51 protein-coding genes and 1 pseudogene (1 of these 52 running past the window's edge) are annotated in these 56912 nt (G+C 72.0%); 22 read left to right on the top strand and 30 right to left on the bottom strand.

Annotation, left to right across the window (positions count from 1 at the left end):
• Window positions 1-992, top strand: partial view of a tetratricopeptide repeat protein gene (locus tag ABT137_RS43910; protein WP_351718037.1) — the 3' end only. 2233 nt of this gene lie to the left of the window's left edge; the window shows 992 of its 3225 coding nt (coding positions 2234-3225); its start codon lies beyond the left edge, outside the window; it ends in the stop codon at window positions 990-992.
• Window positions 993-1006: 14 nt separating this feature from the next.
• Here ABT137_RS43910 and ABT137_RS43905 read toward each other — a convergent pair whose 3' ends face one another.
• Window positions 1007-1432, bottom strand: coding sequence for a hypothetical protein (locus tag ABT137_RS43905; protein WP_351718035.1), 426 nt, complete (start codon window positions 1430-1432; stop codon window positions 1007-1009).
• 86 nt (window positions 1433-1518) lie between these two features.
• Between ABT137_RS43905 and ABT137_RS43900 the strand changes: the two genes are divergently transcribed.
• Both ABT137_RS43900 and ABT137_RS43895 read left to right on the top strand, forming a co-directional pair.
• On the top strand, window positions 1519-2193 hold the full coding sequence (locus ABT137_RS43900; protein ID WP_351718033.1) for an HAD family hydrolase: 675 nt from the start codon (window positions 1519-1521) through the stop codon (window positions 2191-2193).
• 13 nt (window positions 2194-2206) lie between these two features.
• Complete coding sequence (locus ABT137_RS43895) at window positions 2207-2914, top strand: hypothetical protein (RefSeq protein WP_351718032.1); 708 nt, start codon at window positions 2207-2209, stop codon at window positions 2912-2914.
• Between the two features lie 4 nt (window positions 2915-2918).
• On the opposite strand, the gene ABT137_RS43890 is transcribed toward ABT137_RS43895, so the two are convergent.
• On the bottom strand, window positions 2919-3128 hold the full coding sequence (locus ABT137_RS43890; protein ID WP_351718030.1) for a DUF397 domain-containing protein: 210 nt from the start codon (window positions 3126-3128) through the stop codon (window positions 2919-2921).
• Window positions 3129-3525: 397 nt separating this feature from the next.
• Here ABT137_RS43890 and ABT137_RS43885 point away from each other — a divergent pair, with 397 nt between their 5' ends.
• Window positions 3526-4530: a substrate-binding domain-containing protein gene (locus ABT137_RS43885; protein WP_351718028.1), complete on the top strand. Its 1005-nt coding sequence runs from the start codon at window positions 3526-3528 to the stop codon at window positions 4528-4530.
• 3 nt (window positions 4531-4533) lie between these two features.
• On the opposite strand, the gene ABT137_RS43880 is transcribed toward ABT137_RS43885, so the two are convergent.
• Window positions 4534-5553 (bottom strand): LacI family DNA-binding transcriptional regulator, encoded by a 1020-nt coding sequence (locus tag ABT137_RS43880; RefSeq protein WP_351718026.1) that lies wholly within the window; start codon window positions 5551-5553, stop codon window positions 4534-4536.
• Between the two features lie 217 nt (window positions 5554-5770).
• Here ABT137_RS43880 and ABT137_RS43875 point away from each other — a divergent pair, with 217 nt between their 5' ends.
• The 3 genes from ABT137_RS43875 to ABT137_RS43865 all read left to right on the top strand — a co-directional run bounded on the left by ABT137_RS43875 (window position 5771) and on the right by ABT137_RS43865 (window position 8713).
• Window positions 5771-6721 carry a TIM barrel protein gene (locus ABT137_RS43875; RefSeq protein WP_351718024.1) on the top strand — a complete coding sequence of 317 codons (951 nt, stop codon included), beginning with the start codon at window positions 5771-5773 and terminating at the stop codon, window positions 6719-6721.
• Between the two features lie 112 nt (window positions 6722-6833).
• Window positions 6834-7850 (top strand): Gfo/Idh/MocA family oxidoreductase, encoded by a 1017-nt coding sequence (locus tag ABT137_RS43870; protein ID WP_351718022.1) that lies wholly within the window; start codon window positions 6834-6836, stop codon window positions 7848-7850.
• On the top strand, window positions 7847-8713 hold the full coding sequence (locus ABT137_RS43865; protein WP_351718021.1) for a sugar phosphate isomerase/epimerase family protein: 867 nt from the start codon (window positions 7847-7849) through the stop codon (window positions 8711-8713). The genes ABT137_RS43870 and ABT137_RS43865 overlap by 4 nt, the downstream gene beginning before the upstream one ends.
• Window positions 8714-8823: 110 nt before the next feature.
• Here the strand turns inward: ABT137_RS43865 and ABT137_RS43860 are convergent, their stop codons facing one another.
• A complete protein-coding gene (locus tag ABT137_RS43860) occupies window positions 8824-10812 on the bottom strand; it encodes an AfsR/SARP family transcriptional regulator (protein WP_351718057.1) in 1989 nt (662 codons plus the stop codon).
• Window positions 10813-10875: 63 nt separating this feature from the next.
• Here ABT137_RS43860 and ABT137_RS43855 point away from each other — a divergent pair, with 63 nt between their 5' ends.
• Entirely contained in the window at window positions 10876-11748 is an 873-nt protein-coding gene (locus ABT137_RS43855; protein WP_351718019.1) for an alpha/beta fold hydrolase, read from the top strand.
• 73 nt (window positions 11749-11821) lie between these two features.
• Here the strand turns inward: ABT137_RS43855 and ABT137_RS43850 are convergent, their stop codons facing one another.
• A complete protein-coding gene (locus ABT137_RS43850; protein WP_351718017.1) occupies window positions 11822-12259 on the bottom strand; it encodes a DUF6299 family protein in 438 nt (145 codons plus the stop codon).
• Window positions 12260-12528: 269 nt separating this feature from the next.
• Here ABT137_RS43850 and ABT137_RS43845 point away from each other — a divergent pair, with 269 nt between their 5' ends.
• The 6 genes from ABT137_RS43845 to ABT137_RS43820 all read left to right on the top strand — a co-directional run bounded on the left by ABT137_RS43845 (window position 12529) and on the right by ABT137_RS43820 (window position 17210).
• Window positions 12529-12723, top strand: a complete 195-nt coding sequence (locus ABT137_RS43845) for a DUF5999 family protein (protein ID WP_351718015.1) — start codon at window positions 12529-12531, stop codon at window positions 12721-12723.
• 106 nt (window positions 12724-12829) lie between these two features.
• On the top strand, window positions 12830-13642 hold the full coding sequence (locus ABT137_RS43840) for a PaaX family transcriptional regulator (protein ID WP_351718013.1): 813 nt from the start codon (window positions 12830-12832) through the stop codon (window positions 13640-13642).
• A gap of 203 nt (window positions 13643-13845) precedes the next feature.
• On the top strand, window positions 13846-14397 hold the full coding sequence (gene cysC / locus ABT137_RS43835) for an adenylyl-sulfate kinase (RefSeq protein ID WP_351718011.1): 552 nt from the start codon (window positions 13846-13848) through the stop codon (window positions 14395-14397).
• Window positions 14394-15296: a sulfate adenylyltransferase subunit CysD gene (cysD, locus tag ABT137_RS43830; protein ID WP_351718010.1), complete on the top strand. Its 903-nt coding sequence runs from the start codon at window positions 14394-14396 to the stop codon at window positions 15294-15296. The genes cysC and cysD overlap by 4 nt, the downstream gene beginning before the upstream one ends.
• Window positions 15297-15298: 2 nt before the next feature.
• The gene (locus ABT137_RS43825) at window positions 15299-16507 is read left to right on the top strand and encodes a sulfate adenylyltransferase subunit 1 (RefSeq protein ID WP_351718008.1); all 1209 of its coding nucleotides are present in this window, start codon (window positions 15299-15301) and stop codon (window positions 16505-16507) included.
• 253 nt (window positions 16508-16760) lie between these two features.
• Window positions 16761-17210: an ATP-binding protein gene (locus tag ABT137_RS43820; protein WP_351718006.1), complete on the top strand. Its 450-nt coding sequence runs from the start codon at window positions 16761-16763 to the stop codon at window positions 17208-17210.
• On the opposite strand, the gene ABT137_RS43815 is transcribed toward ABT137_RS43820, so the two are convergent.
• From ABT137_RS43815 to ABT137_RS43805, 3 genes are all read right to left on the bottom strand, one after another.
• A complete protein-coding gene (locus ABT137_RS43815; protein WP_351718004.1) occupies window positions 17170-18606 on the bottom strand; it encodes an amino acid permease in 1437 nt (478 codons plus the stop codon). The two genes, ABT137_RS43820 and ABT137_RS43815, sit on opposite strands and share 41 nt — an antisense overlap.
• Window positions 18607-18723: 117 nt before the next feature.
• A complete protein-coding gene (argF, locus tag ABT137_RS43810; RefSeq protein WP_351718002.1) occupies window positions 18724-19731 on the bottom strand; it encodes an ornithine carbamoyltransferase in 1008 nt (335 codons plus the stop codon).
• A 142-nt stretch (window positions 19732-19873) separates the two neighbouring features.
• Window positions 19874-21097: an arginine deiminase gene (locus ABT137_RS43805; RefSeq protein WP_351718000.1), complete on the bottom strand. Its 1224-nt coding sequence runs from the start codon at window positions 21095-21097 to the stop codon at window positions 19874-19876.
• Between the two features lie 128 nt (window positions 21098-21225).
• Here ABT137_RS43805 and ABT137_RS43800 point away from each other — a divergent pair, with 128 nt between their 5' ends.
• Together ABT137_RS43800 and ABT137_RS43795 are read left to right on the top strand one after the other, a co-directional pair.
• Entirely contained in the window at window positions 21226-22326 is a 1101-nt protein-coding gene (locus tag ABT137_RS43800) for an SPFH domain-containing protein (protein ID WP_351717999.1), read from the top strand.
• Entirely contained in the window at window positions 22323-23222 is a 900-nt protein-coding gene (locus ABT137_RS43795; protein WP_351717997.1) for a hypothetical protein, read from the top strand. Before ABT137_RS43800 ends, ABT137_RS43795 begins: the two co-directional genes overlap by 4 nt.
• A gap of 3 nt (window positions 23223-23225) precedes the next feature.
• Here ABT137_RS43795 and ABT137_RS43790 read toward each other — a convergent pair whose 3' ends face one another.
• From ABT137_RS43790 to ABT137_RS43745, 10 genes are all read right to left on the bottom strand, one after another.
• Entirely contained in the window at window positions 23226-24947 is a 1722-nt protein-coding gene (locus ABT137_RS43790) for an HEXXH motif domain-containing protein (RefSeq protein ID WP_351717995.1), read from the bottom strand.
• A gap of 394 nt (window positions 24948-25341) precedes the next feature.
• Window positions 25342-26496: an effector-associated domain 2-containing protein gene (locus ABT137_RS43785; protein WP_351717993.1), complete on the bottom strand. Its 1155-nt coding sequence runs from the start codon at window positions 26494-26496 to the stop codon at window positions 25342-25344.
• Window positions 26493-27665 (bottom strand): alpha/beta fold hydrolase, encoded by a 1173-nt coding sequence (locus ABT137_RS43780; RefSeq protein WP_351717991.1) that lies wholly within the window; start codon window positions 27663-27665, stop codon window positions 26493-26495. The genes ABT137_RS43785 and ABT137_RS43780 overlap by 4 nt, the downstream gene beginning before the upstream one ends.
• A 60-nt stretch (window positions 27666-27725) precedes the next feature.
• A complete protein-coding gene (gene fxsT, locus ABT137_RS43775) occupies window positions 27726-32021 on the bottom strand; it encodes an FxSxx-COOH system tetratricopeptide repeat protein (protein ID WP_351717989.1) in 4296 nt (1431 codons plus the stop codon).
• The gene (locus ABT137_RS43770; RefSeq protein ID WP_351717987.1) at window positions 32022-33083 is read right to left on the bottom strand and encodes an AAA family ATPase; all 1062 of its coding nucleotides are present in this window, start codon (window positions 33081-33083) and stop codon (window positions 32022-32024) included.
• Window positions 33084-33154: 71 nt separating this feature from the next.
• The gene (locus tag ABT137_RS43765; RefSeq protein ID WP_351717985.1) at window positions 33155-34657 is read right to left on the bottom strand and encodes a VMAP-C domain-containing protein; all 1503 of its coding nucleotides are present in this window, start codon (window positions 34655-34657) and stop codon (window positions 33155-33157) included.
• 174 nt (window positions 34658-34831) lie between these two features.
• The gene (locus ABT137_RS43760; protein ID WP_351717983.1) at window positions 34832-37378 is read right to left on the bottom strand and encodes a polynucleotide kinase-phosphatase; all 2547 of its coding nucleotides are present in this window, start codon (window positions 37376-37378) and stop codon (window positions 34832-34834) included.
• Entirely contained in the window at window positions 37375-38853 is a 1479-nt protein-coding gene (locus tag ABT137_RS43755) for a 3' terminal RNA ribose 2'-O-methyltransferase Hen1 (RefSeq protein WP_351717981.1), read from the bottom strand. The genes ABT137_RS43760 and ABT137_RS43755 overlap by 4 nt, the downstream gene beginning before the upstream one ends.
• A 242-nt stretch (window positions 38854-39095) precedes the next feature.
• Window positions 39096-40022, bottom strand: a complete 927-nt coding sequence (locus ABT137_RS43750; protein WP_351717979.1) for a DUF4232 domain-containing protein — start codon at window positions 40020-40022, stop codon at window positions 39096-39098.
• Window positions 40023-40121: 99 nt separating this feature from the next.
• Window positions 40122-41045: an LLM class F420-dependent oxidoreductase gene (locus ABT137_RS43745; RefSeq protein WP_351717977.1), complete on the bottom strand. Its 924-nt coding sequence runs from the start codon at window positions 41043-41045 to the stop codon at window positions 40122-40124.
• Window positions 41046-41289: 244 nt separating this feature from the next.
• Between ABT137_RS43745 and ABT137_RS43740 the strand changes: the two genes are divergently transcribed.
• The gene (locus ABT137_RS43740) at window positions 41290-41451 is read left to right on the top strand and encodes a hypothetical protein (protein WP_351717975.1); all 162 of its coding nucleotides are present in this window, start codon (window positions 41290-41292) and stop codon (window positions 41449-41451) included.
• A gap of 10 nt (window positions 41452-41461) precedes the next feature.
• Here the strand turns inward: ABT137_RS43740 and ABT137_RS43735 are convergent, their stop codons facing one another.
• The 4 genes from ABT137_RS43735 to ABT137_RS43720 form a co-directional block, all read right to left on the bottom strand.
• On the bottom strand, window positions 41462-41920 hold the full coding sequence (locus ABT137_RS43735) for a DUF6099 family protein (protein WP_351717973.1): 459 nt from the start codon (window positions 41918-41920) through the stop codon (window positions 41462-41464).
• A gap of 218 nt (window positions 41921-42138) precedes the next feature.
• Window positions 42139-42513, bottom strand: coding sequence for a nucleotide pyrophosphohydrolase (locus ABT137_RS43730; RefSeq protein ID WP_351717971.1), 375 nt, complete (start codon window positions 42511-42513; stop codon window positions 42139-42141).
• Window positions 42465-43718 (bottom strand): AAA family ATPase, encoded by a 1254-nt coding sequence (locus ABT137_RS43725; protein ID WP_351717969.1) that lies wholly within the window; start codon window positions 43716-43718, stop codon window positions 42465-42467. The genes ABT137_RS43730 and ABT137_RS43725 overlap by 49 nt, the downstream gene beginning before the upstream one ends.
• Before the next feature lie 118 nt (window positions 43719-43836).
• Window positions 43837-44226 (bottom strand): cell division protein SepF, encoded by a 390-nt coding sequence (locus tag ABT137_RS43720; RefSeq protein ID WP_351717967.1) that lies wholly within the window; start codon window positions 44224-44226, stop codon window positions 43837-43839.
• A gap of 238 nt (window positions 44227-44464) precedes the next feature.
• On the opposite strand from ABT137_RS43720, the gene ABT137_RS43715 reads away from it, so the two are divergent.
• Entirely contained in the window at window positions 44465-46252 is a 1788-nt protein-coding gene (locus ABT137_RS43715; RefSeq protein WP_502984670.1) for a hypothetical protein, read from the top strand.
• Here ABT137_RS43715 and ABT137_RS43710 read toward each other — a convergent pair.
• The gene (locus ABT137_RS43710) at window positions 46233-46748 is read right to left on the bottom strand and encodes a YceI family protein (protein ID WP_351717965.1); all 516 of its coding nucleotides are present in this window, start codon (window positions 46746-46748) and stop codon (window positions 46233-46235) included. The genes ABT137_RS43715 and ABT137_RS43710 overlap by 20 nt on opposite strands.
• Window positions 46749-46849: 101 nt before the next feature.
• Here ABT137_RS43710 and ABT137_RS43705 point away from each other — a divergent pair, with 101 nt between their 5' ends.
• The 4 genes from ABT137_RS43705 (at window position 46850) to meaB (ending at window position 52420) form a co-directional block, all read left to right on the top strand.
• A complete protein-coding gene (locus ABT137_RS43705) occupies window positions 46850-47347 on the top strand; it encodes a MarR family winged helix-turn-helix transcriptional regulator (RefSeq protein ID WP_351717963.1) in 498 nt (165 codons plus the stop codon).
• A 113-nt stretch (window positions 47348-47460) separates the two neighbouring features.
• Window positions 47461-49266 (top strand): methylmalonyl-CoA mutase family protein, encoded by a 1806-nt coding sequence (locus ABT137_RS43700; protein WP_351717962.1) that lies wholly within the window; start codon window positions 47461-47463, stop codon window positions 49264-49266.
• Window positions 49266-51425 (top strand): methylmalonyl-CoA mutase, encoded by a 2160-nt coding sequence (scpA, locus tag ABT137_RS43695; protein ID WP_351717960.1) that lies wholly within the window; start codon window positions 49266-49268, stop codon window positions 51423-51425. The genes ABT137_RS43700 and scpA overlap by 1 nt, the downstream gene beginning before the upstream one ends.
• A complete protein-coding gene (meaB, locus tag ABT137_RS43690; protein WP_351717958.1) occupies window positions 51422-52420 on the top strand; it encodes a methylmalonyl Co-A mutase-associated GTPase MeaB in 999 nt (332 codons plus the stop codon). The genes scpA and meaB overlap by 4 nt, the downstream gene beginning before the upstream one ends.
• On the opposite strand, the gene ABT137_RS43685 is transcribed toward meaB, so the two are convergent.
• The 7 genes and pseudogenes from ABT137_RS43685 to ABT137_RS43655 all read right to left on the bottom strand — a co-directional run.
• Window positions 52408-52983 carry a sigma-70 family RNA polymerase sigma factor gene (locus ABT137_RS43685; RefSeq protein ID WP_351717956.1) on the bottom strand — a complete coding sequence of 192 codons (576 nt, stop codon included), beginning with the start codon at window positions 52981-52983 and terminating at the stop codon, window positions 52408-52410. The genes meaB and ABT137_RS43685 overlap by 13 nt on opposite strands.
• A gap of 136 nt (window positions 52984-53119) precedes the next feature.
• On the bottom strand, window positions 53120-53791 hold the full coding sequence (locus ABT137_RS43680; RefSeq protein WP_351717954.1) for a hypothetical protein: 672 nt from the start codon (window positions 53789-53791) through the stop codon (window positions 53120-53122).
• A 198-nt stretch (window positions 53792-53989) separates the two neighbouring features.
• On the bottom strand, window positions 53990-54712 hold the full coding sequence (locus ABT137_RS43675) for a hypothetical protein (protein WP_351717952.1): 723 nt from the start codon (window positions 54710-54712) through the stop codon (window positions 53990-53992).
• Window positions 54713-54841: 129 nt separating this feature from the next.
• Window positions 54842-55720, bottom strand: coding sequence for an alpha/beta fold hydrolase (locus tag ABT137_RS43670; RefSeq protein WP_351717950.1), 879 nt, complete (start codon window positions 55718-55720; stop codon window positions 54842-54844).
• Window positions 55721-55738: 18 nt separating this feature from the next.
• Window positions 55739-56461, bottom strand: coding sequence for an alpha/beta fold hydrolase (locus ABT137_RS43665; RefSeq protein ID WP_351717948.1), 723 nt, complete (start codon window positions 56459-56461; stop codon window positions 55739-55741).
• Window positions 56462-56500: 39 nt separating this feature from the next.
• Window positions 56501-56770, bottom strand: a complete 270-nt coding sequence (locus tag ABT137_RS43660) for a hypothetical protein (protein WP_351717946.1) — start codon at window positions 56768-56770, stop codon at window positions 56501-56503.
• A gap of 13 nt (window positions 56771-56783) precedes the next feature.
• Window positions 56784-56912 (bottom strand): annotated as a pseudogene (locus ABT137_RS43655) (esterase); the annotation flags it as partial.

The following is a 56912-nucleotide window of genomic DNA, read 5'->3' as shown; positions in this document are numbered from 1 at the left end:
TCCTCCAGGATCTGGTGCCGCGCCTACGCGACGCCCAGGGCCCGCACAGCGAACTCACCCTGGAGGCCCGGCACGCCCTGGGAAGCTGGACCGGGCTGGCCGGCGCCCCCCGAGCTGCCATGGACCAGATCCGCGAGGTCCTGCGGGAATGCCGCGAGCACCTGGGCGAAGAGCACGCCGAGACGCTCGCGTGCCGCAACAGCCTGGCCCGCTGGACCGGCGAATCCGGCTACCCGGCCCAGGCGGTCGAGGAGTTCGAGGCGCTGCTCCCCCTGCAGATCCGCCGTCTCGGCCCCCTGCACCGCGAAACCCTGCGCACCCGCTACAGCATCGCCTACTGGAGCGGGGAGGCCGGACGGCCCGAGCAGACCCTCGCACTCCTGCGCGACCTGGTGCAGCAGCAGACCGAAGGCCTCGGCGAGGACCACCCCGACACCCTGCGCACCCGGCACGGCATCGGTCTGTGGAGCGGTGTCAACGGCGATCCGGCCGAAGCCATCCGGATCCTCACCGACCTCATGCCCGCGCGCATCCGCGTCCTGGGCCCCGACCACCCCGACACCCTGCGCACGCTGAACAACCTCGGCCGGTGGACCGGCGTCCTGGGCCGCTACGACGACGCCATCCGTGTCCTCGAGGAAACACGCGAACGCCGTACGCGCACCCTCGGCGCCTCCCACCCCGACACGATGCGCACCGTCAACAACATCATCGACTTCACCGGCGCGGCCGGAGACCCCGCACGCGCCCGCCAACTCGCCGACGAGCTGCTGCCGTTGCAGCAAACCGTCCTGGGCCCGCACCACCAGGACACCCTGCGCACCCGCTTCAACCAGGCCAAATGGCAGGCCGCGCAAGGAGATACCGCAGGCGCCCTGGCCAACCTGCGCGACCTTCTGCACGACCAGCAGACCGCCATCGGGCACGAGCACCCGAACACCCTGCGCACCGCCGAGGAGATCGCCGCACTGGAGCAGCAGGCGGGCGAGTGAACCCGCCCGGCCCCTCACTCCCCCTGGGCCGCCTCCGCGTCGTCCTCGTCCGGCGCGCCCTGCAGTTCACGCAGGCCCCGCACCACCTCATCGCTCTCGCCCCGCAGCACCACCTCGCGCACCACACCGTCGGGGCCGGTGACCCGGACGGCGGCCTCCAGAGGTACCGACGCGTCACGGGAGCGGGCCTCCCGCCGCGCGCTGATGATCATGAGCACCGCCTCCAGCGTCGCGGGAGCCATCTCCAGGAGGAACCGGAGCAACTCGCCGCCCTGGCGGCCGGGCACGGAGGCGTCCGCCACCCGATCCACCCCGCCGGACACGGCCGGAAGGCCCACCAGATCGCCCCGGATGTCCTTCAGCACCCCACGGGCCGCTTGAACCGACCCGTCGGAGACGACCGGCGGGGAGACCGCTATCTCGACCGACCAGGTGCCCATCGTTCCTCCGCCCTCCGCACGGCGACCCCTCCGGAGTCGCCGACCGCAACCATATTGGCCAACTCACCCCCTTGGACCGGCATTTCATGAACTCCCCGACCGAACTCGTCATCTTCGACTGCGACGGGGTCCTGGTCGACAGCGAACGCCTCGCCGTACGCGTCGACTCCGCGCTGATCACCGAGCTCGGCTGGTCCCTGACCCCGCAGGACATCGCCCAACGCTTCGTCGGCCACTCCAGGCAGTACATGCGCGAGCAGATCGAACACCATCTCGGCCGCCCCCTGCCCGACAACTGGCAAGAGCCCTTCGAACAGGCCTACTGGGCCCTGATCGACAAGGAACTCACCGCCGTGGACGGGGTCAGGAACGTCATCGAACACCTCGCCGTCCCCTACTGCGTCGCCTCCAACGGCAGCCACTACAAGATGACCCGCTCCCTGCGCCGCGCCGGCCTGCTGGCCCTGTTCACCGGGCGGATGTTCAGCGCGGACGACGTGGCTCGCCCCAAGCCCGCGCCCGACCTCCACCTGCACGCCGCAGCCCGGATGGGCGTCCCTCCGCAGCACTGCGTGGTCATCGAGGACAGCCCCTTCGGCCTCGAAGGTGCCCGCACGGCCGGAATGCGCACCTTCGGCTACACCGGCGGGGTGAACACGGCCGAGCAACTCGAAGGACCCGGAACCCGCCTCTTCCACGACATGCGCGACCTCCCCGGCCTGCTGGGCGACGCGATCGTGCCCGGCATCACCCAGCGTTGAGCAAGGAGGCACCATGAGCTCCATATACGGCTCGGACGGTCGTGCCGCAGCCCTGCTGCGTCAGGTGCCGACGGCTTCCGAGATCGCGAACTGGCCACACCGGGCACGGGCCGCGTCCGGCGCATTCCAGGACGCCGCCCGGGTCCTCACCACCACGGTCCACGCCTGTGCCGTCGACGACCGCGTCGAATGCGACGACAGATACGACATGTTCGACCAGGTGCTCGTTGCCGCGCAGCGCTGCGGAAAGGACCAGTACCTCAGCGAGCCGCTCCAGCAGATCCACTCCGGAAAGGTCAGCCTGGCCGCTTGGACAGCAGCCCAGTGGGCCCGCCTGCTCTGCGACCGGAACGATCGATACCGCTTACGGGGTTTGATCGGCCAGGTCATCGACGAGGTCTGGCGCGCCGGGACGGCACTCGACCTGGAGGTTCAGGGCCCTCCCGAGGGCGTCCGATCGGCGTGCGGGCAGCTGGCACGGCACATCCAGCACGAGGGCAACGTCCCGGACCCCGCCGTGGCCGGGATCATCGCACAGTTGTCCCGCGCCTACGCGAGCACCAGCCACTCCACAACCGCGGCGCACGGTATCGTCGCCGGCGCGCTCGTGGACGCCGGCCGAAGCCACGATCTTGTCCACGAGGGAACAGCACGCTACGGCCCCGGCGTGACCTTCTTGGGCGACGCGCTGATGCTGATCCTCCACCCGCCGTCGAGCTGAGCCGTCAGCCGCTCAACTCCCCGCCTTTCACAGCGAAGACGAAGGCCGACCGCCCCTCGGCCGGAAACGCTGTCGCGGGACCGTGCGGGATCTTGCTGTCGCGAACCGGGACGACGGCGGCAAAGTCGTCGGACACCTCGATGCACGCGCCACCGTCCTGATTGCCGTCACTGCTCTTGCGCCACGAAGCAGCGTTCAGGCCGGGGATTCGCAAGGCACTTCCTGGAGCGGCAGGGCGTACCAGTCGCCGCCCGCACCGGCCGGCACATCGCCGTCTGCCGCTCCTGACGCCCGGCTTCCAGGCTGTCGGCGCTCCCACGCGGACGGCTTCGGGATTTGTTGGAACGTCATGACAAAGCGATTGACATCCCCTGGAGGCCGCCCCATAGTACGTGTCACTAGAGCGCGCTAATAAAGCGCTCTAGTGCAGCCACAAGCCGTCGGCGGCCGCACCCCTGGCCGTCGGCGAGGAGCTCCATCCCCGCCCCGTGCGAGGCACCCGGCCGGCCACCGGTGCCCTCAGCCCACGGCGACATTCCCCCCTCCCCGTCACTCACGGCTCGTTCCGCTCCGCAGAGCCGACCCAGACCGCACAGCGAGGTGCAAGGGACATGCACAGAAACCACCGAGCCGCCGCCATGGCCGCCACCGTTCTCGCGGGCGTCCTGCTCGCCGCGGGCTGCTCCAGCAGCTCCGGCGGCAAGAAGTCCGAGGACAGCGGCGCGGCCGCGGCCGCCGGCAAGGCGTCCACGCCCCGCATGACGGTGGCCATGATCACTCACGCCGAGCCCGGCGACACCTTCTGGGACCTGATCCGCAAGGGGGCCGCCGCGGCCGCCGCCAAGGACAACATCAAGCTGGTCTACTCCAGCGACCCCAGCGCCCCCAACCAGGCCAACCTGGTGCAGAACGCCATCGACCAGAAGGTCGACGGCATCGCCCTGACCGCCGCCACGCCCGACGCGCTGAAGTCCGTCGTGGCCAAGGCCAAGGCCGCGGACATCCCGGTCGTCGGCTTCAACTCCGGTGTGGACGACTGGAAGAAGCTCGGCATGCTGGAGTACTTCGGCCAGGACGAGAGCATCGCCGGCGAGGCCTTCGGGGAGCGCCTCAACCGGCTCGGCGCCACGCACGCCCTGTGTGTCGTGCAGTCCCAGGGCCAGGTCGCCCTCGAAGCCCGGTGCGCGGGTCTCGCCAAGGGCTTCAAGGGCAGGACGGAGAAGATCTACGTCAACGGCACCGACATGCCCTCCGTCAAGTCCACCATCACCGCCAAGCTCCAGCAGGACTCCTCGATCGACCAGGTCGTCACGCTCGGCGCCCCCTTCGCCCTGACCGCTGTCCAGTCCGTCAAGGACGCCGGCAGCAAGGCCGAGGTCGCCACCTTCGACCTCAACAAGGACCTGGTGTCCGCCGTCCAGGACGGCTCCGTCGAGTTCGCCGTCGACCAGCAGCCGTACCTGCAGGGCTACCTCGCCGTCGACGCCCTGTGGCTGTACAAGAACAACGGCAACTACAGCGGCGGTGGCGCCGAACCCGTCCTGACCGGACCCGCGTTCGTCACCAAGGACAACGCCGACAGCATCGCCGAGTTCGCCGCCGACGGCACCCGCTGACGCTCAGTCAGTGATCACCGGGCGGGCCGTCTCCTGCGGGGGCGGCCCGCTCGTGCCGCGCACCACCAGTTTCGGGTCCAGCACCGCCTCCCGCGGCTCCAGTTCGGGCTCCTCCAGCCGCTCCACGGCGAACCGCACCGCGTACTCGGCCATCAGCCGCGCGTCCTGGCGGACGGTGGTCAGGCCGATCGGCATGAGGTGGGAGAGATGGCTGTCGTCGAAGCCGACCACGGAGACGTCGCCCGGGACCTCGACACCGCCCCGCGTCATCGCCATCAGCACGCCCATCGCGCACCGGTCGTTGCCCGCCAGCACCGCCGTCGGCAGCGGCAGCCCGCGGTCGCGTTCGGCGAGCAGCAGCCGTCCGGTCTCGATGCCGGACTGCTCCGTGTGCTCACCGGGTACGACCCGGATCTCCGGTTCCAGTCCGTGCCGGCGCATCGCGGCCCGGTAGGAGCGCCGCCGCTCGGCCGAGCCGGGACCCCGGCCGCCGTCGATGTGCACGATCCTGCGGTGCCCGAGCTCGACCAGGTAGTCCATGGCCTGCCGGACGCCCTTGCTCTCCGCACTGTGCACGAAGTCCACCCGGGCCCGCGGCACCCGGCTGCTGACCGACACGGTCACGACACGCCGGCCGAGTTCGTCCAGGTAGCCGGGGTCCGCGTCCGGGCCGAGCAGGATCAGCGCCTCGCAGCGGTGCCCGAGCAGCGCCTCGACGGCCTTCTCCTCGCTGCGGCCCTCGGCGGCGGCGGAGAGCAGCACGTCGTAGCCGAGCCGCTCGGCCTCCGGGTAGATGCCCTCGATGAGATCGGTGTGGAAGGTCTGGTGGACGGTGAACATCACGCCGAGGGTGCGGCTGCGGCCCCGGGCCAGCAGCCGGGCCGCGCTGTCGGGGCGGTAGCCGATCTCGTCGGCGACCCGCAGCACCCGCTCGCGCGTCTCCTGACTCGCCCCCGGCTGGTTGCGGAACACGATCGACACCAGCGCCCGGGAGACACCCGCCTTCTCGGCGACGTCGGCCATCGTCGGCCGCCGCCTGCCCGCCGCATCCACCTGTGCACACCCACCCTTCGACGGAGCCCACCCTAGGCCCTGCCCCGGGAAACTCCCGGAAATCCCCCGGCAACAAGGTATTGACATGACATTCGGACAGGGGCCATCGTACTGCACTAGAGCGCGCTAGTAGAGCGCGACAGAGAACCGCCTCACGCGGCAGAGCCCCCTCTCCGAAGGACACGCCATGGCAACGGCGCCATCCGCCCTCCGCACCACCGCCGGCAACCTGTGCCTCGGCTCGGCCCCCGACTCCTGGGGCATCTGGTTCCCCGAGGACGAGCACCAGGTGCCGTACACCCGCTTCCTCGACGAGCTGAAGCAGGCCGGTTACGAGTGGTTCGAACTCGGCCCCTACGGCTACCTCCCCACCGACCCGCGGCGGCTGCAGGAAGAGCTCGACGCCCGCGGGCTCAAGGTCTCCGGCGGCACCGCGTTCGGCGCGCTGCACCGCCCCGAGGCCTGGGACGAGATGCTCGCCCATGTCCGGCAGGTCGCCGCGCTGACCCAGGCCGCCGGCGCCCACCACCTGGTCCTTATCCCGCCCATGTACCGGGACGAGAAGACCGGCGCGTTCACCGAGTCGCCCGAGCTGACCGCCGAGCAGTGGGCGGGCTTCGGCAGGGCCGCCGACCGGCTGGGCCGGCTGCTCCTCGACGAGTACGGCGTACGGCTGGTGATCCACCCGCACGCCGACAGCCACATCCAGACCCAACCGGAGATCGAACGGCTGCTCGACGAGTCGGACGGCCGGTACACGAACCTGTGCCTGGACACCGGGCACGTGGCCTACGGCGGTGGTGACAACGTCGACCTGATCCGCCGCTTCGGCGAGCGCGTCGGCTACGTCCACATCAAGCAGATGGACCCGGAGATCCTCGCCCAGGTCGCCGCCGAGGACCTCGGCTTCGGCGAGGCCGTGAAGCGGGGCGTGTGCGTCTCGCCGCCGGCCGGGGTACCCGACCCCGCCGAGGTGATCGCCGAGCTGGCCGGGCTCGACGCCGAACTGTTCGTGATCGTCGAGCAGGACCTGTACCCGTGCGCCCCCGAGGTACCGCTGCCCATCGCCACCAGCACCCGTGAGTACCTGAACGGCCGCGGGCTGTCCGGTACCCGGCGCCCCGCCCTCGACCGGTGAGGAGGCGGGCCCATGAACGTCAGGAGACCAAGGGCCGCACCCTCGAATCCCTCGAAACCCTCGAAGCCGAACTCCGGGCGCGCTTCTCCTGAAACCCCATGAAGGGACGACCATGACCGTACGTGTAGGAGTCGTCGGCGCCGGCTGGATCGGCAACGAGCACATCCAGCGCCTCACCCACACCGTCACCGGAGCCCGCGTCACCGCGGTCGCCGACATCGACCCGGCCCGTGCCGCCGGGGCCGCGGAGCCGGTCGGCGCCCGGGTGCTGCCCGACGGGGCGGCCCTGGTCGCGGCGGACGACGTGGACGCCGTACTCGTCACCTCCTGGGGCCCCACCCACGCCGAACACGTGCTGAACGCGATCGCCGCCGGAAAGCCGGTGTTCTGCGAGAAGCCCCTCGCGACGACCACCGAGGACTGCCTGCGCATCGTCGAGGCCGAGCAGGCCCACGGCCGCCGCCTGGTCCAGGTCGGTTTCATGCGCCGCTACGACGCCGGCTACCGGCAGCTCAAGCAGGTCATCGACGCAGGCCGCATCGGCGAACCGCTGATCGTGCACTGCGCCCACCGCAATCCGACCGTCCCGGAGTCGTACACCTCCGCGATGGCCGCGCTGGACACGGCCGTGCACGAGGTCGACGTGCTGCGCTGGCTCCTGGACGACGAGATCGTCTCCACCCAGGTGATCACCCCGCGTGCCACGAGCAGGCGGTTCGCGCACCTGAAGGACCCGCAGATCATGCTCTTCGAGACCGCCAAGGGCGTCCGGATCGACCTGGAGGTCTTCGTCAACTGCCGGTACGGCTACGACATCCAGTGCGAGGCGGTGGGTGAGGAGGGCCTGGTCCGGCTGCCCGACCCGGCCGCGGTCGCCGTCCGTACCGCAGGACAGCACAGCACGGCGGTCCTCACCGACTGGGTGGGCCGCTTCAGGGACGCCTTCGACACCGAGTTCCGCGAGTGGATCGCCAACCTGGCGGCGGGCGAGGAACCCACCGGTCCGTCCGCCTGGGACGGCTACGCCGCCACCGTCATCACCGCCGCGACCGTCGAGGCCCTGGAGTCGGGCACCGTCGTCGCCACCGACCTCAAGCCCCGCCCGGCCTGCTACGGAGGTACCGCGTGAAGATCGCCCTCGACCCGTACATGTTCCGTGCCCTGCCGATCGACGACATGGTGCGCACGGTCGCCGAACTCGGCTACGAGTACATCGAGTTGTCGCCGCGCGACGACTTCATGCCGTTCTTCCTGCACCCGCGCGCGGACGACGGCCGGATCGCCGGGCTGAAGAACTCCCTGCGCACGCACGGCGTCCAGCTGTCGTCCGTGCTGCCGCTGTACAAGTGGTCGTCCCCGGACGAGACGGAGCGGCAGGCGGCCGTCCGCTACTGGAAGCGGATGATCGAGATCACCGCCGATCTCGGATGCACCCTGATGAACAGCGAGTTCAACGGCCGTCCGGAGCGGGCCGCGGAGAGCGAGGCGGCCTTCTGGCGCTCCCTGGAGGAGCTCCTCCCCCTCTTCGAACGCGAGGGCATCGCCCTCAACCTGGAGGCCCATCCGGACGACTTCTGCGAGGAGAACACCCCCGCGGTCGCCCTGGTCCGCGCGATCAACAGGCCGTGGGTGAACTACCTCTACTGCGCCCCGCACTCCTTCCACCTCTCCGGCGCCGACCCCACGGCCGACATCGCGGCGATGCTGCGCCACGCCGGCGACAAGCTCGGGCACGTGCACATCGCGGACTCCTTCAACCACAAGGGCTCCAGCGGGCTGCGCTACATCCTCAACCCGCCCGGCACCCCGGCCCGCATCCACCAGCACCTCGACATCGGCCAGGGCGAGGTCGACTGGGACGCCTTCTTCGGCACCCTGCGCGAGCTGGACTTCGACGGGGTCGCCACCGCCTGCGTCTTCGCCTGGGAGGAACGGGCCCGCGAGTCCTCGGCGTTCATGCTGGACCGCATCAAGAAGGAGCTGGCGGCCTAAGCGCTTCGCTGGAAGTGCCGCGATGCGTCGTCGTTCGACCGCGGCGCCGTCGCGGCTGGTTGCGCAGTTCCCCGCGCCCCTTCGGGGCACTGCCGAACCGCGGGACCCGTTTAGCCGAGGGCCTCTTCCATCGCCGCCAGCCAGCCGTCGACCGGCCCGGCCGTCAGCAACCCGCTGCCCGCACCGGCGAGTTGACCGGTGGCCGGGCGCAGGGCCGCCAGGCAGCGGCGCAGGGCCGGCCGGTCGCCGAGGTCCAGGGCGACGGCCGCCACGGCACACCACAGCGCCTCCTGCACGAGGTCGGCAGGCGGCTCGGGCAGCCCGCGCAGCGCGTCGCGGGCTGCCGTCTCGTCGGCGGCGGCGAGGGCGAGCGCGGGCCGGACCCAGGGGAGGTACGGCCCCCAGTCGGCGGCCGGGTCGACGGCCTCCCGGATGCCGTACGGCCGCCCCGCCAGACGGAGGCAGAGCAGCGCGAGGGGAAGCAGCCCGTCGCGCACCCCGGGCATACCGGGCCCGTCGAGGAGCCGGCCGACCTCACGGTAGGCGGCGTCGGCGGCACCGGTTCCTCCCCGGCCGTACTCTGTCTCACCCGTCGCCGCCAGGCGCAGCGCCCGGTATCCCTGCGTGAACACCCGTACCAGCGGCAGTTCATGACGGTCCGCCAGCCGGTCGGCAGCCCCCGCGTGCGCGTCGGCCGTCGTGAAGTCGGAGAGCGCGGCACGCGCCTGTGTCCGGATCAGGTGGCCGAGTACTTCGTAGGTGACCAGGCCGTGCCGGGCGGCGAGGGCGACCAGTTCGGTGCCGACGGCGTCGCGGCGCGGGGCGAGGCCGGTCCGGGTGCAGGACTGCATGAAGACGCCGTTGAGGGCGAAGGCGAGCAGCGCCGGGTCGTCCAGGCGGCGGGCGAGGTGCTCGGCCTCGGCGGCGGCCGCCACGGCGCGGCCGGATCCGGTGCCGCGGGACTCCAGGGCGATGGTGGCGAGCAGCCGGCAGCGGGCCGCGTCCTGGGCCGGGGTGGCGGGGAGGCGGACGAGCGCCCGTTCGGCGGCCCCGACGATGCGGGCGGCGGCCGTCTCGTCGTCGGACCTGGGCCAGATCGCGGGGACGTCGTAGGCGCCGATGACCCGGGCGGTGAGTTCCGGGTCGCCGGACTCCTCGGCCGCGGTGATCGCGGCGAGCCGGTGTTCGAGGGCGGCGGCCAGCCCTCCGGAGCCGGTCACCGCGAGCGTGCGCAGCAGTCCGACGGTCGATTCGAGCCGGACCCGGGCACCGGCGGCGACGTTACGGTCGTACGCCTCGGCCGCCCGGGACCAGACCCGGGCCGCGCCGGCTTCCCGGGCGGCGGGGGCGTCCAGGCCGGGGTCCTGGGCGAGCACGTCGGCCTCCAGCCGGCGCAGCGCCCGGCCGGGGTCGACGCCCAGCCGGCCGGTGAGGGTCGCGCGGGCCCGGCGCAGCACCGCGAGGGCGTCGCCCTGGCGGCCGGTCCGGTAGAGGGCGAGCGCCAGCAGCCGCCAGGCCTCCTCGCGCCACGGGTGCCCGGTGAGGTGGGCGTCCAGGTCGGGCACCGCCTCGGCCGCCCGGTCCGCCGCCAGCAGCGCCTCGGCCCGCTGCTCCACGGCCCGCAGCCGCAGCTCGGCGAGCCGGCCGCGCTCGCCCCCGCACCACTGCTCGTCCGCGAACTCGGCGTAGGCGGGCCCCCGCCACAGTTCCAGTGCCTCGCCCAGCAGCCGCGCGGCCCGCTCGGGCTCCGCGTGTGCGGCGGTGCCGACGGCCGTCTCGAACCGCCAGGCGTCGACCTCTTCCGCGCGCAGGGCGTAGCCGGGGCCGTCGGTGGCCAGCAGCCGGGCCGGGGTGCGGGGCGGCCGGCCGGGTTCGAGGGCCCGCCGCAGATCGCCCACGAAGGTGCGGATCGCGCCGACGGCGGTGGGCGGCGGCTCCTCCCAGAGGTCGGCGACCAGCCGGGCGACGGGCACCACGCGCCTGCGGGCGACGAGCAGCCGGGCCAGTACGGCGCGGTGCCGGGGGCCCTTCAGGGCGAGCGGGAGGCCGGCGCGCTCGGCCGTCACGGGTCCGAGCACCCCGAAGGCGACCTGGTCGATCCTCACCCGCCCACCGTACGTGCTGCTGATCGGCTGCTGATCCGGGCACGGGAGCCTCGGCGCATGAACATCCCCGGTTTTCAGCAGCACCGTGTCCCGGTCGCGGACGGCGTCGCCCTGCACGCGGCCGTCGGCGGCACCGGCAGCCCTCTCGTCCTGCTGCACGGTTTCCCCCAGACCCACCTGATGTGGCGGCACGTGGCCGCCGGCCTGGCGGCCGAACACACCGTGATCTGTCCGGACCTGCGCGGCTACGGCGCCAGCGACAAGCCGGCCGACGCGGACGGGACGTCGTACGCGAAGCGGACCATGGCCGCCGACATCGTGGCGCTCGCCCAGGCTCTCGGCCACGAGCGCTTCGCGCTGGCCGGGCACGACCGGGGCGCGCTGGTCGCGTTCCGGGCCGGGCTCGATCATCCGGACGCGGTCACGCACCTGGCGCTGCTGGACGTGCTGCCCACCCTGGACATGTGGGAGGTGCTGCACGGCGCCACGGCCGCCGTCGCCTTCCATCTGTACCTGATGGCGCAACCGCCCGGTCTGCCGGAGGAGTTGATCGGCGCGGCCCCGGACCTGTTCTTCGGCCACTTCCTCGACCTGTGGACGCGCGACCCCGGGGCGATCCCGGCCGACGTCCGCGCCGCCTATCTCGCGGCCTGCCGGGCGGCGGTGCCCTCGATCGTGGCCGACTACCGGGCCTCGGCCGGCGTCGACACCGGGCACGACCGGGCCGACCGGGCCGCCGGGAACGTGCTGCGCATGCCGGTGACCGTCCTCCAGCAGGACTGGGGCGCCGCCCTCGGCTACGACGCGGCCGCGCTGTGGCGGGCCTGGGCGCCGGACCTGGAGCACCGCACGGTGGACTGCGGGCACTTCATGGCGGAGGAGGCTCCCGACGAGGTGAGTGCGGCGCTGCGGAAGCTGCTGAGCCGCTGAGCCGCTGACGGACGTCGGCGGCGTCCGGCGGTCCGGCAAACCACTGAGGTGCCGGACCGCCCGGAGACGCGGCTCAGGCCTTGGCGAGGGTGATGTCCTGCTCGCCGGTGGCGTGGAAGGACGGCAGCGGCAGGCCGCCCGTGTTGCGCAGTTCCAGGATCGTGGCCTCGACGTGGGCCGCGCCGGGCTTCAGCTTCTCCGAGGTGACCGTGCCGGTGTTCTTCCAGTGGTGCTCGGCGCCGTCGCACACGGCCTGGGTGCCGCCGATGCCGTGCCGGTAGTTCGGGGTGTCCTGGCTGAGCGAGGAGCTGATGAACACCGGCCCGGTGGCACCGGTGCACGTGTAGGTGCCGGACAGGGTGACGGTGCCGTCGTCGGCGAGACGGCCGGTGGCGTCGACGGTGACGGACTCGGCGGGGGCGTCGGTCGGGGCGGCGGTCGCGGGGGCGACGGCGGCGCACAGCAGGGCGGCGGAACCGAGCGCCGCGGCGAGGGCGGGGCGTAGGGGCATGGCTTCCTTCCCGGATCAGGTGGGGGCATGCCCTGGATACCGGGCGGCCGCACCCGGGAGCGTGACCGTCACCCCTTCGGTGGCGCGTCCCGGCGCGCCGGAGAGCCCGGGTGTGTCCCGGAGCCGCGGCGGCCGTCGTGGCAGCGTCCGGGAGTTGTCCGCGTGTTGTCACAGGTCGCGGCAGGTGGTTCCCCGGCGTTCATGGCGAGAGCATGGTCTGGTCATGCCGGTCGGCGACCGTGCCGGAGGCAGACCCGTGGAGGTGCGCCATGTGTTCCCACCAGTCCCCGAGCGCGACGGCCGACCGCGGCCTGGCGCACATCGTCGCCGCCCACCCCGAGCAGGGCTGGACCCTGCTGTGCGACGGGGCGATCGTCTTCGACGACACGGGCGAGCTGCAGGCCGACGGCCGCGTGGTCCCGCCGCACCGCGGCCCGGCCGACCGCCTCGCCGTCGCCGCCTGACCCGGCCCCCGCCGGCCGGCGCGCGGCATCCGGGACGGGCCCCGGAACCCTGACTCTCATTCAGCCGTGCACCGAAGGTGACCAGCAGCGATGCCGGGGACCTAAAATGATCAACGTGCCCGAGCAACACGCCCCGAGGTCCCTCATCGTCACGCTCTACGGCGCGTACGGCCGCTTCCTGCCCGGCCCGGTGCCCGTCGCCGAGCTGATCCGGCTGCTGGCCGCCGTGGGCGTGGACGCCCCCTCCGTACGTTCGTCGGTGTCCCGGCTGAAACGGCGCGGGCTGCTGGCGCCGGCCCGCACCGTGCAGGGCGCCGCCGGGTACGAGCTGTCCGCGGAGGCACGGCAGTTGCTCGACGACGGCGACCGCCGGGTGTACGCCTCCGCACCGCCGCAGGACGAGGGCTGGGTGCTCGCGGTGTTCTCGGTGCCCGAGTCGGAGCGGCAGAAGCGGCACGTGCTGCGCTCCCGGCTGGCCGGACTCGGCTTCGGCACGGCCGCGCCGGGCGTGTGGATCGCCCCGGCCCGGCTCTTCGAGGAGACCAGGCACACCCTGCGCCGGCTCGGCCTCGACCCGTACGTGGACTTCTTCCGCGGCGACCACCTCGGCTTCCAGCCCACCACCGAGGCCGTCGCCCGCTGGTGGGACCTGACAGCGATCGCCAAGGCCCACGAGCAGTTCCTCGACGTCCACGAGCCGGTGCTGCGCGACTGGGAGCACCGCACCGACACCCCGCCCGAAGACGCCTACCGCGACTACCTCCGCGCCCTCGACGCCTGGCGCCACCTGCCGTACACGGACCCCGGGCTGCCGACGAACCTGCTGCCCGCCGACTGGCCCGGAACCCGCTCGGCGGCCGTCTTCCGCGCCCTGCACGCACGGCTGCGGGAGGCCGGGGGCGCCTTCGCGGGCCTGTGAACGACCCCGCGACACCGGTGACCGGCTCTGTGAACAGACGACCCTTTGTGAAATGTTCATTGCGGTGCGCTGTGACCTCTTGCGTACCAGGAGTCACTCAGTCAAACCTCAGGTTCCTTAACCGCTCCTCTCAGACTTCTTACCTACTCTTCGACGGGTCGTACGCGAGTTCGCCGAGAAGGTAAGGAAGAGGTCTGTTGCGCATGACCACCACGCCAAGGGCTCAGGGAGCCACGGTCTGGCTGACGGGGCTGCCGAGCGCGGGCAAGACGACGATCGCCCGCCTTCTCGGCGACCGGCTCAGGGCCGAGGGACATCGCGTGGAGGTCCTCGACGGCGACGAGATACGCCGCTTCCTCTCGGCCGGCCTCGGCTTCTCCCGGGCGGACCGCAACACCAACGTGCAGCGCATCGGCCTGGTCTCCGAGGTGCTCGCCCGCAACGGCGTGCTCTCCGTCGTCCCGGTCATCGCCCCGTACGCCGACAGCCGCGAGGCGGTCCGCAACCGGCACGAGAAGAGCGGGACGCCGTACCTGGAGGTGCATGTGGCGACCCCCGTCGAGGTGTGCAGCGAGCGGGACGTGAAGGGCCTGTACGCCAGGCAGGCCGCGGGTGAGCTGACCGGGCTGACCGGGGTCGACGACCCGTACGAGCTGCCCGTCGATCCGGCGCTCGTGCTGCACACCCAGGAGCAGACCCCGCAGGAGTCGGCGGACGCGGTGCACGCGCTGCTGGCGGAGCGGGGGCTGGCATGAGCACCTTCACGCTGTCGCACCTGGACGCGCTGGAGTCCGAGGCGGTCCACATCTTCCGCGAGGTGGCGGGCGAGTTCGAACGGCCGGTGATCCTGTTCTCCGGCGGCAAGGACTCCATCGTCATGCTCCACCTCGCCCTCAAGGCATTCGCCCCCGCCGCGATCCCCTTCTCCCTGCTGCACGTGGACACCGGACACAACTTCCCCGAAGTCCTCGAATACCGGGACCGTGTGGTGACCGCACATGGGCTCCGCCTCCATGTGGCCTCCGTACAGGACTACATCGACCGCGGTGTGCTCAAGGAGCGCCCGGACGGCACCCGCAACCCGCTGCAGACGCTTCCGCTCACCGAGAAGATCCAGAGCGAGAAGTTCGACGCGGTCTTCGGCGGTGGCCGCCGGGACGAGGAGAAGGCCCGCGCCAAGGAGCGGGTCTTCTCGCTGCGGGACGAGTTCTCTCAGTGGGACCCGCGCCGCCAGCGCCCCGAGCTGTGGAACCTCTACAACGGCCGGCACGCCCCCGGCGAGCACGTCCGCGTCTTCCCGCTGTCCAACTGGACCGAGCTGGACGTCTGGCAGTACATCGCCCGCGAGGAGATCGAACTCCCGCAGATCTACTACGCCCATCACCGCGAGGTGTTCATGCGGGGCGGGATGTGGCTGACCGCCGGCGAGTGGGGCGGCCCGAAGGACGGCGAGACCGTCGAGAAGCGGCAGGTGCGCTACCGGACCGTCGGTGACATGTCCTGCACGGGCGCGGTGGACTCCGACGCCGACGACATCGAGAAGGTGATCGCCGAGATCGCCGCCTCCCGGCTCACCGAGCGCGGCGCGACGCGTGCCGACGACAAGCTCTCCGAGGCCGCGATGGAAGACCGCAAGCGCGAGGGGTACTTCTAAGCATGAGCACGACCATCGACACCCTGCGGTTCGCGACCGCCGGCTCGGTCGACGACGGCAAGTCCACCCTCGTCGGACGGCTGCTGCACGACTCCAAGTCGGTCCTCACCGACCAGCTGGAGGCCGTCGAGCGCGCGTCCGCCTCGCGCGGCCAGGACGCCCCCGACCTCGCCCTCCTCACCGACGGCCTGCGCGCCGAACGCGAGCAGGGCATCACCATCGACGTTGCCTACCGCTACTTCGCCACCCCCAAGCGCCGGTTCATCCTCGCCGACACCCCGGGCCACGTGCAGTACACCCGCAACATGGTCACCGGCGCCTCCACCGCCGAACTCGCGATCATCCTCGTCGACGTCCGCAACGGGGTCGTCGAGCAGACCCGGCGGCACGCGGCCGTGGCCGCCCTGCTGCGCGTCCCGCACGTCGTCCTCGCCGTCAACAAGATGGACCTGGTCGGCTACGAGCGGGCCGAGTTCGAGCGGATCGTCGCCGACTTCACCGCCCAGACCGCCGAGCTGGGCCTCCCGGAGGCCACCGCGATCCCGGTCTCGGCACTGGTGGGCGACAACGTCGTCGACCGTTCCGCACACATGGACTGGTACGACGGCCCGGCGCTCCTGGAGTTCCTGGAGAACGTCCCGGTGGCCGCGGACGCCACCGACACCCCGGCCCGTTTCCCGGTCCAGTACGTCATCAGGCACGGTGACGTCCGTCACTACGCGGGCCAGCTGGTCTCCGGCTCGCTGCGGGTCGGCGACCGGGTCACCGTCCACCCCTCCGGGGAGACCTCCACGATCGCGGCGATCGACGTGCTCGGCGCCGAGGCCGAGGCGGCCCACGCCCCGCAGTCCATCGGGGTGCGCCTGGCCGACCAGCGGGACGTCTCGCGCGGTGACATGATCACCTCGGGCACGGAGGCGCCGGTGCTCGCCCAGGACGTGACAGCGGCCGTGTGCCATCTGGCCGACCGGCCGCTCCGGGTCGGCGACCGGGTGCTGCTCAAGCACGCCACCCGGACCGTCAAGGCGATCGTCCGGGACCTGGGCGGCGCCACCCGGCTGACCGCGAACGACCTGGGCCGGATCACCCTGCGCAGCGCCGAGCCGCTGCCGCTGGACGCCTACGCGGTCTCCCGCCGTACCGGCGCGTTCATCCTGATCGACCCGGCGGACGGCGCGACGCTGACCGCGGGAATGGTGGAGTTCGGCTGATCCCCCCTGCCGCGAAAGAGCCCCCGGATTCCGGGGGCTCTTTCGTATGTACCGCGTCTCTACGGCGTCACAAGGTCACGGCGCGTCAATAACGCGGTAACAGCGGAGCCGGATGTGCGAGACGGGCCCACCGGCGGGGTAAGCCACCCGTTACCGGGACGAAGGTCCCGTCAGGGGGGCGCCGACAGCGTCCGGGACGGGACCCGTACCATTCCTACAGTTGAAAGCAGGACAAGCAGTGATCGCCTGCGCCATGAACGGAATCGCCGTGTACGAACCACCTTCCGCCGCCTCCTGGCGTATCGCGCTGCCGCACACCGTCGCGGCCGTGCCGGTCGCCCGTGCCCTGGTGCGCACGGCGATGGAGGAGGCGGACCACGCGGCCGACCCCGACACGGCCGAACTGCTCACCGCGGAACTGGTCGCCAACGCCGTGGAGCACACCGCCGGCAAGGGGCCGATAGAGCTGGTCGTCGAGCTGGTGCCGGGGGGCTGCAAGGTCGAGGTGCACGACCCGGACCCGGCGCCGCCCGGGCATCTCACCCGCCCGGTGATCGAGGAGCCCGACCCCATGCAGGAGGGCGGGCGCGGCCTGCTGCTGATCCGCGCCCTCAGCTCGTCCTGCGGGCACCGCCCCACCGCGTCCGGCAAGGCGGTGTGGTTCAGGCTTCCTGCAGTACCGCGTCAGTGGCGTCCGGCGTAGCCGGCCGGGCGGTGGCCAGCGTGGAGTTCCGGCGGCCGTAGCCGACGTAGACCAGCAGGCCCACGGCCAGGAAGACGGCGAACTGGATCCAGGTCGTCCACCCGGTCTCGTACATCAGGTAGAGGCAGAAGCCGACGCCCAGCAGCGGGGCGACCGGGTAGAGCGGCACCCGGAAGGTGCGGGCGAGGGCCGGTGCGCGGCGGCGCAGGGCGATCACCGCGATGTTCACCACGGCCATGATCGCGAGGGTGCCGATGGTGCACAGGTTCATCACCGCGTCCAGCGAGGCGAAGGCCGCAGGCAGTGCGAAGACGGCCGCGACGATCAGGGTGCCGGCCACCGGAGTGGCGGTCTTCGGGGAGACCTTCTCGAAGACGCGCGGGATCAGGCCGTCCCGGGACATGGACATGAGGATGCGGGTCTGGCCGTACATCACCGCGAGGACGACGGAGGCGATGGCGACGACCGCGCCGAAGGCGATCACACCGCCGCCGATCGTGGACCCCGTGACCTGGTTGACGACGTAGGAGAGGGCGGCGGGCCGGCCCGCGACCTGGTCGCCGCCGATGGCGCCGATGGCGGCCAGCGCGACCGCGCAGTACAGCAGGGTGACCACGCCCATGCAGACCAGGATGGCGACCGGGATGTCCCGGCGCGGGTTCTTGGCCTCCTCGCCGGCCGTGGTGATCGCGTCGAAGCCGATGTACGAGAAGAACGCGGCGGTGGTGCCCGCGCCGATGCCGCCGAGGCCCGCCGGGGAGAACGGCACGAGGTTGCCGTCCTTGAAGGCGCTGAAACCGATCACGCAGAACGCGAGCAGGATGACCAGCTTCACGGCCGCCATCGCGGCGGTGGCCCGGGCGCTCTCCCGCACCCCGCGCACCAGCAGGACGGCGGCCATCGCGATGACGATCACGGCGGGCAGGTTCACGATCCCGCCGTCGCCGGGGCCCGCGGACAGGGCGTGCGGGAGCTGCAGGCCGGTGAGGCTGTGCAGGAGTTCGTTGACGTACTGGCTCCAGCCGACCGCGACGGCCGAGATCGAGATGCCGTACTCCAGGAGCAGGCACCAGCCGACCAGGAACGCGGTGGACTCGCCGAGTCCCGCGTAGGCGAAGGAGTACGACGATCCGGAGACCGGGATCGCGCCGCCCAGCTCGGCGAAGGAGAGGGCGGTGAAGACGCAGGTGATCGCGGCGAGCACGAAGGAGACGACGACGGCCGGGCCGGCCTGGGCGACCGAGTCGGAAAGGCCGACGAAGATGCCGGTGCCGACGATCGCGCCGATGCCGAAGCAGATCAGCTGGAAGAGGCCCATGGTGCGGCGGAGGCCGTGGCCCTCCCGGTCGGCGCCTGATTCGGCCACCAGGAGGTGTGGGGACTTGATGCGGGGCATGCGGGTGGTGCTCGTTTCTGGTGGTGCGGGTGCGATCCGGGGTCGGTCGCGGTGGCGGCCCCGGCGAGGGGTGGTGCCGGGCCGCCGCACAGCATAGGGGCCAATGAACAGGGCTGGTCAGGCGAGCGTGGCCACCAGGACCGCCTTGATGGTGTGCATCCGGTTCTCGGCCTCGTCGAAGACGACCGAGTGCTCGGACTCGAACACCTCGTCGGTGACCTCCAGTTCGGTCAGCCCGTGCCGCTCGTGGATCTCCCGGCCGACGACGGTGCCGAGGTCGTGGAAGGCCGGCAGGCAGTGCAGGAACTTGACGTCGGCGTTGCCGGTGGCGCGCAGCACGTCCATGGTGACGGCGTACGGCCCGAGCAGCGCGATGCGCTCGTCCCAGACCTCCTTGGGCTCGCCCATCGACACCCAGACGTCGGTGGCGACGAAGTCGGCGCCGCGCACCCCGTCCTTCACGTCGTCGGTGAGCGTGATCCGGGCGCCGGACGCGCCGGCGAGCTGCTGGGCCAGCTCGACGATGGTGTCGTCCGGCCACAGCAGCCGGGGCGCGACGATCCGGACGTCCATGCCGAGCAGGGCGCCGGCGACGAGGTAGGAGTTGCCCATGTTGTAGCGGGCGTCGCCGAGGTAGGCGAAGGCGATGTCGGTGAGCGGCTTGTCGCTGTGCTCGGTCATGGTGAGCACGTCCGCGAGCATCTGGGTGGGGTGCCACTCGTCGGTGAGACCGTTGTAGACGGGCACCCCGGCGAACGCGGCCAGCTCCTCGACGACGCCCTGGCCGTGCCCGCGGTACTCGATCGCGTCGTACATCCGGCCGAGGACCCGGGCGGTGTCCTTCACCGACTCCTTGTGCCCGAGCTGCGAGCCGGCCGGGTCGAGGTAGGTGGTGGCGGCGCCCTGGTCGGCGGCGGCGACCTCGAAGGCGCAGCGGGTGCGGGTGGAGGTCTTCTCGAAGACCAGCGCGATGTTCTTCCCGCGCAGGTACTGCGTCTCGGTCCCGGCCTTCTTGGCCGCCTTCAGCTCGGCGGCCAGCTCGACCAGCCCGCGGAACTCCTCCTGGGTGAAGTCCAGCTCCTTGAGGAAGTGGCGGCCGGCGAGGGCGGTCGGGACAGTCGCCATGGGGGCGCTCCAGCGGTTGGGGTCGGCTTCGGGAACCTTGGAAGTCTATACGATGTTCCACATTTCTATACAGGCCTCTTGGGGCGACCTCTGTGCTATGTCACATGTGACGCGTCACGCGTCATGCGTCATGCGTCACATGTCACACGGCATCCCGCTCCACCGGGCAGCTCATGCACCGCGGCCCGCCCCTCCCCCGCCCCAGTTCGCTCCCCGGGATCTCGATCACCTCGATGCCCTGCTTGCGCAGATGGGTGTTGGTGGTGGAGTTGCGTTCATAGGCGACCACGACACCGGGTTCGACGGCGAGGACGTTGCAGCCGTCGTCCCACTGTTCGCGTTCGGCCGCGTGCACGTCCTGGGTGGCGGTCAGGACCCGGATCTCGCTGAGGCCGAGGGCGGCGGCGATCGCCCGGTGCATGTGCTCCGGCGGGTGGTCGGTGACCTTGAGCTCCTTCTCGCCGGTGCCCGGTTCGATGGTGTACGAGCGGAGCATGCCGAGCCCGGCGTACTGGGTGAAGGTGTCGCCGTCGACCATCGTCATCACGGTGTCGAGGTGCATGAAGGCGCGCCGCTTCGGCATGTCCAGGGCGACGATGGTCTGCGCCGAGCCGGCCGCGAACAGCTTGTGCGCGAGCATCTCGACGGCCTGCGGGGTGGTGCGCTCGCTCATGCCGATCAGGACCGCGCCGTTGCCGATGACCAGGACGTCGCCGCCCTCGATGGTGGAGGGGTAGGCGGCCTGCCCCTCCGACCAGACGTGGAACGTTTCGCCACGGAAGAGCGGGTGGTGCCGGTAGATCGCCTCGAAGTGCACGGTCTCGCGCTGCCGGGCGGGCCAGCGCATGGCGTTGATGGAGACGCCGTCGTAGACCCAGGCGGAGGTGTCGCGGGTGAAGAGGTGGTTGGGGAGCGGTTCGAGGAGGAAGTCGTCGAGGTCCATGACGTGGAAGCGGACCGAGGTGGGCTCCTCGTGGGCGGCCAGGAACTCCCGCTTGGTCATGCCGCCGACCAGCGCCTCGGCCAGCTCGCGCGCCGGCAGTTTCTCGAAGGCGGTGCGCAGGTGGTCGGTGGCGAGGGGGCCGTACTCCTTCTCGTCGAAGACCCGGTCCAGGACGAGGGTGCGGGCGGCCTCGATCTCCAGCGCTTCTTCGAGCAGGTCGCCGAAGAGATGGACGGCGACCCCGCGGTCGCGCAGCACGTCGGCGAACCCGTCGTGCTCGGCGCGGGCCCGGCGCACCCAGAGGACGTCGTCGAAGAGGAGGGCGTCCTTGTTGCTGGGGGTGAGCCTTTTGAGCTCCAGATCCGGCCGGTGCAGTATGACGCGGCGCAGCCGCCCGGCCTCGGAGTCGACGTGGAATCCCATGCCTCCATCCTGACCATCGACGACCGGGTTCACCCCCTGCTCGACCGATTCTTGTTCTCGTCCTCTTGACGACAAACACGACCCAAGATTATGGTCATCTTGACTCTAAAAACGAGGGGGCGGATCCGATGGCCGACATCACCCGGCGCCTGGGCTGGCGCCATCTGCGCGGCGCGCCGACGGCGCACGTCAGACACCACCGGGGCGAGAAGCTGCTGCACGACGGACCGGGGCTCAGTTTCTGGTTCCGCGCGCTCACCGCGGCGATCTCCGAGGTCCCGGTCGACGACCGTGAACTGGCGATGACCTTCCATGCCCGTACGGCCGACTTCCAGGACGTGGCGGTCCAGGCGACCGTCACCTACCGCGTCGGAGACCCGGCCGTGGCGGCCGCCCGACTCGACTTCTCCATCGACCCGGACACCGGTGTCTGGCGCGGCACCCCCCTCGAACAGCTGGGCACCCTGCTGACGGAGACGGCGCAGCAGCACGCGCTGGACGCGCTGGCCCGCACCCCGCTGGCGGAGGCGCTGGTGGACGGGGTGGCGGTGGTCCGGGAGCGGGTCGCGGCCGGCCTGGCGGCGGAACCGCGGCTGCCCGCCACCGGCATCGAGGTGGTGGCGGTCCGGGTGATGGCGCTGCGGCCGGAGCCCGAGGTGGAGCGGGCGCTGCGCACCCCGGCCCGCGAGCAGATCCAGCAGGAGGCCGACCGGGCGACGTACGAGCGGCGCGCGGTGGCCGTCGAGCGGGAGCGGGCGATCGCCGAGAACGAGCTGGCGAGCCAGATCGAACTGGCCCGTCGCGAGGAACAGCTGGTCGAGCAGCGGGGCACCAACGCGCGGCGCGAGGCGGAGGAGCACGCGGCGGCCGACGCGGTGCGGGCGGAGGCGGAGGCGACCCGGACGGTGAAGCTGGCGGACGCCGAGGCGGCGCGCACGGTACGGCTGGCGGAGGCGGAGGCGACCCGGTCCGTGAAGCTGGGCGAGGCGGAGGCGGCCCGGTCGGTCACGCTGGCGCGGGCCGAGGCCGCGGGGGCGCGGGAGGTCGGCGAGGCGCGGGCCGCGGCGCAGGCGGCCTGGCTGCGGGTGCACGGCGAGGCGGACGTGGCCACGCTGCATGCCCTCACCGGCGCCCGGCTCGCCGAGAACCTGCCGCGCATCGACAGCGTGACCGTGTCGCCGGACGTGCTGACCGGGCTGCTCGCCAGGCTGGGCGGGGAGCGGGAGTGAGCCTCGCGCCGCGGGCCGTGCTCGTCCACCGGACCACGGAGTACGAGGAGCTGGTGGCCCGGCACGGCACGCACGGCCAGGCCGCCTTCTTCCTCGCCTCCCGGGGCCGGGACATGGCCGAGGTCGCCGAACGCCACCGGCGCACCCGGCGGGCGCTCGCCGAGGTGACCTCGGCGGTGCCGCTGGCCTGGCGCCAGGCCCGGGTCGAGCGGGCCGACCTGGACCGCTTCCTGTTCGCGCCCGAGGACGTGGTCGTGGTGGTCGGCCAGGACGGGCTGGTGGCGAACGTGGCCAAGTACCTGGACGGCCAGCCGGTGATCGGCATCGACACCGACCCCGGCCGCAACCCGGGGGTCCTGGTACGGCACCGGCCGGAGCAGGCGGCCGTACTCCTGGCCTCGGTCACGGCCACGGCGACGGGTGCCGACGAGCTGACGATGGTCGAGGCGGTCACCGACGACACGCAGCGGCTCGTGGCGCTCAACGAGATCTATCTGGGTACCGCCGGTCATCAGACCGCCCGATACCGCCTGGGCCTCGAGGACGACGGGGGTGTCGTCGAGGCCCAGGCTTCTTCCGGGGTGCTGGTGGGCACCGGCACGGGGGCCACCGGCTGGCTGCGCTCGGTGTGGCAGGAGCGCGGCGCCCGGCTCCCGTTGCCCGCCCCCTCGGAGGACCGCCTCCTCTGGTTCGTCCGGGAGGCCTGGCCCTCGCCGGCGACCGGGACCTCCCTGGTCGCCGGCGAGCTGACGGCCTCGGCGGCCCTGACCCTCACGGTCGAGTCGGACCGCCTGATCGCCTTCGGCGACGGCATCGAGACCGACGCCCTGGAGCTGACGTGGGGGCAGACGGTCCGGGTGGGGGCGTGCGCGCGGCGGTTGCGGCTGGTGACCTGAGGGTCAACTGCTGGGGAGCGGCTGGAGAAGTTCCGGGCGGGCCAGCATATGCCGGGCTGTGCGGCCGGGGTGGAGCGTGGCGCGGGCGACCATCCAGCCGGCCAGGGCGTGCGGTTCGGCGGGGTCGGCGGCCAGGGCGTCGGTGTAGCGGGACAGAGCACCAGCGGGATCACCGGCAGCGAGGTGCTCGTCGGCGGTGTGCGGCGCCGGTGGCCGGGTGGCGAACACATGGGTGCGCACGTCCGGCCATGTGGTGCGGTCGGGACGGAGACGGGGGCCTTCCGCCGGGTACGCCGAACCCGGCGTCGGCACGACGTTTCGCAGTCGCCACTCGGTGCGGTGCAGTGCGGCCGCTGTACGAGCCCGGCGAAGGGCGGCCGGTGGGACGGACTCACGCAGCCAGCCGTCCAGAGTACGTGCAAGCCCGGTCACCAAAGCCCGGCCCTGCAGGGTGAGACGTCCGCTGGTCAGCAGGGTGCGTACGACGAGTCGGCTCTGCAGGCGGCGCAGCGCGAAGTGGTAGCCGGCGGTCTCGGCCGCCCCGGCGTCCGGCGCAGAGGAGAGGCGGTCCCGCCAGAAGCCCGCGACTCCGGTGAAGGCGTAGGCACCGTGCAGCAGACCGGTGAGGTGTCGCGGGTCGGCGCGCCACGGGGCGTAGTAACGCTCCTCCCGGTCGTCGTCGATCAGCGGGAAGAGATGGAGGAGAGCGGCCAGTTTGCTGTGCTGAAACTCGTGGACGAGGGTTTCGGCGAGGGCGAAGGCCGAGGAGGGGCGGGCGATCACCATCGCACCGAAGGCGTCCCCGCTGGACGCGGAGACTTGGACGGTCGGTGAGGCGGGCGGCTGGATGCTGGTGCGACCGAAGGGCACCACTGCGCGGATCCGGGCAGGATCGAGCCGCCCCGGCCCCGTGCCGCCCGACTCCCCCAGCACCACGGCAGCCTCCTCGAACAACCGCTGCCAGGCCTCGGCCTCCGCATGATCGAGCCGGGTGGGCGGCAGCGGGTCGTCGAGGTCGCGGTACGGGTCAAGGTCATCGAGGGGGATGGCGACGGGACCGGAAGGGGTGAAGTGGGTGAGCGTGCGGAGAGGCAGCCAGGAGGGGGCCGGGGCCGTCCGGTGACTCCCCGTGCCCGTCAGCGGTGCCGTGGCCGGACGGATCGTCAGGGGGGCCGGAGTCGAGGGGACTTCGGCCGTCCCGCATTCGAGGGTCAGCTCCCCTCGCCCGGCACGGGCCCGACCGACCGACACGCCTGATTCTCCCCCGGCCAGCCGAGCCATCCCCAGGCCCGGCAGCCGTAGCGCGCCGTCCGTGAGCGGGACCAGGAGGTCCGCCTCCGTGCCCGCCAGCAGCGCCGCCGAGATCGCCAGGGAACACAAGTACCCGGCCTCCGCCCACAGCGGCGGCCCTTCCGCGCTGCCGTGCAGCCGCCGCAGCAGGTGGGCAATCCAGCCGCCGGTCGCCGGGGCGAGCAGCAGGCCGTCGACCGGTCCTGGCGCCCGCTCGGCCGCATCTTTGAGAACACGCCAGGCCTCGGAGGCCGAGGACAACGGCGTGGGCACCGGGCCGAGCCCATCCAACAGCGTGCGCAGGAGCAACAGCCGACGCGCCCGCTCTCCGCGCTCCAGGAAGCCGACCGCCTCCGGGGAGCCGCCTCCGGCGGCCAGTTCCGCGAACAGCCGCTCAGCCATGCGGAACGGGGCCTGGCGGGGCTCGCCGGTCATGAACCAGGACCTCCAGTCGCGGGTTCGGGCATCAAGGAGCCGGGGCACAAAGAAAGCTCGTCAGGGCTGCTGCACCAGGCACTCTATTCGGCCCGGGCGCCGCCGGGGCCTCCCTCGCCCCCGCCCCGCATGCTGCTGCGGGCGCGGAGGACCTCGGTGAGCAGACGCGCGGTCGGCGGGAGCGGCGCCAGGCCGTCCACGGAAGTCAAGGGCCACGACGCGACATCCGCGAGATCCGACTCCCAGGCACGGCTACCGGCAACGGGGGCCGGCTCGGGGACAGCCGCTTCGGCATCGTGCACAGCGGTCCACTGTTCCAAGGTGTCTCCCCCCTTCGTGGTTCATGGTGGCACATGAGGTGGCCGGTTTTGTGTGAGGCCCGGCGACCGCCAGATCATTGCACACGGCGGCCGGTGCCCCCGCCAGGTCGTGGCGCGTGGGTCAAATGGTGCAGCGCTGCCGCGAGTTCGGACTTTCGTTCGGGGTCGTCGTCGAGGGACGACACGGCGTCGTACAGCTCCCACAGCGACTCCGGACGGCGGCGGGCGAGCGCCGAGAGGATCCCGGTGGCGTCGGTACGCGCTTTGCTGTGGCGGGGCAATGTCCCCACGATCGAGGGATCCAACGCGGCCACGACGGTCTGTCGTTCGGCGGGGTCGTCCATCAGCGGATAGGCGAGCAGCGCTTTTACCGCGCGTCCCAGCGGAGAATCCGGTCGCTGTTCCTGCGGCGGTCCGTCAACCGCCCCCTGTACGGTCTCGGTGCGCTCAGGACTGCGGAGTTCCATCTCGGGCTGCTGTTGGGTCCGTCCGGATTCCCGTAGCACCGAGATCCGCTCCCGTACGGCGGTGAACAGTTCCTCCGTGTCAGGGATCGCGGGCAACACGGATGCGCGGCCCGCCAACAGGTCGAGAAGGACTTCCGAGAGGAGGCCGGTGGCCCGCACCGGGTCGTTGGCCGCTCGTCTCCCGCGCCCCGACGCCCGCAGCAGGGTCTGCCGATGGGTGAAGGTGCGCCGACCTGTGGGAAGGCCCTCGGACGGCAGCGGATCACGAAAGGCGAGGGCCTCTTCGAACGTCTCGCACACATCCACGATCCACAGTTGCTCGGCCAGGCCGGGGACGGCGTCACTGGCGTACCGCGCGAGAGCGGACCCCAGGTCGATGGAGACCTTGTCGTCGGTGGTGGCGTCCGCGCAGAACAGGCGGAGGTGTCCCGCCCGGTCGAGGACACCGTGCCCACCCCACCACACCCACAGGATCTCGCCTCGAGCGGTGGGCAGTTCGCGTACCAGGGTGCGCCGAAGCGTGGCCTGGTCGGCGGGGCGGTGCCGTACGCCCGCCTCGAAGACCGGCAACGGGCACAGGTGGAGGTGCAACTGGGCGTCCGGCACTCCGGCCGCCCGGAGCAGCCTGTGGAACGCGACGGCGTCGCGTGCGGGGCCGGGCAAGTCCCAGGCGGGTCCGGCCTCGTACGCCTCGATGCCGACGATCAGGGCATGTACCCGGGTGGGGTCGACGACCGGCGGAGTGTGATCCGAGCCGCTCATGGCAGACACTCCGCGATCAGCCGGTACAGAGCCGGATTCGTCCAGTAGGCGCTGTGCGCGGCGGGAAAGGGTTGCCCGTTGTCGACCGCCACGTCGGTGACGCTTCCGGGGAAGAGGCCTGCGCCAAGATAGCTCAGCACGTCGCGCCGGTCGTATACGTTCAGCCAGCCGGGGAAGTGGGATGGCAGCGGTTCGGGGTGGGTGAGCGAGGGCAGGGAGCCGGACTCGTACAGGAACGGCCCCTGCGAGCCCACCGTCACCAGGAGCCTGACCTGCGGCAACGGCGTGCCAATCAGGGTGTCGAGCGCAATGACGCCGCCGAGACTGTGACCGATCAGTACCACCGGGGGTTCGAGGTCGGCCACCAGCGCGCGCAGGTCGGCGCGGACGGGTTCACCCCGGCACAGATAACGCAGTACGTCTCCGGCTGCCGGATGTGCTGCCTGGGTGAGAGCGTGACGACGCCGTACCACAGCCCTGGACGCAACGGACCCCGCTGCCCGCAACAAGCGCGTACGCAGGCCGCGTTCACTGCCCTGCGCGGAAGCGCCGAGATACTGTGCGGCTCGGTCGACCAGGTCCTCGCGGCCACGACCGTCCGGCAGGACAGGGTCGCCGGAGTCGAGGGCCATGGCGATCATCCTGGCGACCAGCGACCGGGCGACGGTGACCGCGAGGTCGTCCGGTTCGAGGACCTCGGCCGCCGGGCCGAGCAGGGGGTTGGCGCTGAGGAGAGACGCGGCCTGTGCGAGAGCGGCCGCCTGCCCGGCCACGATGTCACCGCTGTGAACCGCCAAGGCGCTCAGGCGTTCCTGGATGTGCTGTTCCGGGAGTACCGATCCGGGTGGCCGCTCGACGGCGTGCCGCGCTCCTGCAGCCGCCAAGGCCAGTTCGGCGTCGGGGTCGGCGAAGAGTACCGACCAGGCGGCCACATCATCGTCGGCGGCCGGTGCGAGAGGCAGTTGCCCTGTCCCGCGGTCGGCGCCCGCCTCCGGGGGGAGGCTGGCTCCCCCGGCCGCGAGCCTGGCTCCGTGCGTGCCACCCCAGTAGAAGGGCACGAAGCGCAATCCGTCGCGGACCGCGGTGAGTCCGGCCGTCACCTGTCCCGCCAGCGCGGAGAAACCCGATCGGCGCACCCCGGTCCCGTGGATGAGGACAACCGTCGACATAGGCCCTCTCTCTCGGCTGGGGAAGCCCCTGCTTCCCGATGTCTGTCATCGCGGTCTCGTCTAGACCGGAAGAGGAGCAAGGTCGCATTCGATACGGCGGCGACGGCGAGCGGCGACAAGCCACGGGTGTCCGGCACGAACCACGTGCCCGAAACCGTCGACCGCCCTGCGCTCCAGTTCGTCCGCCTCCGCGCCACGGCCCAGGCCACGCAGGTCGAGGGCGAGGTTGGCCGTGCACGACAGAGTCAGGGGGTGCTCAGCGCCCGCGACCTCGGCGAGCAGCGGAAGGTTGCCGGCGTCGATCTCATGTGCCAGCTCGAAGTCCAGGCGTCCGTAAGCCGTGTTGGCCCGGCCTATGGCGACGGTCAAGGTCATGACATGACGTGGTCCCACCGTCTCCACGAGCCTTCGGGCCGCGTCGTCCTCCAGTTCCTGCGCCTGGTCCAGGGCACCGGCCGCACGCTGGGTTGCAGCCAGGTTGGCCTTGGTCAGCAGGGTGTACGCGTGGTCCGGGCCGAGTCGCTGTTGGTAACGCCGCAACGTGTCCTCCGCCAGTTGACGGGAGCTCTCGAGGTTCCCGGCCAGCCGAAGGTCCACGGCCACGTTGCTCGCCGTCTGCAGTGAGTCGAAGTGGTCCGGTCCATAGCGGGCGACGAAGTTGCGGAACGTCCACTCGGAGAGGTCGGCGGCTTCTTCGAGGGCTCCTTCTCGCCGTCGGCACACCGCAAGGGTGCGGGCTATACGCATGGAGAGCGGATTTCTCTCACCGAGCGCGGTACGCGCCCGCCGGTGGACGTCCTCCTGGAAGTCGCGGGCGCCCGGGTGGTCGCCGGCCTCCAGCGTGTCGAGAACGAGGGCATTGAGTGAGTTGAGAGTGAAGAAGTTCGCCGGGCCGAAGAGGAGCTCACGCTGCCGGACGTTCTCCTGGTCCAGCCGAAGCGCCTCCGTGAACCGGCCGCACAGGCGCAGGGCGACGCCCCAGGCGTGGGTGGCGCGGAGTGTGATGGGGTCGTCGGGTCCGAACAGGGAGCGGGCCAGTTCGGTGGCTTCCTGACCGAGTTCATTCGCCTCCTGGAAACGGCTCTGGTAGCCATGAGCGTCCGCCAGGTCGGAGAGGGAGTCGATCAGTTCCTCGGGCTCGACCTCCGTCCGGCGTGACACCTCCAGTGCCTTCTCACTGAGCGTGATGGCCTCGGGGACCTGACCGACCTGACGCAGCAGGAAGGACAGGCTCTTCGTCATGCGGATGACGTGGATGTTCTCCTCTCCGGAGGCCGCAAGCCAGGTACTCCAGGCCTCCCGCGCGAAATCGACGGCACCGGCGTGGTCACCCCAGTAGTAGAGGAACCACACCGTGTCCTGGACCAGGTCGCGCACATAGGAGTCGGTGCTCGTCACTGCCTGTGAGGTGAGGATGTGAGGCAAGAGTGCCTGGTAGGCGCGCCACTCCAGCGAGGATCCGTAGGGCCCCGGTTTGGCGACGGACAGCAGCTGATGCACCGCGTCACGACTCAGCTCCCGGGCCTCGGGACTCAGCTTGGCGAGCAGCACCGTCTGCAGGAGCCTGTGCATCTGCAAGGTGTCGGAGCGCGGATCCACCTTGACCAGCGAGAACTGGCTGAGATCGCGCACGGCACGGTTCAGCTTGATGGATTCGCGCAGCAACGGGTCGATCTCGGGTGTGATGGTGATGCCGCGGTTGCCCCGCAACATGGACCGTGGGATGGGCTCGGGGGCCATGCTCGCGCAGATGTCGAGGAGTTGGCGGGCTCCCGGGTTGCTCTCCCGGAGCCGCTCCAACGAGACGTCCCACGCAGCGGCAACGGAGACCGGGTAGTCAGGAGCCGGATCGAGTTCGAGCACCTCCGGACTGCGCTGCGCGAGCAGTTCCAGGTACTCGTGAACCGGCATGCCCGTCACGGCGTGCCAGGTTCCGGCCTGTTCCACAGCAAGGGGGAGATCGCCGAGAGCCTCGGCCAACCGGTCGGCCTCCTCGGCCGACAGGTCGGGCGAGCGCTTCTGGAGGAGTTCGACGGACTCGCGTCGCTCGAAGACGTTCACCGGCAGCGGGGTGGCCACACGTTCCCAGGCCCGGTTCCGGGAGGTGACGATGATCTTCCCTGGGCCGTTGGGCGGGAAATAACCGCGCACCATCTCCACGTCTTCGGCATTGTCGAACACCAGCAGCCAGTTGTCGTAGGGCACCCCGCTGCGCAGCGCCTCCAGAGCCGCGGGCACGGCCGTCCCCGCGGCCGGTACGCCCACGCTGTCCCGCTCGGTCGAAGCGACGCCCAGGTGAACCGCCAACGTCGCCAGCCCCGCGAGGACGAGGCTCTCGCGCTCGGCGGGGATCCAGCAGATCACCTTGTAGTCGTGCTGATGCGTGTAGACATACTCCAGCGCCAGCTGGGACTTGCCGACCCCGCCCATACCGTGCAGTGCGTGCGGCAGGACGGCCGCGGTGTCCTGCGCACCCAGTTGATCCTCCACGGCCCCCAACAGCGACTGACGGCCGACGAACGTCGTGTTCCGCAGGGGAACGTTCACCAGAAGAGCTGGCGTTGCCGCCGACTGCCTGTTCATGCCCGGCCGTGCCTCCGTCGCAGAGTCGATCGGTTCGGATGGGGTCGCGGCGCGGTCCGGAGCGATGGTCGGCTGCGGCGTTCGACGGCCGCCGTCCGGCCCGCTCTTGGGCCCGTGATCCGCTTCGATGCGCCGTGCTCGATCTGAGTAAGGTCCCGCCAGCGCCCGCATGACGGCCAGTTCACTGCGGACCCAGCCACGCTCGGCCGGCTCGGGCAATGCGGCCACGGTCGGATTGCGCAGAGCGGCGCGCAGGGCGACGCCCCGTTCACCGGCTGCGGGCAGTTCGCTGACCACACCTACCGTACGGGCCAGCTGGCTGCGCGTGGTGGTGGCCAGCAGCGCCTCGCGGACACCATCAGCGAAGTCGGGCGTGCCCGTCGCGCCGTCACCCCAATCGATGAGCCCGCCCATCAGTATCTCGGCGAGGTGCTCGGGTCCGGTGTCCGGCATCGTGCGCCGCCGCAGTTGTTCCATGAGTCCGAAGTCAAACGGGATGACGGCCAGTTGGGTGGCCAGGCGGCGCGCGGCCGGGCTGGCCAGAGTCAGGAACCGGCGCACGGCTGCGCGTGGGGAGCAAGGAGCATGCAGGCCGGGCGACGGCACGGCGTGTGCCTGGGTACCCGCCAGGAGAACAGGCAGATCACGACGTACCCCCCGGTCCCCGGTGACGAGATCGGCCCACGCGGAGACAGACCCGGGTTTGAGAGAGAGGACTGGCACGAGGAGAGCGGAGTCGTCCACATCCGGTAGCGGTCGCAGGGGATCAGGGCCCCCGAGCGGCGGCCGGTGGGCGAGACTTTTGTTGGGCACCCCGAATCCGCCCGCCTCCAGGGCGACCTGGTACGGATGGAGTGAAGAGCGGTGACGCTGATGCGGAGGCAGCAGGTGCACCACAGCCGTGGGGCCGGACCGGCCCAGACGGTCCAATAGGCGGTCGGCGGCAGGCCCGGCCCAGCCGTGCCGCAGGCCATCGGTGACGACCAGGAAGATGCGGTCCCCTCTTCCGTTGAGGATCTCGCCGGGATCCGCCGTCACCCGTGAGGTGCCCCAACGCAGCCTCGGCCTTCCGGCCTCCGGTACGTCCACCTTCACGGTACGCACGGCCCGGAAGGCACCGGAATGTTCGGCGGCGGCAGACAGGTCGGCTGTCTCGTCACCCCAGACGGTCATGGTGGGAGCGTCGTCGACGAGGATGACCAGGTCGAAGGCAGTGGCATCGGCGGGTCTGAACCATGGCATCCACAGTTCGTCGAGGAGGCCTCGCTCGGCGGTGACCTCTTCGTCCAGTTGCACGGCGTCGCGGGACGGCACCTGTCGCGCCAGCCGGTGCAGAGCGCGAGCCAGCCCGGCGGAACGTCGGTTCGCCGCGTACCTGCTGCGCTCCGCCCGCCTCAGCGTCGGGCGCCCGAGCCATATCCGGTCCGGTCCATCCGGGTCGGGAGTGAACAAGGGCTGCGGTACGGCGCTCTCGTTGTCCAACGACGGGGGCTGTCCGTCCGACGGGGCAGGGGATGACGAGGACACCACGGTTCGGTCGGCTCCCTGACCGAGACCCGTCGGCCCGGTAGGCGTGTCCGCCGCAGTGGGGCGCCCCGCTCGGGCCCAGTGGGCGCTCAGCCAGACGGCATCGGCAAGTTCCTCCCAGTGCGGAACCACTTCCCGGGAGGCCGGGCCGACCGGTGATGTCTCGGGCACCGGACGCACGCTGGTGTCCGGCCCGGAGTCGTCACGGCCGGCGCCGGGCGCACGCTCCCGGGGCGTGCCGTCCATTCAGCGGCCCTTCGCCAGGTCGCGGAGCACCATGTCCAGAAGCTTGCGCCCGTCCGCGTCGGTCAGGAAGGTGCCGGCACTGGTCAACTGCACGGCGTTGAGGAGTTGGTCCAGCGAATGCGTCCCGCCGTCGTTAACGAGTTGGACGAAGTGATCGACGAGTTCCTCGGCATCGGGGGGCCGCACCCGAAGCTGGCTTTCCACAATGGCGAGCAGTTGCTCACGCGTCGGCATGGGCATCTCCAGCGGAAGGCAGCGCCTGCGGAACGCGGCCGGGAACTCCCGCTCCCCGTTGCTCGTGATGACCACGATGGGGAACTCCCTGCACTCCACCCGCCCTTGCCGCACCTCTGCGAAACCTCCAGGATCGCCGATGTGCACCCGCGCGCTCTGCCCAGCGTCCCGCACCAGTTCCGGGATCTCGTAGCTGCCGTTCTCCAGAACGTGCAGAAGGTCGTTGGGCAGGTCGATGTCGCTCTTGTCGAGTTCGTCGACGAGGAGCACGCGTGGGCGCTCGTACGGCAGCAGCGCGGTACCGAGGGCTCCGAGGGTGATGAAGTCGCCAAGGGCCGGGGACGGTTGGCTCTCCTCGGACCGTGCGTCGGGGCGGTCCGTCGCAGCCGGGGGCAGCCCGGCCCGCCAGGCGGCGATCGCCTGGGCTCGGCCCAGCGCGTCGTGGGAGTAGAGGCCGTCGCGCAGAGTCGTCCGGCTGACGATGTTCCATTCCAGAACTCGACCGAGGCCCAGTTCGCGGGAGATCAGGTAAGCCAGCGTGGACTTGCCGACGCCCGGTGCGCCGGTCACGAGGAGCGGGCGGCGCAGCAACAGGGCGGCGTTGACGATGTCGATACTGCCCGGGTCCAGCTGTGGTATGGCATCGACGACACCCAGGCGGCGCAGCGCAGCCTGCTCGTCGTCGGGTGGCTGGGGCTGTGCCGGTTCGCCGCGGAACCGGCGCCACGGTGGTGCTACGTGCAGACGCGGCAGTGCCCCGCGCGGGGTGGCTCCGGTGGCGTGGAAGACGCGCCAGCCCTCTCCTGCCGCCGCTTCCGGCCCGCTCATACCGCGGTCTCCTCACTGTCGGTGGACTGCATGCTGTCGGCGTACCCAATGCCTCGGCTCTCTTCAAGGCCCTAGTCGGCGGTCTGGACGTCCACCAGCCGATTCGGGTCGTCCCAGAAGAAGGCGATGTGCCTGCTCACCAATTGCGGTCCGGCCACGTTGAGTTCGGCCCTGCGTCTGAGTTCGTGAATGACCGCGGGAAGCCGGGCCGACTGCTGGACGGCCGCGAACACGGCCGACACCACTTCCCGCCGCTCCTCCGGGAACTCGCCTCTGCGATCCCAGACCGCGAGCCCGATCCCCTCCGCGATGGCCGCCTTGAGCGCCCCCGTCGCGGTCCCGCCGTCTGGGGCGTCGAGCACCGCGGCCGTACAGCTCGGCTCGGCGGCGAGGGTGGCCTGCCAGGCGTCCAGTCCCATGGGATCGGAGGCCCGCCAGCCGTGGACCGTGATGCCCTGGTGCTGCAGTGTGTGCCACCGTTCGCGCCACTGCGCCCGGACCAGAACGTCGTCGGTGCGCATCCGCTCCAGGCTGCGCAGGTGGACTCCGTACTTCAGACCCAGACGCAGCGGGTTCCCGTCCCCCGACCGGACGGCCAGGCCGGCCACATCGTGGTTCAGCAGGTCGTAGGGCAGAACGAACTCGACGTAGGGCGTCGGTTCGCTGCGGTCGTGCAAGGAGCCTTCGGTGCCGCCGGCAAACCGCAGCGCCCGTCGCAGAGCACGTTCGACGGCCTGACCGAGGCCTTCGAGGGTGGTTGTCTCGGGGTCGGCCTGCTGGGGCTGCCAGTGTCCCGGAACCGTGTTCGTCCAGGGGCGGACGACGACGTCCCCGGAGCCGTCCCTGGCCGGCTCGACGGCCACGACCAGGCATCGGGGGATCGTCGGGTCGGCAGTGGTGTCCGCCCGGCGGGTCCGGCGGTGGGCGAGGACGCCGAGCAGCCCACCGCGCTCCGCCCACCCGTCCGCCCATACGGACAGGGCGTGCCGCCAGCCCGGGTCCCGCACCAGCTCAGCCGCCTGGTCCATGAGCAGCACCGCAGGCGGGATCCCGTCGGGCTGCACATTCAGCTCCGCCACAAACACGAAGAGCTGACGAGAGGAGAGGCCGATGGGCAGGTCCTGGTGCAACTCGGCGGCGAGCCCGTCCCGTAATCGAATCGCGGACAGCTTCTCCTTGACAGCATCCAGAAGCACGAGCGCGGATTCCGTGTCCCGCCGGGTCAGTGGACCGGGCAGCGACGGCGAGAGGCTGCTCCGGCCCAGCATGACCAGCAACTGCTCGAGTTCCGCTGCGGCCTCGGAGCCCTCGAAGACCGCCACCACGTCGATCAGCACGCGATCGCCCTCGGGTGCGTTCAACGCTGCTCGTGCCAGCGCGACGACATCCTCGCGCTGTTTGCGGCCGCGCAGGTCGACCCGCACGTCCAGCTCGTCCGAGAGCACCCTGGCAAAGGCCACTCGCTCGGCCTGGTCCTCCAGACAGCTCAGCTCACACAGCGCCTCTGTCAGACGGAACAGCAGGTCCCTTCCCGGCACGCGCCCGAACTCGCCCATTCCTGCCGCTGTCTCCACCGACCTTCCCCCATGAGCCGGTACAACTGACTGGCCAGCGAACGTAGCACGGCGGCTCCCGGCCTATCCAGGCCGCCGCAACCCGGCATGCAAAACTCGCGCCCCGCACGAAGGAGTTCACGCGCAGGTCCGGGAGAGTGGGCGCTCACCCTCCCGCCGGCCGGGGACTCGCGCTCACAGCCGCGGGTCCACCGGCTCCGACTCCAGGGCCAGGACCCCGAAGACCGCCTCGTGCACGCGCCACAGCGGCTCGCCGTCCGCGAGGCGGTCCAGGGCCTCCAGGCCGAGGGCGTACTCGCGGATCGCCAGGGACCGCTTGTGGTTGAGGAAGCGGCCCCGCAGCCGGGTGAGGTTGTCGGGGCGGGTGTACTCCGGGCCGTAGATGATCCGCAGGTACTCCCGGCCCCGGCACTTGATGCCGGGCTGGACCAGCCGGCCCTGCGGGTCGCGGACCACCGCGCCGGCCGGCTTGACGACCATGCCCTCGCCGCCCCGGCCGGTCATCTCCAGCCACCAGTCGACGCCGGCCCGTACCGACTCCGGGTCGCCGGTGTCGACGTGCAGGCGGCGGGTGGTCTGGAGCATGCCGGTGGGGTCGTGCTCCACCAGCCGGTCCAGGAGGGCGAGTTGCTCGTCGTGCGGGAGCGCGGCGAGGCTGCGGCCCTGGACCGCGAGGATCTGGAACGGGGCGAGGCGCACTCCGTCCAGGCCTTCGGTGGTCCAGCAGTAGCGGCGGTAGGCGTCGGTGAACGCGGCCGCGTCGGCGGCGCGTTCGCGCTGCCGGTCGTGCAGCTCGCCGACGGCGACACCGCGCCCCGCCGCGCGCTCCAGGGCGGCGAGCGCACCCGGGAAGACCGCGCCGGAGGCGGCGCCGACGGCCGCGTACTGGGTGCGCAGCAGCCCGGAGGCCTTGAGCGACCAGGGCAGCAGTTCGGCGTCCAACAGGAGCCAGTCGGTGGCGAGTTCGTCCCAGAGACCGGCCGCGTCGATGGAGGCGCGGATCCGGCCGAGGATCTCCTCGGTCACCGACTCGTCGGTGAAGAACGGGCGTCCGGTGCGGGTGTAGAGGGAGCCGGTCGGGCCGGGGGCGACGCCGAAGCGCTTGTGGGCGACCTCCGCGTCCCGGCACACCAGCGCCACCGCCCGCGAGCCCATGTGTTTCTCCTCGCACACCACCCGGGCGACCCCGTCCGCGGCGTACTGGGCGAAGGCCTCCGCCGGGTGCTCCAGATAGCCCTCGACGTGCGAAGTGGCCGTCGGGGCCATGGTCGGCGGCAGGTACGGCAGCAGGCGCGGATCGACCGCGAAGCGGCTCATCACCTCCAGGGCGGCCGCCGCGTTCTCCTCGCGGACCGCGATCCGGCCCTGGTGCCGGGTCTCGACGACGCGGCGCCCGTGGACGTCCGCCAGGTCCAGCGGACGTCCGTCCTGGCCGCCGGGCGCCTCGGTCTGCAGCGGCCGGGCCGGCTCGTACCAGACCCGCTCGGCCGGTACGTCGACCAGCTCCCGCTCCGGCCAGCGCAGCGCGGTCAGCTTGCCGCCGAAGACGGCGCCGGTGTCCAGGCAGATGGTGTTGTTCAGCCAGGTCGCCTCCGGGACCGGGGTGTGGCCGTAGACGACGGCGGCGCGGCCCCGGTAGTCCTCGGCCCACGGGTAGCGCACGGGCAGGCCGAACTCGTCGGTCTCGCCGGTGGTGTCGCCGTACAGCGCGTGCGAGCGGACCCGGCCGGAGGTGCGGCCGTGGTACTTCTCGGGCAGCCCGGCGTGGCAGACGACCAGCTTCCCGCCGTCGAGGACGTAGTGGCTGACCAGTCCGTCGATGAACTCCCGTACCTGGGCCCGGAACTCCTCGCTCTCGCCGTCCATCTGCTCGATGGTCTCGGCGAGTCCGTGGGTGTGCTGGACCTTGCGGCCCTTGAGGTGACGGCCGTACTTGTTCTCGTGGTTGCCGGGCACGCACAGGGCGTTGCCCGACCCGACCATCGACATCACGCGGCGCAGCACGCCGGGGCTGTCCGGGCCCCGGTCGACGAGGTCGCCGACGAAGACCGCGGTACGGCCCTGCGGGTGCACGCCGTCGGTGTAGCCCAACTTGGTGAGCAGGGACTCCAGTTCGCTCGCGCAGCCGTGGATGTCGCCGACGATGTCGAAGGGGCCGGTGAGGTGGGTCAGGTCGTTGAACCGCTTCTCGGTGACGACGGTCGCCGACTCGATCTCCTCGACGCCGCGCAGGACGTGCACCTTGCGGAAGCCCTCGCGCTCCAGGTGGCGCAGGGAGCGGCGGAGTTCGCGGATGTGGCGCTGGATGACCCGGCGGGGCATGTCGGCGCGGTCGGTGCGGGCCGCGTTGCGTGCGGCGCACACCTCCTCGGGCACGTCGAGGACGATGGCGATGGGCAGCACGTCGTACTGCTTGGCCAGGTCGATCAGCTGGCGCCGGGACTCCTGCTGCACGCTGGTCGCGTCGACGACCGTGCGGCGGCCGGCGGCGAGGCGCTTGCCTGCGATGTAGTGGAGGACGTCGAAGGCGTCCTTCGTGGCGCTCTGGTCGTTCTCGTCGTCGGAGACCAGGCCCCGGCAGAAGTCGGAGGAGATGATCTCGGTCGGCTTGAAGTGGCGCCGGGCGAAGGTGGACTTGCCGGAGCCGGAGGCGCCGACGAGGACGACCAGGGAGAGGTCGGTGACGGGGAGGACCCGTCCGGTGCGCTGTGTCTCGGTCATGCCGCCTTCGCCTCCTTCGCGACGCGTACGGTGGCCGTGCTTATGTCAAAAACGGCCATCTGGGTCGGCGGGCCGACCTCGGGGTCGTCCGGGCCCACGGGGGTGAACTCGACCTCGTAGCCATGGAGTTCGGCGACCCGGTGGGCCCAGGCGCGGAACTCCTCGCGGGTCCACTCGAAGCGGTGGTCGCCGTGCCGGGTGTGGCCGGCGGGGAGGGTCTCCCAGCGGACGTTGTACTCGACGTTCGGGGTGGTGACGAGGACCGTGCGCGGGCGGGCGGCGCCGAACACGGCGTACTCCAGGGCGGGCAGCCGCGGCAGGTCGAGGTGTTCGATCACCTCGCTGAGCACGGCGGCGTCGTACCCCTTGAGCCGCTTGTCGGTGTAGGCGAGCGAGCCCTGGAAGAGGTTGACGCGGGCGGCCTGCCGCTCCCCCATGCGGTCCAGCTTGAGCCGCCGGGAGGCGATGGTGAGCGCCCGCATCGACACGTCGACGCCGACGATCTCCGTGAAGGACGGGTCCTTCAGCAGCGCCTGCACCAACTGGCCCTGGCCGCAGCCGAGGTCGAGGACGCGGGCGGCGCCGGAGCGCCTGAGCGCGTCGAGGATCGCCTCCCGGCGCTGTACCGCGAGCGGGGTCGGCTTCTCCTCGGTCTCCGTCTCCTCCTCGACCGCGTTGTCGATCTCCTCGACCTCGCTGTCGTCGGACTCGGCGAGCCGTACCAGCTCCAGCCGCTCCATCGCCTGCCGGGTCAGCGACCAGCGGCGGGAGAGGTAGCGGCTGGTGATGAGCTTCTGCTCGGGGTGGCCGGGCAGCCAGCCCTCGCCCGCGCGCAGCAGTTTGTCGACCTCCTCGGAGGAGACCCAGTAGTGCTTGGCGTCGTCGAGGACGGGGAGCAGGACGTAGAGGTGGCGCAGCGCCTCGGAGAGGGTCAGCGCCTCGGACTCCAGGACCAGCCCGACGTAGGGCGAGTCGCCCCACTCCGGGAACTCGGTGTCCAGGGCGACCGGTTCGGCGGTCACCGTCCAGCCGAGCGGCTCGAAGAGGTGCCGTACGAGGTCGGGGCCGCCGCGGGCGGGCAGCGCGGGCACCTCGACGCGCAACGGCCTCGGCTGCGCCGGGGCGTCGGGGCGGGCCCTGCACACGCCGCGCATCGCGCTGGAGAAGACGTTGCCGATCGCCACGGCGAGCAGTGAGGAGGCTGCGTAGGGGCGGTCGTTGACGTACTGCGCGAGCGCCGCGTCGGGTGCTCCGCCGCGTCCCTTGCCCTTGCCGCGCCGGACCAGCGCCACCGCGTCCACCTCCAGGAGCAGCGCCGCCGTGCAGCGCCCGGCGTCCGCCTCGGGGTAGAAGACGTGCGCGATGCCGTGCGAGGTGGTGAAGGTCTGCGCGTTGTCGGGGTGCTTGTGCAGCAGGAACCCGAGGTCGGTCGCGGGGCGTTCGGGGGTGCCGGTGGTGGTGATCGTCAGGAACACGGTGGGTCGCCTCGAAAAGGATCAGGAAAGGGCGCGAAAGCACTGGTCGTGCGCTTGTTCGCGGTTCCAACGTATCTGGGGACGCGGGGCGGGTGCGCGGAATTTCTCCCGGGGCGAGCGGGGCAGCGCCCCAAAGGGGCGCTGGGGGTCCCCCGGCCGAAGGCTGGGGGAGGAACTGCGCGACCAGCCACGACGGAGCCGCGGACGAACAACGACGCATCGCGGCTCTTCGAGCGGAACGCTCAGCTCTCGGCCCGTTTCCAGGCGCCGACGCCGAGCTTGCCCGTGGTCCCGAGATCCAGGTCCGGGGTGACCATTACGGGCGCGGCGCCCGGCTTCGCCAGGACCCGGACGTAGGGCACGTTCACCGCCGTGCCCGCCAGCGTCGTGTTGCGCCAGATCAGGCCGGAGAGGGCGGTCTCGCCGGGTTTCAGGACCAGCGGGGTCGGCGGGCCGTCGAAGCCGGTTCCCGTGGCGATGGCGGCGCCGCCGTGCAGGATGCGGATGCCGTCGACGGGCTCGCGGTCGTCGTCCAGGAGGCTCAGCTCCGGGTAGCCGTCGAGCGTGTAGTCCCGCTTTCCGCAGTTCTCCAGGTGGAGTCCGACGACGCGCAGGCCCATCGCGGCGTCGCCGTCGTCGGCCCACAGCCGCACACCGGAGGCGGGGCAGGCGCCGGTCCTGGCGGGTGCCTCGGCGGCGGGGACCTTGCTGACCTTCTCGACCTTCACCCTGGTCACCGGGGAGGCGCCCGGGGCGAGCGTGCCCAGGTCGACGGTCCCGGTCGTGCTGCGGCCCGGCGCGACCGCGGGCACGGTCACCTCCGTGGTGTCCATGACCGCGCCGGTGTCCGTCGTGAAGGCGAAGAGCACGGTGTAGGTCATGGCCTCGTCGCCGTCGTTGCCGACCTGGTAGGCGGCGGAGATGCCGGAGTCGCCGGGCAGCCGGTCCGCGTGCACCGAGCCCGGGGTGGCGGACGGGGTCGGGGAGGCGGCGGGGATGGTGACCGAGGTGATCCGGACGCCGTCCACCGGGGGGTCGGTGACGGTGGCGCGGGGTGCCGGGACGGTCGCGCCGGCTCCACCGCCGGTGGCCGTGTGCTCCGTGCCGCAGGCCGTGGCCAGGAGGAGGACGGCGGCAGGGGCGAGGAGACGGGGGTGGGGTCTGCGCATCCGGCCACCTCATCAGGGCGGACGCCGGGCGACTGTGACGGAAGCCACAGCTCCGGCCACAGCCGTGTCACAGCCGGCCGGATGCGCGACCCCGGCCGGTTACGACAGCTGCGGCTGGACCTGGGCGGAGATCAGCTCCAGGTGGTCCAGGTCGGAAAGGTCGAGGATCTGGAGGTAGAAGCGGCGGGAGCCGATCTCGGCGTAGCGGCCGATCTTCTCGACGACCTCGGCGGGGGTGCCGGCCAGGCCGTTCTCCTTCAGTTCGGCGACCTCGCGGCCGATCGCGGCGGCGCGGCGGGCGACCTCCTGGTCGTCCTTGCCGACGCAGACCACGAGGGCGTTGGAGTACGTCAGCTCGTCCGCCCCGCGCCCTGCCGCCTCGACGGCGGCCCGCACCCGGCCGAACTGCCGCTCGCTGTCCTCGACCGAGGCGAACGGCATGTTGAACTCGTCGGCGTACCGCGCGGTCAACTTCGGGGTGCGGCTGGCGCCGTGGCCGCCGATCAGGACCGGGATCCGCGCCTGGGCGGGCTTGGGCAGCGCGGGCGAGCCGGTGAGGTCGTAGTAGGTGCCGTGGAAGTCGAAGGTGTCGCCGAGCTTGGTCTCCCAGAGTCCGGTGACGATCGCCAGCTGCTCCTCCAGGCGGCCGAACTTCTCCTTCGGGAAGGGGATGCCGTACGCCTTGTGCTCCTCCTCGAACCAGCCCGCGCCGAGGCCGAGTTCGACCCGGCCGCCGGACATCTGGTCGACCTGGGCGACCTGGATGGCGAGCACGCCGGGCAGCCGGAAGGTTCCTGCGGTCATGAGGGTGCCGAGGCGGATCCGCTTGGTCTCGCGGGCGAGTCCGGCGAGGGTGATCCAGGCGTCGGTGGGGCCGGGCAGGCCGTCCACGTCGCCCATCTTCAGATAGTGGTCGGACCGGAAGAAGGCGTCGAAACCGAGGTCCTCGGTGGCCTTGGCGACGGTGAGGAGGGTGTCGTAGCTCGCGCCCTGCTGGGGCTCGGTGAAGATACGAAGGTCCATACACCTATCCTGCACGGCCCCCGCCCCGTCAACGGCATCGGCACCGCCTGTCACGGGCGTCCACCCTCGGGTGAATATCGTCAACGGCCGGGCCGCCGGGCGGCGCGGGCCAGTGACCGGCCTGTGCGGTGATCGTTGGGTGGGGGGAGCCGGGCCGTCCGGCACCCGCGCCGGACGGTCGCCGTCGCCGCGCGTCGTTCGTGGCCCGTCGCCGACGGCGGGCCGGGGGGCCGAGGAGGCCGTCTTGTCCGAAGAGTCCGTTCCACAACGGGGTGGCCCCTCGTCCGGTCAGCCGAAGGGGCTGCTCCAGCAGATGGAGGAGCTCATGGCGGCGTTGAACGCGGACCTCTCCGCACTGGACGCGGACCTGCAGCGGCCCCCGAGGGAAGAGGCCGACCTGGGCTAGGAGACACGTCCTAGCCGTCGTGGACCTCCTCCCGGGCCGCCAGCTTGCGGAGCATCTCCAGGACCCTGTCCCGGGACTCGTCGGCCGCGTCGATGGCCTCCATGCACTGCCAGTACGTCGCCTCGTCGGCCGCGGCACTGGCCATGCCGACCAGCGCGATGCCGGCCTCGGCCAGGAGGCCGCCGAGGCTCAGCAGGGTCAGGCGGGCGTCGTCCAGTTCGGTGAGCTGGGCGGCGCGCAGGGTGCCGGGGTCCAGGTCGGGGGTGCCCAGCACGCCGCAGCCCCGGCCCGCCAGCTCGGTCAGGCCGAGGGCCTCGCCGCGCAGCTCGGGCGGGCCGGATACGGCCAGCCGGCTGCCGATCGCCTGGGCCAGGGCCTGGGCCTGCCACACCTCGGTCATCATCTCCGGAACGCCCGCGCCGTGCGCCAGCGCCTGTCTGCTCGCCACGATGAGCCGCATCGCGTCCATCCGTCGCCCCGTCCCCGTCGGTCCGAACTGCCTTGCCGCACTCAGTAGTTCACTACCCAGAGTGAGGGTTCCTGAGACGCGGAGCCAGGGGAAGACGGAAATCTGTGGACAACAATTCGGATTCGGGCGGGGTATTGGATACTGAGCGTTAAATTGGAATGCCGTACTCCTTGCCCGCGCCGCCCGGCGGTCGGGCGCTCCGGCGATCCGACGGTCCGTCAGACGGGCGGGAACCGCTTCTCGTTGCGGTCGATCTTCGCGGCCAGTGCGGCCAGCGGGTCGATGTCCAGGACGTCGCAGAGCTGGAGGAGATAGGCGAGGACGTCGGCGACCTCGTCCGTGACCCGGTGGGCGGTGCCGGGGTCGGCCATCACCCGGGACGACTCCTCCGGGGTCAACCACTGGAAGATCTCGACCAGTTCGGACGCCTCCACACTGAGGGCGGAGGCCAGGTTCTTGGGGGTGTGGTACTGCCGCCAGTCGCGGGCGGCGGCGAACTCCGCCAGCCGGCGCCGGAGTCCCGCCACGTCGAGGGGTTCGTCGGTCACGCGTCCAGGTGTACCACTGTGATCGCCGCCGTTCCCTCGGCCCATGACGCGTCGCTCACCGCGCCGACGAGCCGGATGTGGCCGCGTTCGCCCATCAGGACGGCCGTACGCAGGAGTTCGGCGCGCTGGCCCGGGTCGAGGGCGCGGTCGAAGCCGTCGGCGAGGACGGTGAGGCCGCGCATGGCGTCGGGCACCTCGCCGGGCGCGTCGACCGCCAGGACGCCGGGTCCGGTGAAGAGGACCAGGGCGAGGGCGAGGTAGCGCAGTTCGCCGTCGCCGAGCCGCTCCAGTTCCGTGCGGTGGCCGTCGCCGCGGTCGAGGAGCGCCCGTACCGTGCCGTCGCCGAGCGGTTCGGCGAGCAGGTCGACGACGGGGCCGGCGCAGCCGGTGCGCACCGCGTCGACGAGCAGGCCGTGCCGGCGGCCGCATTCGGCGCGGGTGCGCCACAGGACGTCGGCGAGGTTGTCGCAGCCGCGCAGCAGCCGGCCGGAGCCGGTGCGTACGGGGGTCCGCATGCATTCGGGCCGCGGGTCACAGGGGAACACCGACCGCAGGGCGACGACCATCTGCTCGGCGGCGGCGAGGACCTGCCGCTGCCCGTCCGTCTTCCCGGCGACGCGCAGCGGCAGCAGGGCGGTGCCGAGGCGGTCGTCGGGGAGCGGCGCCCGGGTCACCGGCGCGGAGCCCGCGGTGTGCCAGGCGGCCTGCACGGCCGGGCGGCTCGGGTCGCGCAGCGCGGTCTCCAGGAGCACGAGGCCGCCCGCGGTCAGCCGTTCGCCGACGATGCGCAGTTCCGGCTCGGCCTGCACGGCGAGGTCGAGCCGCACCGGTCCCTCGGCACCGTCGGCCGTACATCCGATGCGGAACCCCCTGCGCCGCTGCGCGTCGGGCCGGGCCCGCTCCGGCACCAGCGCGCCCGGGGCCGGGAACACCTCCGCGAGCGCGGCGCCGCCCCCGAGCCGGGCGAGCGCCTCGTAGGCCGCGAGCGCCGCGCTCTTCCCGCTCCCGCTGGGCCCGGCGAACAGGGTGACCTGCCCGACGGGAAAGGTCGCACCACGATGCCGGGCGAAGGCGGAGAGCCGGAGTTCGGTGACGCGGGGGCGGGGGTCACGACGGGGGGTGGGGTCGGGGGGTACGGGAAGGGCGGGGGGTGCGGGCTGAGGCGGGGTGTCCGGGCGGCCCGGGCGGGCGCGCGGCACCGGCTCCGCCGAGCGATCGGATCCGGCGGACGGGGCTGAGGAGACGTCCATACGCGGACCGTAGGACTCCGCGGAACAGCCGAACCGTTCCGCCCACGCGCTCTTCCTTCGATCGGGGGATGCCCCGGCCGTCCTGCGGCCCGGCCCGGCCGCTCCGCCGGACCGGCCGTCAGCCTCCCGAGACCCCCGCACCCTCCATCAGCCCGCCGACCTCCGTGCCGGGCGGGGTGAGGAGGAAGACGTTGCGGTCGACCCGGTGCATCCCGCTGGCCAGGCCGAAGACCACGCCCGTGCTGAAGTCGAGGACGCGCTTGGCGACCTCCGTCTCGGCGCCGGTGAGGTCGAGCAGGACCGGTATCCCGGCCATCAGGGTCTCGGCGACATCGCGGGCGTCGGCGAAGACGTTGACCCGCAGGACGACGAAACGGCGGCGCGTCTCGGTCTCCGCTTCCGGCAGCGCCCGGTGGTCCACTGCCGACGGCCAGGCGTCGCGGCCCCGCAGCGGCACCACCTGGGCGAGCCCCTCCCACTGTTCATCGGTGACGTCGTAACGGCTCACCGGCTCCCCCTGACCTGACTCGCACTCGATGCCTGCACCAGCCAATTCTTACGCCAAGTCACCCGTTCGGCCCAACACCGACACGAGGTGGGAGCGTTTCCGGGTGCCCGCGCACGAAAGAAGTGATCTTGTCACTATTGAGGCGATTGCCGCGCATTGGGGGCTTCTTACCGCCCTCACACCGGACTCTTCTCCTCCTGTGACGCCCCGCTCACCGCCCGCGATTACCGTCCGGTCCGTGCACTTGGCAGAAACACAACAGGTGACACCCGACCGGCGGACACAGTCGGCGGTGTCCGCCGCCCCGGGCGATGCCGGAGCCCCGGCCCCCTGGCACCGGGTCCTGACCCTCCTCGCCGACATCGGTCTGTTCATCGGTACCCGGTCGGTGTGGACGCAGGCGGTGACGCACCACCAGGTCCTGGCGGCGCTGATCTCCCTCTGCTACGTCTCGATCCTGGTGACCGGCGTGCTGACGCTGACCGTCCGCAGCACCCGGTCGCTGGCCCGCCTCGACCTGGTGGTCCTGGTCACGGCGGTGGCGCTGGCTCTGTGTGCCTGGGTGCTGAACCACAACGGCGGCGACGAGGGCGCCCTCACCACCCAGGCCGCCAGGGAACTCCTCGCCGGCCACCCGGTGTACGGACAGCCCTGGCCCTGGCTGTTCGGCAGCAAGGGGGTCGCCCTCACACCGACGATAGGCGGCGGCTACGACTACACGTACGGCTATCCCCCGCTGGCCCCGCTGCTGACCGTCCCGTTCCTGTGGCTCGGCCACCACGGCGCCCCCGCGACGGCGGTGTGCGCGGGCGCCCTGATCACCGGCACGGTCGTGCTGTGGCGGATGCTCCCGGTGCCGTGGCGGTCGGCGGCGACGCTGTCCTGCCTGGGCTTCGGCTTCCTGTCGACGTACGCCCGGGTCGGCTACCCGGCGGTCATCGCCCTGGCGCTGCTGATCCCGGTGGTGGTGCGCTGGCCGCGGATCGGGCAGGGCGGCCGGCTGGGCGCGGCCGGGATCGCGCGGGCCGCGTGCCTCGGGGCCGCGTGCGCGGCGCAGCAACTGCCGTGGTTCGTCACACCGTTCCTGCTGGCCGGCGTCTACGCGGTGCGGCGCGGGGAGCTCGGCGGCCGGGCCGCCGCCCTGGTGGTCCTGCGGATCGCCGGGGTGGCCGTCACGGTGTGGCTGCTGATCAACACGTACTTCATCGCGTCCGAGCCCGGCCGCTGGCTGCGCGGGATCGCGCTGCCGCTCATCCAGGGTGCCGTGGTGCACGGCCAGGGCCTGGTGGACATCACGCTCTACTACACGAACGGCAGCGACCGCATCGACTGGTACTCGCACGCGAGCATGCTCCTCGCGGCGGCCCTGCTGGGCCTGTTCGTGCTCTTCGTACGCCGTCTCGGGCCGGCCGCGACCGTGCTGCCGTGGCTCGCCTTCTTCCTGGCGACCCGCTCCCAGGACGGCTACTACCTGCTGATGACCCCGCTGTGGCTGGCGGCGGCCGTCACCGCCCCGCTCTCGGAGTTCGAGCACGCCTGGCAGCCGCGCCCGGCCCTGCTGACCGGACCCCGCCGCCGCCCCGCCCTGATCGTGACGGTCGTCCTGCTGCTCACCCCGGCGCTGGTGAGCGCGGCGCTCGCGGTCTCCGGCCGGCCGCCGCTGCGGATGGAGATCACCGCTCTGCGGCGCACCGGGCACCAGGCCGAGGTGGTCAGGGCGATGACGCTGAAGGTGGTCAACACGGGGAGCGTCCCGCTCACCCCGCACTACACGCTCACCACCGGCCAGGGCATGAGCAGGTACTGGCTGCTGGTGCGGGGGCCGGCGACGATCCCCGGGCACGGCACGGCGAGTGTCGAACTCAAGCCCTCGAACGGCCGGTTCGGCATCCCCGTCAAGCCGAGCACCCGGATCCGGCTGCGCGCCTTCACCGCGGATCCGCAGACGCTGTCCAGCCAGGACGTGCGGATCAGCCGGACGGTCCGCCAGGCCGCGGGGCGCCAGGTCAGGCCGCCGCGCGGGTGAAGCGCAGGGTGGCGGTCACCGTGGTCGGGCCGCCCATCATGCGCATCTGGTTGAACGTGACGCCGAACTCCTCGCGCACCACCGTGAACTCCGCCTCCAGCGTGAGCCCGTCGGCGTCCGCCGAGACCAGCTTCGCGGTGACCTGCTGCGGCCTGCTGATGCCACGGACGGTGAGCTGACCGTCGACGTGCACCGCGTCGCCCGCGCCCCGCTCGGCGCCGCGCACCGCGAAGGTGATCTCCGGGTGGTTCCCGGCGTCGAAGAAGTCGGCCGAGCGCAGGTGGTCGTCCCGCTTCTTGTTCTTGGTGTCCAGGGAGGCCGCGTCGATGGTCAGGCTGCCGGTGGCGGCGCCGTCGGCGGTGACCTCGCCCCGGCCGGTGACGCCCGTGAAGGTGCCCTTGACGGTGACCAGGCCCCACACCGACTTGTGCCGGAGGGCGACGGTGGAGGCGGTCGGGTCGAGCTGCCAGAGGCCGGTTTCCACGGTGACGGTCATGGCCGTACTCCGATCCATTGATGGTTCAAATTTGGATGACTAAAGGGATGACTGCACGCTAGCCCAATATCCAAATTTGGACAACAGGTAGACTCGATGTCATGGCCGCCGACCAGGAACACCCCGCAGAGCTGCCCGAATGTCCGTCCCACGCGGGCGGCGGGCTGCTCCCGGCCGAACTGCGCGCATGGATGCTGCTGCTGGCCGCGACCGGTGCGGTGGAGCAGCGGCTGCGCTCGGTCGTGAAGGAGACGCTGGACGTCTCCCACGACGAGTTCCTGATCCTGTGCCTGCTGGCCGAAGTGGAGCGCGAGGGCCTGCGCATGACCCGGATCGCCGAGCTCCTGGGCCGCCCCAAGACCCGCCTCACCTACCAGATCGCCTGCCTCCAGCACGCCGGTCTCGTCACCCGCAAGGCCGCCTGCGGCGACAAGCGGGGCATCGAGGTCGCCCTCACCGACAAGGCCCGCCGCCAGATCCAGGACGCCTCCGCCGCGCTCGCCGGGACGGTCGGCCAGGCGGTCGGCCACGTCATCGGTCCGGAGCAGCGCGAGGCGCTGTGCGCACTGATCCCGGAGCTCGCCGACGACACGCCCTGACCGTACGAATCCGGTCACTTCACCCCCGGGAGGCGCAGGTCACAACCACGGCGAGGGCAAGGTCACAGCCCTGCCACCCGTGCACTTTTGGCGCTCTGCCCTAGCATCCGAGCATGACGGTCCTGCCTGACGACGGGCTCCCACTGGCCGCCGAGTTCCCTGACGCGACGCAAGAGCAGTGGCAACGCCTGGTCGAGGGTGTGCTGCGCAAGTCCGGCAGGGAAGTCTCGGGCGAGGCCGCCGAGGACGCCCTGTCCACGACGCTGGAGGACGGGCTGCGCACCCGTCCCCTGTACACGGCGCGCGACACCGCCCCCGACCCCGGTCTGCCCGGCTTCGCGCCGTACGTGCGCGGTGGCCGTCCGGAGGGCGGCGTCGCGGGCGGCTGGGACGTACGGCAGCGGCACACGGCCGCCCCCGACGGCGCGCTCCTCACCGATCTGGAGAACGGCGTCACCTCGCTCTGGCTGCTCGTGGGCCGGGGCGGCATCCCGGTGCCCGGCCTCGCCCGCGCCCTCGACGGCGTCTACCTGGACCTGGCCCCGGTGGTCCTGGACGCCGGCCGGGACACCGAGGCGGCGGCGGCCGAGCTGTTCCGGCTGTACGACGAGAAGGGCGTCGACCCCAAAGCGGTCCGCGGCAACCTGGGCGCCGACCCGCTGGGGTACGAGGCCCGCACCGGTACCGCCCTCCCCTTCGCTCCCGTCGCCGACCTGGCGAAGCGGTGCGCCACGGAGTTCCCGGGCCTGCGCGCGCTGACCGTGGACGCGCTTCCGTACCACGAGGCGGGCGGCTCGGCCGCACAGGAACTGGGTGCCTCGCTGGCCACCGGGGTGGCCTGCCTGCGCGAGCTGACCGAGGCCGGTCTCGGCATCGAACAGGCCCTCGGGCAGCTGGAGTTCCGGTACGCGGCGACCGCCGACCAGTTCCTGACCATCGCCAAGCTGCGCGCGGCCCGCCGGCTGTGGGCGCGGGTCGCCGAGGTCAGCGGGGCCGCCGACGCGGGCGCGCAGGTGCAGCACGCCGTCACCTCGCCGGTGATGATGAGCCGCCGCGACCCGTGGGTGAACATGCTCCGTACGACGGTCGCGACGCTGGCCGCCGGGGTGAGCGGCGCCGACTCCGTCACCGTGCTGCCGTTCGACCACGCGATCGGCCTGCCGGACGCGTTCGCCCGCCGGATCGCCCGCAACACCTCGACGATCCTCATCGAGGAGTCCCACCTGGCCCGGGTCATCGACCCTGCGGGCGGCTCCTGGTACGTGGAGAAGCTGACCGACGAACTCGCCCACGCGGCCTGGGAGTTCTTCCGGAGCATCGAGCGGGACGGCGGCCAGGCGGCCGTGCTCCGCTCCGGCCGCCTGCGCACGGACCTGGCGACCACCTGGGCCGAGCGCTCCAAGAAGCTCGCCAAGCGCCGCGAACCCGTCACCGGCGTCAGCGAGTTCCCGTTCCTCGCCGAGAAGCCGGTCGTGCGCGAGCCCGCGCCCGAGCCGCCGTCGGGCGGCCTGCCCCGCGTCCGCCGCGACGAGGCGTACGAGGAGCTGCGCGCCCGCTCCGACGCCCACCTCGCGGCCACGGGCAGCCGCCCCCGGATCTACCTGGCGACGCTCGGCCCCGCCGCCGCGTACACCGCCCGCGCCGGCTTCGCCGCCAACCTCTTCCAGGCCGGCGGCATCGAACCCGTCACCGAGGGCAGCTTCGAGGAGAGCGGCGCCACCGAGGCGGTGCTCTGCTCCAGCGACGCGCTCTACGCCGAACAGGCCGCACAGACCGCCGCATCGCTGAAGGCGGCCGGCGCCCGGCACGTGGTCCTCGCGGGCCGGGGCGAGTTCGCCGGTGTCGACTCCTACGTCTTCGCGGGCTGCGACGCCGTGGCCGTGCTGTCCGAGACCCTCGACCGCATGGGAGTGTCCTGATGGGAATCCCCGACTTCTCCGGCATCGAGCTGGGGACCCCCGTCACCGACGGCAGCCCCGAGGAATGGCGGGCGGCCGGCGGTGACCTGCCGCTGTGGGAGACCCCCGAGGGCATCGGGGTCAAACCGCTCTACACCGGCCGTGACCTGGAGGGCCTCGACTTCCTCGGGACCTACCCGGGCATCGCGCCGTACCTGCGCGGCCCGTACCCCACGATGTACGTCAACCAGCCCTGGACCATCCGCCAGTACGCGGGCTTCTCCACCGCCGAGGAGTCCAACGCGTTCTACCGGCGCAACCTGGCGGCCGGCCAGAAGGGCCTGTCGGTCGCCTTCGACCTGCCCACGCACCGGGGTTACGACAGCGACCACCCGCGGGTGACCGGTGACGTCGGCATGGCGGGCGTGGCCATCGACTCGATCTACGACATGCGCCAGCTGTTCGACGGCATCCCGCTGGACCGGATGACCGTGTCGATGACGATGAACGGCGCCGTGCTGCCGGTGCTCGCGCTGTACATCGTGGCGGCCGAGGAACAGGGCGTACCGCCCGAGAAGCTGGCCGGGACCATCCAGAACGACATCCTCAAGGAGTTCATGGTCCGCAACACCTACATCTATCCGCCGAAGCCGTCGATGCGGATCATCTCCGACATCTTCGCGTACACCTCGCAGCGGATGCCCCGCTACAACTCGATCTCCATCTCCGGCTACCACATCCAGGAAGCGGGTGCCACGGCCGACCTGGAGCTGGCTTACACGCTGGCGGACGGCGTCGAGTACATCCGGGCGGGACGCGAAGCCGGCCTGGACGTGGACGCGTTCGCGCCCCGGCTCTCCTTCTTCTGGGCGATCGGCATGAACTTCTTCATGGAGATCGCCAAGCTGCGCGCGGCCCGGCTCCTGTGGGCCAAGCTGGTCTCGCAGTTCGAGCCGCAGAACACCAAGTCCCTCTCCCTGCGCACCCATTCGCAGACCTCGGGCTGGTCGCTGACCGCACAGGACGTCTTCAACAACGTCACGCGTACGGCCGTGGAGGCGATGGCCGCGACCCAGGGCCACACCCAGTCGCTGCACACCAACGCCCTCGACGAGGCCCTCGCCCTGCCCACCGACTTCTCGGCGCGGATCGCCCGCAACACCCAGCTGCTCATCCAGCAGGAGTCGGGCACGACCCGGGTCATCGACCCGTGGGGCGGCAGCGCCTACGTGGAGCGGCTGACGTACGACCTCGCCCGCAAGGCCTGGGCGCACATCCAGGAGGTCGAGCAGGCCGGCGGCATGGCGCAGGCCATCGACGCCGGCATCCCGAAGCTGCGCGTGGAGGAGGCGGCGGCCCGCACCCAGGCCCGGATCGACTCGGGACGGCAGCCGGTGATCGGCGTCAACAAGTACCGGGTGGACAGCGACGAGCAGATCGAGGTCCTCAAGGTCGACAACTCCTCGGTGCGCGCCCAGCAGATCGAGAAGCTGCGGCGGCTGCGCGCGGAGCGGGACGAGACGGCGTGCCGGGACGCGCTCGACGCGCTGACCCGGGCGGCGGACGGCGACGGCAACCTGCTGGAGCTGGCGGTGCACGCGGCCCGCGCCAAGGCGACCGTCGGCGAGATCTCGGACGCCCTGGAGAAGGTGTACGGCCGGCACGCGAGCCAGATCCGTACGATCTCCGGTGTGTACCGCAACGAAGCAGGCGAGTCCCCGAACGTGGACCGCACCCGGGCCCTGGTCGACGCGTTCGACGAGGCCGAGGGGCGCCGCCCGCGCATCCTGGTCGCCAAGATGGGCCAGGACGGTCACGACCGCGGCCAGAAGGTGATCGCGACCGCCTTCGCCGACCTCGGCTTCGACGTCGACGTCGGCCCGCTGTTCCAGACCCCGGAGGAGGTCGCCCGCCAGGCGGTGGAGGCGGACGTCCACGTGGTCGGCGTGTCCTCGCTGGCGGCCGGCCACCTCACCCTCGTACCGGCGCTGCGCGAGCAGCTCGCCGAGGAGGGCCGGGCGGACATCATGATCGTGGTCGGCGGGGTGATCCCGCCGCAGGACGTGCCGACCCTCCTGGAGATGGGTGCCACGGCCGTGTTCCCGCCCGGGACGGTGATTCCGGACGCGGCCCACGACCTGGTGAAGCGGCTGGCGGCGGAACTCGGGCACGACCTGTGATCGATGTCGACGCCTATGTGAAGGGTGTGCTCGACGGGAGGCGCGCGGTGATCGCCCGTGCCATCACCCTCGTCGAGTCCACCCGGCCACAGCACCGGGTGCTGGCGCAGGAGTTGCTCACCGAGCTGCTCCCGCGCAGCGGCCGGGCGCGGCGGATCGGCATCAGCGGGGTGCCGGGCGTGGGCAAGTCGACGTTCATCGACGCGTTCGGCACCCTGCTGACGGGGGTGGGGTACCGGGTCGCGGTGCTCGCCGTGGACCCGTCGTCGACGCGGACGGGCGGCTCGATCCTGGGCGACAAGACGCGGATGGAGCGCCTCGCCGTCGACCCGAACGCCTTCGTCCGCCCCTCCCCCAGCGCGGGCACCCTCGGCGGTGTCGCGAAGGCGACCCGCGAGTCGATGGTGGTCATGGAGGCGGCCGGATACGACGTGATCCTGGTCGAGACGGTCGGCGTCGGCCAGTCGGAGACCGCGGTCGCCGACATGGTCGACTCCTTCCTGCTGCTCAGCCTGGCCCGTACCGGCGACCAGCTCCAGGGCATCAAGAAGGGCGTCCTGGAGCTGGCCGACGTGATCGCCGTCAACAAGGCGGACGGCCCGCACGAGCGGGACGCCCGGTCCGCGGCCCGGGAACTGGCGGGCGCGCTGCGCCTGATGCACGGCAAGGACGCCTTCTGGACTCCCCCGGTGCTGAGCTGCAGCGCCCGGGAGTCGACCGGCCTGGAGCTGGTCTGGGAGCGGCTTGAGCAGCACCGGGCGCTGCTCGACTCCACCGGGCGGCTCGCCGAGAAGCGCCGTGAGCAGCAGGTGGGGTGGACCTGGTCGATGGTCCGGGACGAACTGCTCGGCCGGCTCGCCGCCCACCCGGCGGTGCGCGCGGCCGCCCCCGGCCTCGAACAGCAGGTCAGGGACGGCACGTTGACGGCGACACTGGCCGCCGAGGGCATCCTGAAGGCGTTCGGCGAGCCGGCCGAGGGTCCTCAGGCCAGCTGATCCTGGAGCGCCTCGCGGGCCCGGGCCACGCGGGAGCGGACCGTGCCGACGGGACAGTCGCTGACCTCGGCGGCCTCCGCGTACGGCAGGCCGACGAGCTGGGTGAGGACGAACGCCTCGCGCCGCTCGACGGGCAGCGCCGCCAGGAGGTCGAGGAGCGCGACGCCGTCGTCGAACCCGGGCAGCCCGTACGGCTGGGCCCGCTCGACGGCCTGTTGCCAGTCGGGGACGTCCGCCGGGCGGGGCCTGGCGGCGGCGTACCGGTGGCTGTCCACGACGGCCCGGCGGGCGATCGACAGCAGCCAGGAGCGGGCCGAGCCATGGCCTTCGAACCGGTGCAGGCTGCCCAGCGCGCGCAGGAACGTGTCCTGGGCGAGGTCGTCGACCGCCTGCGGGTCGGCGCAGAGATGGGCGACGTATCGGAGGACGTCGCGGTGCAGGGCCCGTACGAACGCGTCCACGGCGGCCGGGTCGCCGGACCGGGCGGCGAGCGCCCAGGCCGTGATCGACGCGTCGCGTTTCTCGTCCGGCACAGGGCGTGCGGGCAGGACGGAAGTGATCACTCGGTGTCCTTGTGAGAAAGGTGAGCGGGGGAAGACGGCCGTGAGGTGCCTGCCGCGGCGCGGGGCTCAGGCGGGCGTGCGGCCGCCGTGTTCGTCCGGGGCGCGCGTGGGCGCGGCCCCGGAACACCAGCTGTCGTCAGGCGACAGCCGTCCGCACGGGCGGACCCCGGGAAGTGATCGCGTGGACGAGGAGAAGCAGCCGCGGCGCCCGGTCCGAACAGCGGCGGCGCGGCCGGAGTCGCGGGCGCTCGGGGGTGGCCGGCAGGGCCAGCAGCAGCCGGAGCGGCGCGACGAGCCGGCCGGCGACGGCCCGGACGATACGGAACGCCGCGCGTTCGCCGTGGCCGAGCCAGAGGCCGCACAGCAGCGCGGCGAGGAGGTGGGCGGCGAACATGCCGGTGGAGGCGGTGCCGCCGGTGCCGAAGCCCAGGTATTCGACGGGGTCGGTGTGGGCGGGGCCCATGTGCATCGGCCCCATGTTCATGGCGGCCATGTTCCCGGCCATGTCCATATGCACGGACCCCATCGACGTCATGGGTGCCGTGCCGTTCGTCCACACCTGGGCCGCGGAGAAGCCGGAGTGCAGTGCCGTCTGGGCGCCGACCGCGGCGGAGACGACCAGTGACAGTCCGCGTTCGCGTCCGGACAGCGACCAGCCGAGGGCGCCGGTGAGCGCCAGGGCGGCGGCCAGGGCCCAGGCGGGCACCCGGCTGCCGGACATCAGGACGTGGCCCAGGGCGGCGAGCAGCACGCAGACGGCCGCGAACACCGCGGACCGTATCGTGCGTGCGCACCACCCTGCCGTCATGGCGCATCATCCTTGCATCCGGATCAGCCGCGTCAGGGAGTGGTACGGCGATCCACAGGCAGTGCGCTCAACTCACAGGTGGTGGGGGGTGGTTCACAGCGGCCGTATGTCGGCTGCAGGCCGGTGGGGGCCGGCCGCGCAGTTCCTCCCCCAGCCTTCGGCCGGGGGTACCCCCAGCGCCCCTTACGGGGCGTCACCTCAGCCCCTCACCCACGGTCCCTCCGGCACCCCCGTCCGTACCCTCGCCCCCGTCACGTCGACCACGATCGTGCGGTCGTCGTCCAGGTCCTCCCTGACCCGGCGCAGCCGCCCCGCCCCGTCGATCCAGTACCTCAGCGGGGCGTCTCCGGCGGAGAAGACGTCGTACCGGCGGCCGTCGATCCGGTCCGTCCCCAGGTGGCGGCGGCCCGAGCGGGCGATCCGGCGTGCGTCGTCCGGACGGGCGGCGGCCAGGGACAGCGTCAGGCGCAGGGCCGTGTCCAGCGAAGCGGGCCCGTAGCGGCGGCGGATCCACGCCGTCGGCTTCAGCCGCGCAGCGTCCCGTACCGCCTCCGCCGTCGACGCCGGTCTCGCCAGCGGGCCCGCGCTGCCGTCGACCTTGGGGCGGGCGACCTCCAGCCCGGCGCCGTCCCACGCCAGCAGCCCCCGCTCCGCCGCGTCCCCCGTGTCGAACCAGCCCACCGCCCGGTGCCGGTGCTCGTCGACCACCGCGCGGACCACGGCCGTACCGCCGGGCAGCGGTGCCCGTACCGTCACCTCGGCCGGGCTGTCCCGGTACGCGCGGAACGGGGTGAGGGCCATGCGCCGGGCCTCGTCCGCGGAGAGCCGGCGGGGGTCGTCGCCACCGGCGAGGAGGAACGGCAGCGCACCGCACACGCCCGTCACCGCGGCGAGGGCCGTCCAGGTCCAGGGGGATCGCATCCGTGCTCGTACCTTCGTCGCCGCTGTCCGCATGACATGTACCTACATGCGGACGGGCCGCGCCCGGTGGGCACCGGTGCGCGGCCCGCTCGGCGTCACCCGTGCGGGGTGCGCCGTTTGCCCCACGGGTCAGCCGACCGAGCCGGCCGCCTCCCTGATGACACGGGTGACCACGTCGGGGCGGGTGACCAGGGACAGGTGGCCCGCCTTCACCTCGGTGACGTGCGCGCCCGCGCGCCGGGCCATCGCCAGCTGCTCGGCCGGGACGATGACGTGGTCGGTGGTGCCGACCACGGCCCACGACGGGAGGGACTTCCAGGCGGGGGCGCCGGAGGGCTCCGAGCCCGCGCCGACCGCGAAGGGGCGCTGGCCGGCCGCGAGGAGACGCGCCTGGGCGGTGGGCACACCGTTGGCGAAGCAGCCCTGGAAGCCCTGGTAGGCGCCGTTCGCGTCCCACTTGAGGTACGCGTCGACGTCGCCGGAGGGTCCGCCCGGGTAGGGCACCAGGTTCAGGAACGTCGACGGGTCGGCCGTGACGCACGAGCCGGGCTCCGCCGCGTTGATCTGGAAGACGGTCTCGCCCTCGGCGGGGATGTACGCGTCGTCGTAGACGAGCGCCTTCACGTTGGGGCTCTTCGTCGCCGCGTTGGTGATGACGAAGCCGCCGTAGGAGTGGCCGACCAGGACCACCGGGCCGGGGATCGTGGCGAGGAAGGAGGCGAGGGTCTGGGCGTCGGAGGAGACGCCGCGCAGCGGGTTCGGCGGGGCGTAGACGGTGTAACCGGCGTGCTGGAGACGGCCCATGACCGCGTTCCAGCTGGAGGCGTCGGCCCAGGCGCCGTGCACCAGCACGATCGTCGGCTTCTTGCCGGTGTCCGTGCCGGCTGCCGCCGCCGGGGCCGCGGTCACCTGTGAGGTGGAGGCGAACAGGGCGGCGGCTGTGGCGAGCACGCAGGAGGCGGCGAGCAGCCGCGCCCGTCTCGTTCTCGGGAACGGTATCTGTCTCATGTGCTTCTCCTTCGCCGGTCAGTCGGTGATGTTGCGGACGGCCTCGCGGATCAGGTCCGCGACCTTCTTCGGGTGCGCGAGCATGACGAGGTGGGAGGAGTCGACCTCGACCGTGGTCATGCCGGCGCGCTCGTAGCCGTAGCGCTCGACGTCGGGGTTGATGGTGTGGTCCGAGGACGACACCAGGCCCCAGGACGGCTTGGTCTTCCAGGCCGCGACCGGGGCCGCCTCGGCGAAGGCCGCGCCGGCCAGCGGGCGCTGGGAGACGGCGAGCACCCGGGCGAGGTCCGGGTCCACGTCGTGGGCGAAGATCGCGGGGAACCGGTCGGTCTCGACGGTGACGTCGGTGCCGGGCTCGTCCGAGCCCTCGACCGGGAACGGCGTGTACACCAGGGCCGAGGCGAGCTCGGAGTCCGGGAACCGGCCCTGGAGCTCGCCGAGGCTCTCGCCCTCCTCCAGGGCGTAGCCGGCCAGGTAGACCAGGGCCTGCACGTTCTCCTCGGCGCCCGCGACGGTGATGACGGCACCGCCGTAGGAGTGGCCGACCAGGACGACGGGGCCGGGAATCGCCCGGACCACCGAGGCGATGTAGGCGGAGTCGCCGGTGAGGCTGCGGTTGGGTACGGCCGGGACGAGCACCTTCAGGCCGTCGGCCAGCAGTTCGGGGACGACCCGGGCGAAGCTGGACGCGTCGGCGAAGGCACCGTGCACGAGGACGACGGTGGGTGTGGAGTCGGTCATGGGAGTTCCTTGTCGGCTGTGCGAGGTCTGGGCGGGCGGCTAGCGCGGGTCGACGCCGATGTCGGTGTCGATGTCGTAGGCGGCATCCGTGTGGTCGGGGGCGGGGTGCGCGATGTCGGTCCCCATGTCGAAGGCCGCCGTCTCGATGGCCTCCTCCAGTTCTGCTTCCTCGCGCTCCGCCTTGGCCCGGCGGTGGTGCGCGGTCAGCTGGTCCTTGAGGTGCCTCAGGCGCGGGTGGCTGTCGTGGGCGGACGGCTCCGACGGCTCGGACGGCTCGGACGACGGTTCCGGCGGCTCGTTCGTGGTCACGCCTGCTCCCGGATCAGTCGGTGTGCAGGGCCGCGTGCAGGGTGCGCACGGCGAGGGTGATGGCGGCTTCGGCGGCGTGGGTCTCGCGCAGGGCGTTGAGCATGACGAAGTCGTGGATGATGCCCTGGAAGCGGACGGCGGT

The sequence above is a fragment of the Streptomyces sp. NPDC001980 genome, assembly GCF_040296885.1.
Classification (GTDB): domain Bacteria; phylum Actinomycetota; class Actinomycetes; order Streptomycetales; family Streptomycetaceae; genus Streptomyces.
The sequence above is the reverse complement of the archived record's forward strand: the minus strand, read 5'-3'. Positions and strand labels throughout refer to the sequence as shown.

Bases quoted from the DNA above. Each gene is read 5' to 3' on its own strand.
- ABT137_RS43905 (WP_351718035.1), bottom strand. From the start codon at position 1,432: ATGGGCACCTGGTCGGTCGAGATAGCGGTCTCCCCGCCGGTCGTCTCC.
- ABT137_RS43900 (WP_351718033.1), top strand. From the start codon at position 1,519: ATGAACTCCCCGACCGAACTCGTCATCTTCGACTGCGACGGGGTCCTG.
- ABT137_RS43895 (WP_351718032.1), top strand. From the start codon at position 2,207: ATGAGCTCCATATACGGCTCGGACGGTCGTGCCGCAGCCCTGCTGCGT.
- ABT137_RS43885 (WP_351718028.1), top strand. From the start codon at position 3,526: ATGCACAGAAACCACCGAGCCGCCGCCATGGCCGCCACCGTTCTCGCG.
- ABT137_RS43880 (WP_351718026.1), bottom strand. From the start codon at position 5,553: ATGGCCGACGTCGCCGAGAAGGCGGGTGTCTCCCGGGCGCTGGTGTCG.
- ABT137_RS43875 (WP_351718024.1), top strand. From the start codon at position 5,771: ATGGCAACGGCGCCATCCGCCCTCCGCACCACCGCCGGCAACCTGTGC.
- ABT137_RS43870 (WP_351718022.1), top strand. From the start codon at position 6,834: ATGACCGTACGTGTAGGAGTCGTCGGCGCCGGCTGGATCGGCAACGAG.
- ABT137_RS43855 (WP_351718019.1), top strand. From the start codon at position 10,876: ATGAACATCCCCGGTTTTCAGCAGCACCGTGTCCCGGTCGCGGACGGC.
- ABT137_RS43850 (WP_351718017.1), bottom strand. From the start codon at position 12,259: ATGCCCCTACGCCCCGCCCTCGCCGCGGCGCTCGGTTCCGCCGCCCTG.
- ABT137_RS43845 (WP_351718015.1), top strand. From the start codon at position 12,529: ATGTGTTCCCACCAGTCCCCGAGCGCGACGGCCGACCGCGGCCTGGCG.
- ABT137_RS43840 (WP_351718013.1), top strand. From the start codon at position 12,830: ATGATCAACGTGCCCGAGCAACACGCCCCGAGGTCCCTCATCGTCACG.
- cysC (WP_351718011.1), top strand. From the start codon at position 13,846: ATGACCACCACGCCAAGGGCTCAGGGAGCCACGGTCTGGCTGACGGGG.
- cysD (WP_351718010.1), top strand. From the start codon at position 14,394: ATGAGCACCTTCACGCTGTCGCACCTGGACGCGCTGGAGTCCGAGGCG.
- ABT137_RS43825 (WP_351718008.1), top strand. From the start codon at position 15,299: ATGAGCACGACCATCGACACCCTGCGGTTCGCGACCGCCGGCTCGGTC.
- ABT137_RS43820 (WP_351718006.1), top strand. From the start codon at position 16,761: ATGAACGGAATCGCCGTGTACGAACCACCTTCCGCCGCCTCCTGGCGT.
- ABT137_RS43815 (WP_351718004.1), bottom strand. From the start codon at position 18,606: ATGCCCCGCATCAAGTCCCCACACCTCCTGGTGGCCGAATCAGGCGCC.
- argF (WP_351718002.1), bottom strand. From the start codon at position 19,731: ATGGCGACTGTCCCGACCGCCCTCGCCGGCCGCCACTTCCTCAAGGAG.
- ABT137_RS43805 (WP_351718000.1), bottom strand. From the start codon at position 21,097: ATGGGATTCCACGTCGACTCCGAGGCCGGGCGGCTGCGCCGCGTCATA.
- ABT137_RS43800 (WP_351717999.1), top strand. From the start codon at position 21,226: ATGGCCGACATCACCCGGCGCCTGGGCTGGCGCCATCTGCGCGGCGCG.
- ABT137_RS43790 (WP_351717995.1), bottom strand. From the start codon at position 24,947: ATGACCGGCGAGCCCCGCCAGGCCCCGTTCCGCATGGCTGAGCGGCTG.
- ABT137_RS43785 (WP_351717993.1), bottom strand. From the start codon at position 26,496: ATGAGCGGCTCGGATCACACTCCGCCGGTCGTCGACCCCACCCGGGTA.
- ABT137_RS43780 (WP_351717991.1), bottom strand. From the start codon at position 27,665: ATGTCGACGGTTGTCCTCATCCACGGGACCGGGGTGCGCCGATCGGGT.
- fxsT (WP_351717989.1), bottom strand. From the start codon at position 32,021: ATGGACGGCACGCCCCGGGAGCGTGCGCCCGGCGCCGGCCGTGACGAC.
- ABT137_RS43770 (WP_351717987.1), bottom strand. From the start codon at position 33,083: ATGAGCGGGCCGGAAGCGGCGGCAGGAGAGGGCTGGCGCGTCTTCCAC.
- ABT137_RS43760 (WP_351717983.1), bottom strand. From the start codon at position 37,378: ATGACCGAGACACAGCGCACCGGACGGGTCCTCCCCGTCACCGACCTC.
- ABT137_RS43750 (WP_351717979.1), bottom strand. From the start codon at position 40,022: ATGCGCAGACCCCACCCCCGTCTCCTCGCCCCTGCCGCCGTCCTCCTC.
- ABT137_RS43745 (WP_351717977.1), bottom strand. From the start codon at position 41,045: ATGGACCTTCGTATCTTCACCGAGCCCCAGCAGGGCGCGAGCTACGAC.
- ABT137_RS43735 (WP_351717973.1), bottom strand. From the start codon at position 41,920: ATGGACGCGATGCGGCTCATCGTGGCGAGCAGACAGGCGCTGGCGCAC.
- ABT137_RS43730 (WP_351717971.1), bottom strand. From the start codon at position 42,513: ATGGGCCGAGGGAACGGCGGCGATCACAGTGGTACACCTGGACGCGTG.
- ABT137_RS43725 (WP_351717969.1), bottom strand. From the start codon at position 43,718: ATGGACGTCTCCTCAGCCCCGTCCGCCGGATCCGATCGCTCGGCGGAG.
- ABT137_RS43710 (WP_351717965.1), bottom strand. From the start codon at position 46,748: ATGACCGTCACCGTGGAAACCGGCCTCTGGCAGCTCGACCCGACCGCC.
- ABT137_RS43705 (WP_351717963.1), top strand. From the start codon at position 46,850: ATGGCCGCCGACCAGGAACACCCCGCAGAGCTGCCCGAATGTCCGTCC.
- ABT137_RS43700 (WP_351717962.1), top strand. From the start codon at position 47,461: ATGACGGTCCTGCCTGACGACGGGCTCCCACTGGCCGCCGAGTTCCCT.
- scpA (WP_351717960.1), top strand. From the start codon at position 49,266: ATGGGAATCCCCGACTTCTCCGGCATCGAGCTGGGGACCCCCGTCACC.
- ABT137_RS43680 (WP_351717954.1), bottom strand. From the start codon at position 53,791: ATGACGGCAGGGTGGTGCGCACGCACGATACGGTCCGCGGTGTTCGCG.
- ABT137_RS43675 (WP_351717952.1), bottom strand. From the start codon at position 54,712: ATGCGATCCCCCTGGACCTGGACGGCCCTCGCCGCGGTGACGGGCGTG.
- ABT137_RS43670 (WP_351717950.1), bottom strand. From the start codon at position 55,720: ATGAGACAGATACCGTTCCCGAGAACGAGACGGGCGCGGCTGCTCGCC.
- ABT137_RS43665 (WP_351717948.1), bottom strand. From the start codon at position 56,461: ATGACCGACTCCACACCCACCGTCGTCCTCGTGCACGGTGCCTTCGCC.